At 62.6% G+C, this 53,091-nt stretch carries 70 protein-coding genes (2 of these 70 cut by a window edge); 56 read left to right on the top strand and 14 right to left on the bottom strand.

Annotation, left to right across the window (positions count from 1 at the left end; all coding sequences use genetic code 11):
- Positions 1-232, top strand: the 3' portion of a protein-coding gene (locus tag D2V07_RS03110; protein ID WP_147366891.1) for a hypothetical protein. Its footprint begins 5 nt before the window's first position; the window shows 232 of its 237 coding nt (coding positions 6-237); its start codon lies off the left edge, out of view; its stop codon occupies positions 230-232.
- 476 nt (positions 233-708) lie between these two features.
- Here the strand turns inward: D2V07_RS03110 and D2V07_RS03105 are convergent, their stop codons facing one another.
- Positions 709-1,278: a hypothetical protein gene (locus D2V07_RS03105; RefSeq protein WP_147366890.1), complete on the bottom strand. Its 570-nt coding sequence runs from the start codon at positions 1,276-1,278 to the stop codon at positions 709-711.
- On the bottom strand, positions 1,278-1,808 hold the full coding sequence (locus D2V07_RS03100; protein WP_147366889.1) for a hypothetical protein: 531 nt from the start codon (positions 1,806-1,808) through the stop codon (positions 1,278-1,280). Before D2V07_RS03100 ends, D2V07_RS03105 begins: the two co-directional genes overlap by 1 nt.
- 91 nt (positions 1,809-1,899) lie before the next feature.
- Here D2V07_RS03100 and D2V07_RS03095 point away from each other — a divergent pair, with 91 nt between their 5' ends.
- The 8 genes from D2V07_RS03095 to D2V07_RS03060 all read left to right on the top strand — a co-directional run bounded on the left by D2V07_RS03095 (position 1,900) and on the right by D2V07_RS03060 (position 7,471).
- Positions 1,900-2,625 carry a TlyA family RNA methyltransferase gene (locus tag D2V07_RS03095; protein WP_119584559.1) on the top strand — a complete coding sequence of 242 codons (726 nt, stop codon included), beginning with the start codon at positions 1,900-1,902 and terminating at the stop codon, positions 2,623-2,625.
- Positions 2,626-2,670: 45 nt separating this feature from the next.
- Complete coding sequence (locus D2V07_RS03090; RefSeq protein ID WP_119584557.1) at positions 2,671-3,225, top strand: TspO/MBR family protein; 555 nt, start codon at positions 2,671-2,673, stop codon at positions 3,223-3,225.
- Positions 3,226-3,261: 36 nt separating this feature from the next.
- On the top strand, positions 3,262-3,516 hold the full coding sequence (locus D2V07_RS03085) for an accessory factor UbiK family protein (protein WP_119584555.1): 255 nt from the start codon (positions 3,262-3,264) through the stop codon (positions 3,514-3,516).
- 64 nt (positions 3,517-3,580) lie between these two features.
- On the top strand, positions 3,581-4,180 hold the full coding sequence (recO, locus tag D2V07_RS03080) for a DNA repair protein RecO (RefSeq protein WP_119584553.1): 600 nt from the start codon (positions 3,581-3,583) through the stop codon (positions 4,178-4,180).
- Between the two features lies 1 nt (position 4,181).
- On the top strand, positions 4,182-5,240 hold the full coding sequence (gene leuB, locus D2V07_RS03075; RefSeq protein WP_119584551.1) for a 3-isopropylmalate dehydrogenase: 1,059 nt from the start codon (positions 4,182-4,184) through the stop codon (positions 5,238-5,240).
- Positions 5,241-5,296: 56 nt separating this feature from the next.
- Positions 5,297-6,457: a glycosyltransferase family 2 protein gene (locus D2V07_RS03070; protein ID WP_199698713.1), complete on the top strand. Its 1,161-nt coding sequence runs from the start codon at positions 5,297-5,299 to the stop codon at positions 6,455-6,457.
- Between the two features lie 191 nt (positions 6,458-6,648).
- Positions 6,649-6,930, top strand: coding sequence for a hypothetical protein (locus D2V07_RS03065; protein ID WP_233548217.1), 282 nt, complete (start codon positions 6,649-6,651; stop codon positions 6,928-6,930).
- Positions 6,931-6,985: 55 nt separating this feature from the next.
- Positions 6,986-7,471 carry a DUF805 domain-containing protein gene (locus D2V07_RS03060; protein ID WP_119584547.1) on the top strand — a complete coding sequence of 162 codons (486 nt, stop codon included), beginning with the start codon at positions 6,986-6,988 and terminating at the stop codon, positions 7,469-7,471.
- Here D2V07_RS03060 and D2V07_RS03055 read toward each other — a convergent pair.
- Complete coding sequence (locus D2V07_RS03055; protein WP_119584545.1) at positions 7,468-8,754, bottom strand: glycosyltransferase family 39 protein; 1,287 nt, start codon at positions 8,752-8,754, stop codon at positions 7,468-7,470. The genes D2V07_RS03060 and D2V07_RS03055 overlap by 4 nt on opposite strands.
- A 78-nt stretch (positions 8,755-8,832) precedes the next feature.
- On the opposite strand from D2V07_RS03055, the gene D2V07_RS03050 reads away from it, so the two are divergent.
- From D2V07_RS03050 to D2V07_RS03000, 11 genes are all read left to right on the top strand, one after another.
- Positions 8,833-9,117: a hypothetical protein gene (locus D2V07_RS03050; RefSeq protein ID WP_119584543.1), complete on the top strand. Its 285-nt coding sequence runs from the start codon at positions 8,833-8,835 to the stop codon at positions 9,115-9,117.
- Between the two features lie 44 nt (positions 9,118-9,161).
- Positions 9,162-10,382, top strand: a complete 1,221-nt coding sequence (locus D2V07_RS03045; RefSeq protein WP_119584541.1) for a trans-sulfuration enzyme family protein — start codon at positions 9,162-9,164, stop codon at positions 10,380-10,382.
- Positions 10,383-10,482: 100 nt separating this feature from the next.
- Positions 10,483-12,453 (top strand): alpha/beta hydrolase family protein, encoded by a 1,971-nt coding sequence (locus D2V07_RS03040; RefSeq protein ID WP_119584539.1) that lies wholly within the window; start codon positions 10,483-10,485, stop codon positions 12,451-12,453.
- 64 nt (positions 12,454-12,517) lie between these two features.
- A complete protein-coding gene (apaG, locus tag D2V07_RS03035; RefSeq protein ID WP_119584893.1) occupies positions 12,518-12,919 on the top strand; it encodes a Co2+/Mg2+ efflux protein ApaG in 402 nt (133 codons plus the stop codon).
- A gap of 105 nt (positions 12,920-13,024) precedes the next feature.
- Complete coding sequence (locus D2V07_RS03030; protein ID WP_119584537.1) at positions 13,025-13,816, top strand: LysR substrate-binding domain-containing protein; 792 nt, start codon at positions 13,025-13,027, stop codon at positions 13,814-13,816.
- A gap of 71 nt (positions 13,817-13,887) precedes the next feature.
- The gene (locus tag D2V07_RS03025) at positions 13,888-14,700 is read left to right on the top strand and encodes a M90 family metallopeptidase (RefSeq protein ID WP_119584535.1); all 813 of its coding nucleotides are present in this window, start codon (positions 13,888-13,890) and stop codon (positions 14,698-14,700) included.
- Positions 14,701-14,724: 24 nt separating this feature from the next.
- Positions 14,725-15,255 (top strand): GNAT family N-acetyltransferase, encoded by a 531-nt coding sequence (locus D2V07_RS03020; protein WP_119584533.1) that lies wholly within the window; start codon positions 14,725-14,727, stop codon positions 15,253-15,255.
- Positions 15,256-15,338: 83 nt separating this feature from the next.
- On the top strand, positions 15,339-16,601 hold the full coding sequence (locus D2V07_RS03015; RefSeq protein WP_147366888.1) for a hypothetical protein: 1,263 nt from the start codon (positions 15,339-15,341) through the stop codon (positions 16,599-16,601).
- 274 nt (positions 16,602-16,875) lie between these two features.
- On the top strand, positions 16,876-17,775 hold the full coding sequence (locus D2V07_RS03010; RefSeq protein ID WP_119584529.1) for a PAS domain-containing protein: 900 nt from the start codon (positions 16,876-16,878) through the stop codon (positions 17,773-17,775).
- Positions 17,776-17,977: 202 nt separating this feature from the next.
- Positions 17,978-18,436, top strand: coding sequence for a TadE/TadG family type IV pilus assembly protein (locus tag D2V07_RS03005; protein ID WP_119584527.1), 459 nt, complete (start codon positions 17,978-17,980; stop codon positions 18,434-18,436).
- Between the two features lie 13 nt (positions 18,437-18,449).
- Positions 18,450-20,090, top strand: a complete 1,641-nt coding sequence (locus tag D2V07_RS03000; RefSeq protein ID WP_119584525.1) for a pilus assembly protein TadG-related protein — start codon at positions 18,450-18,452, stop codon at positions 20,088-20,090.
- Positions 20,091-20,368: 278 nt separating this feature from the next.
- Here the strand turns inward: D2V07_RS03000 and D2V07_RS18365 are convergent, their stop codons facing one another.
- From D2V07_RS18365 to D2V07_RS02985, 5 genes are all read right to left on the bottom strand, one after another.
- The gene (locus D2V07_RS18365) at positions 20,369-20,575 is read right to left on the bottom strand and encodes a hypothetical protein (protein ID WP_147366887.1); all 207 of its coding nucleotides are present in this window, start codon (positions 20,573-20,575) and stop codon (positions 20,369-20,371) included.
- Positions 20,575-21,219 (bottom strand): JAB domain-containing protein, encoded by a 645-nt coding sequence (locus D2V07_RS02995; protein ID WP_158586755.1) that lies wholly within the window; start codon positions 21,217-21,219, stop codon positions 20,575-20,577. The genes D2V07_RS18365 and D2V07_RS02995 overlap by 1 nt, the downstream gene beginning before the upstream one ends.
- A complete protein-coding gene (locus D2V07_RS18505) occupies positions 21,159-21,626 on the bottom strand; it encodes a hypothetical protein (protein WP_158586754.1) in 468 nt (155 codons plus the stop codon). The genes D2V07_RS02995 and D2V07_RS18505 overlap by 61 nt, the downstream gene beginning before the upstream one ends.
- A 37-nt stretch (positions 21,627-21,663) precedes the next feature.
- On the bottom strand, positions 21,664-21,999 hold the full coding sequence (locus D2V07_RS02990) for a hypothetical protein (RefSeq protein ID WP_147366886.1): 336 nt from the start codon (positions 21,997-21,999) through the stop codon (positions 21,664-21,666).
- A 67-nt stretch (positions 22,000-22,066) separates the two neighbouring features.
- A complete protein-coding gene (locus tag D2V07_RS02985) occupies positions 22,067-22,603 on the bottom strand; it encodes a helix-turn-helix transcriptional regulator (RefSeq protein ID WP_119584519.1) in 537 nt (178 codons plus the stop codon).
- Between the two features lie 508 nt (positions 22,604-23,111).
- On the opposite strand from D2V07_RS02985, the gene rpsL reads away from it, so the two are divergent.
- The 36 genes from rpsL to D2V07_RS02805 all read left to right on the top strand — a co-directional run bounded on the left by rpsL (position 23,112) and on the right by D2V07_RS02805 (position 48,943).
- Positions 23,112-23,483, top strand: coding sequence for a 30S ribosomal protein S12 (rpsL, locus tag D2V07_RS02980; RefSeq protein ID WP_119584517.1), 372 nt, complete (start codon positions 23,112-23,114; stop codon positions 23,481-23,483).
- Between the two features lie 135 nt (positions 23,484-23,618).
- Positions 23,619-24,089: a 30S ribosomal protein S7 gene (rpsG, locus tag D2V07_RS02975; protein ID WP_119584515.1), complete on the top strand. Its 471-nt coding sequence runs from the start codon at positions 23,619-23,621 to the stop codon at positions 24,087-24,089.
- A 108-nt stretch (positions 24,090-24,197) separates the two neighbouring features.
- The gene (fusA, locus tag D2V07_RS02970; RefSeq protein ID WP_119584513.1) at positions 24,198-26,294 is read left to right on the top strand and encodes an elongation factor G; all 2,097 of its coding nucleotides are present in this window, start codon (positions 24,198-24,200) and stop codon (positions 26,292-26,294) included.
- 97 nt (positions 26,295-26,391) lie between these two features.
- Complete coding sequence (tuf, locus tag D2V07_RS02965; protein ID WP_119584511.1) at positions 26,392-27,582, top strand: elongation factor Tu; 1,191 nt, start codon at positions 26,392-26,394, stop codon at positions 27,580-27,582.
- Between the two features lie 336 nt (positions 27,583-27,918).
- Complete coding sequence (gene rpsJ / locus D2V07_RS02960) at positions 27,919-28,230, top strand: 30S ribosomal protein S10 (protein ID WP_010234663.1); 312 nt, start codon at positions 27,919-27,921, stop codon at positions 28,228-28,230.
- 259 nt (positions 28,231-28,489) lie between these two features.
- Positions 28,490-29,347, top strand: a complete 858-nt coding sequence (gene rplC, locus D2V07_RS02955) for a 50S ribosomal protein L3 (RefSeq protein WP_119584509.1) — start codon at positions 28,490-28,492, stop codon at positions 29,345-29,347.
- Positions 29,348-29,349: 2 nt separating this feature from the next.
- Positions 29,350-29,973 (top strand): 50S ribosomal protein L4, encoded by a 624-nt coding sequence (gene rplD / locus D2V07_RS02950; protein WP_119584507.1) that lies wholly within the window; start codon positions 29,350-29,352, stop codon positions 29,971-29,973.
- A complete protein-coding gene (locus tag D2V07_RS02945; RefSeq protein WP_119584505.1) occupies positions 29,966-30,280 on the top strand; it encodes a 50S ribosomal protein L23 in 315 nt (104 codons plus the stop codon). The genes rplD and D2V07_RS02945 overlap by 8 nt, the downstream gene beginning before the upstream one ends.
- A gap of 4 nt (positions 30,281-30,284) precedes the next feature.
- Positions 30,285-31,121: a 50S ribosomal protein L2 gene (gene rplB / locus D2V07_RS02940; protein WP_119584503.1), complete on the top strand. Its 837-nt coding sequence runs from the start codon at positions 30,285-30,287 to the stop codon at positions 31,119-31,121.
- 6 nt (positions 31,122-31,127) lie between these two features.
- Positions 31,128-31,403: a 30S ribosomal protein S19 gene (gene rpsS, locus D2V07_RS02935; RefSeq protein WP_119584501.1), complete on the top strand. Its 276-nt coding sequence runs from the start codon at positions 31,128-31,130 to the stop codon at positions 31,401-31,403.
- The gene (rplV, locus tag D2V07_RS02930; RefSeq protein ID WP_119584499.1) at positions 31,403-31,780 is read left to right on the top strand and encodes a 50S ribosomal protein L22; all 378 of its coding nucleotides are present in this window, start codon (positions 31,403-31,405) and stop codon (positions 31,778-31,780) included. The genes rpsS and rplV overlap by 1 nt, the downstream gene beginning before the upstream one ends.
- A gap of 1 nt (position 31,781) precedes the next feature.
- Positions 31,782-32,477: a 30S ribosomal protein S3 gene (rpsC, locus tag D2V07_RS02925; protein ID WP_119584497.1), complete on the top strand. Its 696-nt coding sequence runs from the start codon at positions 31,782-31,784 to the stop codon at positions 32,475-32,477.
- 11 nt (positions 32,478-32,488) lie between these two features.
- Positions 32,489-32,923 (top strand): 50S ribosomal protein L16, encoded by a 435-nt coding sequence (gene rplP / locus D2V07_RS02920; protein ID WP_119584495.1) that lies wholly within the window; start codon positions 32,489-32,491, stop codon positions 32,921-32,923.
- Complete coding sequence (gene rpmC / locus D2V07_RS02915) at positions 32,923-33,150, top strand: 50S ribosomal protein L29 (protein ID WP_119584493.1); 228 nt, start codon at positions 32,923-32,925, stop codon at positions 33,148-33,150. Before rplP ends, rpmC begins: the two co-directional genes overlap by 1 nt.
- A gap of 10 nt (positions 33,151-33,160) precedes the next feature.
- The gene (rpsQ, locus tag D2V07_RS02910) at positions 33,161-33,463 is read left to right on the top strand and encodes a 30S ribosomal protein S17 (protein WP_119584491.1); all 303 of its coding nucleotides are present in this window, start codon (positions 33,161-33,163) and stop codon (positions 33,461-33,463) included.
- A 69-nt stretch (positions 33,464-33,532) separates the two neighbouring features.
- Positions 33,533-33,901, top strand: coding sequence for a 50S ribosomal protein L14 (rplN, locus tag D2V07_RS02905; RefSeq protein ID WP_119584489.1), 369 nt, complete (start codon positions 33,533-33,535; stop codon positions 33,899-33,901).
- Complete coding sequence (rplX, locus tag D2V07_RS02900) at positions 33,901-34,221, top strand: 50S ribosomal protein L24 (protein WP_119584487.1); 321 nt, start codon at positions 33,901-33,903, stop codon at positions 34,219-34,221. The genes rplN and rplX overlap by 1 nt, the downstream gene beginning before the upstream one ends.
- The gene (gene rplE / locus D2V07_RS02895) at positions 34,214-34,792 is read left to right on the top strand and encodes a 50S ribosomal protein L5 (RefSeq protein ID WP_119584485.1); all 579 of its coding nucleotides are present in this window, start codon (positions 34,214-34,216) and stop codon (positions 34,790-34,792) included. The genes rplX and rplE overlap by 8 nt, the downstream gene beginning before the upstream one ends.
- Before the next feature lie 43 nt (positions 34,793-34,835).
- The gene (rpsN, locus tag D2V07_RS02890) at positions 34,836-35,141 is read left to right on the top strand and encodes a 30S ribosomal protein S14 (protein WP_119584483.1); all 306 of its coding nucleotides are present in this window, start codon (positions 34,836-34,838) and stop codon (positions 35,139-35,141) included.
- An 11-nt stretch (positions 35,142-35,152) separates the two neighbouring features.
- Complete coding sequence (rpsH, locus tag D2V07_RS02885) at positions 35,153-35,548, top strand: 30S ribosomal protein S8 (RefSeq protein ID WP_119584481.1); 396 nt, start codon at positions 35,153-35,155, stop codon at positions 35,546-35,548.
- Positions 35,548-36,081, top strand: coding sequence for a 50S ribosomal protein L6 (rplF, locus tag D2V07_RS02880; RefSeq protein ID WP_119584479.1), 534 nt, complete (start codon positions 35,548-35,550; stop codon positions 36,079-36,081). Before rpsH ends, rplF begins: the two co-directional genes overlap by 1 nt.
- A gap of 1 nt (position 36,082) precedes the next feature.
- Positions 36,083-36,427 (top strand): 50S ribosomal protein L18, encoded by a 345-nt coding sequence (gene rplR / locus D2V07_RS02875; protein ID WP_119584477.1) that lies wholly within the window; start codon positions 36,083-36,085, stop codon positions 36,425-36,427.
- Positions 36,427-37,275, top strand: coding sequence for a 30S ribosomal protein S5 (gene rpsE, locus D2V07_RS18785; protein ID WP_119584474.1), 849 nt, complete (start codon positions 36,427-36,429; stop codon positions 37,273-37,275). Before rplR ends, rpsE begins: the two co-directional genes overlap by 1 nt.
- A 5-nt stretch (positions 37,276-37,280) precedes the next feature.
- On the top strand, positions 37,281-37,460 hold the full coding sequence (rpmD, locus tag D2V07_RS02865; protein ID WP_119584472.1) for a 50S ribosomal protein L30: 180 nt from the start codon (positions 37,281-37,283) through the stop codon (positions 37,458-37,460).
- Between the two features lie 113 nt (positions 37,461-37,573).
- A complete protein-coding gene (gene rplO / locus D2V07_RS02860; protein ID WP_119584470.1) occupies positions 37,574-38,101 on the top strand; it encodes a 50S ribosomal protein L15 in 528 nt (175 codons plus the stop codon).
- Between the two features lie 105 nt (positions 38,102-38,206).
- Positions 38,207-39,571 (top strand): preprotein translocase subunit SecY, encoded by a 1,365-nt coding sequence (gene secY / locus D2V07_RS02855; protein WP_119584469.1) that lies wholly within the window; start codon positions 38,207-38,209, stop codon positions 39,569-39,571.
- Positions 39,572-39,613: 42 nt separating this feature from the next.
- Positions 39,614-40,264: an adenylate kinase gene (locus tag D2V07_RS02850; protein WP_119584468.1), complete on the top strand. Its 651-nt coding sequence runs from the start codon at positions 39,614-39,616 to the stop codon at positions 40,262-40,264.
- A gap of 37 nt (positions 40,265-40,301) precedes the next feature.
- The gene (locus D2V07_RS02845; RefSeq protein ID WP_119584467.1) at positions 40,302-40,835 is read left to right on the top strand and encodes an SRPBCC domain-containing protein; all 534 of its coding nucleotides are present in this window, start codon (positions 40,302-40,304) and stop codon (positions 40,833-40,835) included.
- Positions 40,836-41,139: 304 nt separating this feature from the next.
- Positions 41,140-41,508, top strand: a complete 369-nt coding sequence (gene rpsM / locus D2V07_RS02840) for a 30S ribosomal protein S13 (RefSeq protein ID WP_119584466.1) — start codon at positions 41,140-41,142, stop codon at positions 41,506-41,508.
- Between the two features lie 52 nt (positions 41,509-41,560).
- Positions 41,561-41,950: a 30S ribosomal protein S11 gene (rpsK, locus tag D2V07_RS02835; RefSeq protein WP_047003266.1), complete on the top strand. Its 390-nt coding sequence runs from the start codon at positions 41,561-41,563 to the stop codon at positions 41,948-41,950.
- Positions 41,951-42,059: 109 nt separating this feature from the next.
- Positions 42,060-43,115: a DNA-directed RNA polymerase subunit alpha gene (locus tag D2V07_RS02830; RefSeq protein WP_119584465.1), complete on the top strand. Its 1,056-nt coding sequence runs from the start codon at positions 42,060-42,062 to the stop codon at positions 43,113-43,115.
- A 92-nt stretch (positions 43,116-43,207) separates the two neighbouring features.
- Positions 43,208-43,627 (top strand): 50S ribosomal protein L17, encoded by a 420-nt coding sequence (gene rplQ / locus D2V07_RS02825; RefSeq protein ID WP_119584464.1) that lies wholly within the window; start codon positions 43,208-43,210, stop codon positions 43,625-43,627.
- Positions 43,628-43,711: 84 nt separating this feature from the next.
- Positions 43,712-45,076, top strand: coding sequence for a serine hydrolase domain-containing protein (locus D2V07_RS02820; protein WP_119584463.1), 1,365 nt, complete (start codon positions 43,712-43,714; stop codon positions 45,074-45,076).
- Positions 45,077-45,151: 75 nt separating this feature from the next.
- Positions 45,152-47,281 (top strand): prolyl oligopeptidase family serine peptidase, encoded by a 2,130-nt coding sequence (locus D2V07_RS02815; protein ID WP_119584891.1) that lies wholly within the window; start codon positions 45,152-45,154, stop codon positions 47,279-47,281.
- Between the two features lie 131 nt (positions 47,282-47,412).
- Positions 47,413-47,973: a hypothetical protein gene (locus tag D2V07_RS02810; protein ID WP_119584462.1), complete on the top strand. Its 561-nt coding sequence runs from the start codon at positions 47,413-47,415 to the stop codon at positions 47,971-47,973.
- A 97-nt stretch (positions 47,974-48,070) separates the two neighbouring features.
- Positions 48,071-48,943 carry a hypothetical protein gene (locus D2V07_RS02805; protein ID WP_119584461.1) on the top strand — a complete coding sequence of 291 codons (873 nt, stop codon included), beginning with the start codon at positions 48,071-48,073 and terminating at the stop codon, positions 48,941-48,943.
- Here the strand turns inward: D2V07_RS02805 and D2V07_RS02800 are convergent.
- The 6 genes in view from D2V07_RS02800 to odhB are tightly spaced (at most 50 nt apart) and all read right to left on the bottom strand, a layout consistent with a single transcriptional unit that may run on beyond the window.
- Positions 48,940-49,566, bottom strand: coding sequence for a trimeric intracellular cation channel family protein (locus D2V07_RS02800; protein WP_119584460.1), 627 nt, complete (start codon positions 49,564-49,566; stop codon positions 48,940-48,942). The two genes, D2V07_RS02805 and D2V07_RS02800, sit on opposite strands and share 4 nt — an antisense overlap.
- A complete protein-coding gene (locus tag D2V07_RS02795) occupies positions 49,563-50,246 on the bottom strand; it encodes a PepSY domain-containing protein (RefSeq protein ID WP_233548215.1) in 684 nt (227 codons plus the stop codon). Before D2V07_RS02795 ends, D2V07_RS02800 begins: the two co-directional genes overlap by 4 nt.
- Positions 50,247-50,296: 50 nt before the next feature.
- The gene (locus tag D2V07_RS02790) at positions 50,297-50,728 is read right to left on the bottom strand and encodes a VOC family protein (RefSeq protein ID WP_119584458.1); all 432 of its coding nucleotides are present in this window, start codon (positions 50,726-50,728) and stop codon (positions 50,297-50,299) included.
- Positions 50,725-51,543 carry a hypothetical protein gene (locus tag D2V07_RS02785; protein WP_119584457.1) on the bottom strand — a complete coding sequence of 273 codons (819 nt, stop codon included), beginning with the start codon at positions 51,541-51,543 and terminating at the stop codon, positions 50,725-50,727. Before D2V07_RS02785 ends, D2V07_RS02790 begins: the two co-directional genes overlap by 4 nt.
- A gap of 1 nt (position 51,544) precedes the next feature.
- The gene (gene lpdA / locus D2V07_RS02780) at positions 51,545-52,957 is read right to left on the bottom strand and encodes a dihydrolipoyl dehydrogenase (RefSeq protein ID WP_119584456.1); all 1,413 of its coding nucleotides are present in this window, start codon (positions 52,955-52,957) and stop codon (positions 51,545-51,547) included.
- 10 nt (positions 52,958-52,967) lie between these two features.
- On the bottom strand, positions 52,968-53,091 hold the 3' end of the coding sequence (odhB, locus tag D2V07_RS02775; protein ID WP_119584455.1) for a 2-oxoglutarate dehydrogenase complex dihydrolipoyllysine-residue succinyltransferase. 1,151 nt of this gene lie beyond the right edge of the window; the window shows 124 of its 1,275 coding nt (coding positions 1,152-1,275); its start codon lies beyond the right edge, outside the window — the gene reads right to left on this strand; the stop codon is at positions 52,968-52,970.

The raw sequence follows: 53,091 nt of genomic DNA, 5'->3' as shown, positions 1-53,091 counted from the left end.
CAATGAAATAAGCAATGAGGTACTAGGGATGAAACTTGTCGCTGACCTTTTGGCGTGGGCTTCTGCATTTCTGCTCGGCGTGCTCGGCGGCATGACCTGGGTCTCGAACATGGCGGAAAGCTTGCGACTAGATGCTCTTCTGTTTACGCCATCACAATTGGTCTTAGCGGCTTCAATGCTCTGCCTCATCCTCGCGCTAATTATTCGCTCCAAGACCAGAAGAGCGACTTAGAGGGTCGGCTTCCCACCCCAATCGCGGACGTTCGCCGTCTCCTGCATGTCTGACGAAAGCCGACATTCCGGGTTGCTCGCAAGGTCAGCTCGCAACGGTTGCTTTGCCGGGTCGTCGCCGACCTCCCTCCGGGAGCCTCGGCATAATGAAGGGTACGCCCCAAAAATGAGAAGGCCAGCTACGCTCGATGCGTAACTGGCCTTCGCATGGTCAGCGGTCAGTTAGACCGCCCACGAAACCTTACTCGGCGAGTAGAAGTTACCGAATATGCTCCGCATGGGTCATCACCGACCTCCCTGCTGAACCATGAGACATCGGATCACCTCCTTTCGCGCTTTTGAGCCAGAACCCTGCCGTTTCACCGGGGGCAAGACCGCGTGGACCGCTGGTCTTGCATGCATTTGTGAATCACGCAGAGGCCGAACGCAAGACTTGTATTATTCTTTTTCACAGCGATAATCGTGCGTTCGCCAGGGCTACCTGCGGCAATCCTCGATCACCCTGGTGATTTCCGGCCAGGCGGGCGCATAGATCGGGCTCTTGCCGGTCACATCCACCGCGAAACGTCCCTTCGAAAAAGCCATTGCATCCAGCAGCGGATCGCTGGCGGCAAGCTGCGCGACGATCAGCTCGATATCGCCCTCGCGGAACGGACTGGCAGTCAGTCGGCGGTCCTGTGTTTCGGTGCGGATCAGCATTTCCACCTGGCCCGGCGCGGTTCCGGCGCGGGCGATGCTGACGCGGCGCGATGCACGCTCGCAGCGGATGATGAGTTGCACGGTATCGGGCGTGCGCCCGGTGCCGAAAGAGGCCAGCGGATCGCCCGCGTTCCCGGCATAGCGCCAGTCACCCGGCGTCTGCGGTGCGTCCATCCAGTTGTCGAAACTGGGCGTCACCACCTGCACGGGTGCAGCCTGCGGCTGGGCCTGCGTAGGCGTGGGGGTGGGAGAAGGCACCGGCGTGGGCTCTGGCGAGGGCGGCACGCAGGCCGACAGGGCCAATGCGCCAAGCAGGGCGGAAGAGGCGGCGAGGAGGTTCGATTTCATTAGCTGCATGCATCCAATACGCGCGAGATGCCCGGATGTGTCGGGAATTGCATCCGTTCACCGTCCGGCGAGGTCAGCACGACCACTTCGCCAGGCGTTGCAAAGGCATGGAAGATGGCGAGGTCGCCTTCGATCTCGGCTTCCAGGTAAGGCAGCATGGCGCTGTCGCGCGGGGCCATATCGATGCGTGCAGCTTCCCCGCCGGCATCGATGCGCCATGGCTGCGGCTGCGCGGCGTCGGATGCGATGGCGAGAGTCACGGTGCCCGAAAGACTGTCGCATTCGATGGCCAGCGTCGCATCGGTTTCGGGCTCGCCGAAATAGGCCGCGCCGCCTTGCGGGTTCTCATTCACGTCCCAGCTGCCCGTCACCAGCGCCGTGCCGTCGGGCGCGGCGGTGGGCGTCGGGGCGCTGGTCAACACCGGCTCGGGCTGGGTGGCTGCGGGGTCTTCATTTATATCCTCGCTATCGTTGCAGGCCGCCAGGGAGGCAGCGACAAGGGCGAGGGGAAAGGCATGACGAAACTTCATCGGGCAGGTTCCTTCTGGACCGGAGGCCATCGCCCGCTCTATCGCGGTCCCCATGAATTCGCGCAAGCCGTCCCGTAACCGAATTGACACAATGCTCGTCGAACGCGGCGAAGCGGAATCGCGCACCCGTGCGCAAGCGCTGATCATGGCGGGCCTGGTGTTCGCCGGGCCGCCCGGAAAGCTCAGCCGCGTCGACAAGTCCGGCCAGCAAATACCTGAAGATTGGGCGATAGAGGTGCGCGGACGCGATCATCCCTGGGTCGGGCGCGGCGGCGTAAAGCTGGCCCACGCTATCGAGCATTTCCGCCTCGATCCTACCGGCGCGGTGGCGATGGACATTGGCAGCTCCACCGGTGGTTTTACAGAGGTGCTGCTGCACCACGGTGCGGCGCACGTCTTTGCCGTGGATGTTGGCACCAACCAGCTGGCCTGGAAGCTGCGGCAGGACGATCGCATCACCGTGCTGGAGCAGACCAATGCCCGCGCGCTGACGCCCGACATCATCGACCGGCCGTGCAACTGGGTGGTGTGTGACGCCAGCTTCATCGGGCTTGCCAAGGTGCTGGAGGTGCCGCTCGCGCTCGCCGCCCCGCGCTGCCAGCTGGTGGCGCTCATCAAACCGCAGTTCGAGGTGGCGAAAGGCGAGGTTGGCAAGGGCGGCATCGTGCGCGATGCGGGCCTTCACCAGCGGGTGTGCGGCGAGGTGCGTGAATGGCTGGAAAGCGGCGGCTGGACCATCCAGGGCATAACCGAAAGTCCCATAACGGGAACGGAGGGCAACGTGGAATACCTGGTCTCCGCCTTGCGTGATAGCTGACCTCCCGCCAGATTGGCTTTTCGAATCACGGAGTCGCTCCACCGGATGAACCGCCTTGCTTCCCCCGCGCAGTTGCGTGCCAGCCTGATCCGCTGGTCCCTGTTCATCGTCCCCACGGTGATGCTGCTTGGCTTCCTTTCCGGACAATTGAGCGGCAGCGCGGCGGACAATCTCTGGTTCCAGTCGCTGGAAAAGCCCGACCTGTTCCCGCCTCCCGCCACGTTCGGCATCGTCTGGACGATCCTCTATTTCATGATGGGCTTGGCTTTTGCGATGGTCTGCGCGGCGTGGGGATCGCGCCTGAGGGTGTGGGCGATCATCGCCTTCATCGTGCATTTCGCCATCAACCTGACGTGGTCGCCGACTTTCTTCGCGATGCAGGATATCGCCCTGGCGCTGTGGGTGATCGTGGCGCTGGATGTGACGCTGATCGTCACCATCGTGCTGTTCTTCAAGGTGCGCAGATGGGCTGGCATCCTGCTGCTGCCCTACCTTGCCTGGGCGCTGTTCGCCACACTGCTGAACTGGCAGTTCCTGCAAGCCAACCCCGATGCGGGTGCGGTGGAGGAGTCGGGCGCAGTGCAGCGGATAGAGTTGTAGGTTGAGTTTCTTGCGCGCAGGCCCCAAATAAAACCCATGCAGAGCCAGAACCCCCTGATCGCCGACTTCGTCAAACTCGCCAACAGCGCGGCTGGCACTTTTGCCGGCATGAGCCGGGAAGCCCGCGACGGCGCGCGCGAGAAGCTGAAGGAAGCCATGGGCGGCCTCGACTTCGTCAGCCGTGAGGAGTTCGATGCGGTGAAGGACATGGCGGCCATGGCGCGCGAGAAGGTGGACATTCTCGAAGCGAAGATCGCCGCGCTCGAAGCCAAGCTGGCCGACAAGGCATAGTCCGCAGGCGCCGACGCGTCGCTGCACCCTTGCAGCATTCCACCGATTTGCGCACAGCAGCCGGATGCACGTTCGCGCTCCCGCCATCCTGATCGCCGCGCGCCAGCACGGCGAGACGGCGGTGGTGGCGCGGTTCCTGACCGAAGAGTTCGGCGTGGTCGCGGGCTATGTCGCGGGCGGACGCGGACGAAACCTGCGGCCGGTCATGATCCCCGGCAACGCGGTTGATTTGCAACTCAGCGCCCGCTCAGCCAGCCAGTTGCCATTTGCGAAGGTGGAACTGACCGAAAGCCGTGGGCCGTGGCTGGCGGAGCCACTGCCTGCCGCCGCCATCGGGTGGATCACCGCGCTCACCGCCTCGGCCCTGCCGGAGCGCGAACCCTATTCGCCGCTTTTCAATGCCCTGGAAGGCACGCTTTCCGCGATCTGTCACGCACCTAGCGCGCGCGGCTGGGCCAGCGCGCTGGTGGGTTACGAGGTGCTGCTGCTGCGCGAACTGGGCTATGGCGGAGCGGGAGAGCGGCCCCCCGGCGAAATGGGCGAGGTGCTGGAGGTGATGGACGCGCTAGGCCCCGCAATCGATCACTACCTGCTTGCCGACCGGCGCGCAGACGTTATGGCGGCCCGCAATCGCCTGAGAGAATTGCTGGGACGGATTGCCTGAAATGAAGATAGCCCTCCTTGCCGGTGACGGCATCGGCCCCGAAATCATGGCGCAGGCGCGCCGCGTGCTGGATGCGCTGGAGCTTCCCGGTCTCGAACTCATCGAAGCCGAAGTCGGCGGCACCGCTTATCGCAATCACGGCCACCCGCTGCCCGGAGAAACGCTGGCCTCGGCGCGCGACGCTGACGCCGTACTGTTCGGCGCGGTAGGCGATCCCGAGTGCGATAACCTGGAGCGGCACCTGCGGCCCGAGCAGGCGATCCTTGGCCTTCGGTCCAACCTCGGCCTGTTCGCCAACCTGCGCCCTGCCACGATGTTTCCGGGGCTTGAGAACATGTCCGGCCTGAAGCCCGAGATCGCGCGGCAGATCGACGTGCTGATCGTGCGCGAGTTGAATGGCGACGTGTACTTCGGCGAAAAGGCCATGCGCGTGCTGGAAGACGGCCGGCGGCAGGGCTACGATGTCATGTCCTATGCCGAGGACGAGGTGCGCCGCATTGCCCATGTTGCCTTCCGCGCCGCGCAGGGCCGGGGTGGCAAGCTGTGCAGCGTGGACAAGGCCAACGTGCTGGAAACCAGCCAGCTCTGGCGCGACGTGGTGACAGAGACCCACGCCGACTATCCCGACGTCGAGCTGAGCCACATGTACGTCGACAACGCCGCCATGCAGATGGTGCGTAATCCCGGGCAGTTCGACGTGATCGTAACCGGTAACCTGTTCGGCGATATCCTGTCCGACCAGGCAAGCATGTGCGTCGGTTCCATCGGACTGCTCGCCAGCGCATCGCTGGGCGAGCGGCAGACCGAATACGGCACCTTCGGCATGTACGAGCCGATCCACGGTTCGGCGCCGGATATTGCCGGGCAGGGCAAGGCCAACCCGATGGCGATGATCCTGTCGCTGGCCATGCTGCTGCGCCACTCGCTGGGCCGCGAGGAGGACGCATTGCGCATCGAGAAAGCCATCGCCGCCACGCTGGAGGCAGGCGTGCTGGGCGGCGATCTGGGCGGCTCTGCGGGCACTGCCGAGATCGGCGACGCCGTGCTGGAGAGGCTGTAATTCGCTTTCCCGGTAACCTTATGGTTAACAATTCCCGCTAGCCGGGGAGCATGAAGATGAGCCACGAACAATTCCAGCAGCAGATCGCGACGGCCGCAACGCTCGCAAAAGCGCAGGCATCGCGTCCGCTGGAGCTGGCCGTCGTGCTGCCCACCCTGAACGAACGCGGCAACATCGCGCCAATGGTGGAACGGCTGGAAAAGGCGTTGGGGCCGTCTGGCTGGGAAGCCGTGTTCGTCGACGACAATTCGCACGACGGCACGGCAGAGGAAGCGCGTCGCATCGGTCAGACCGACCCACGCATCCGGGTGATCCAGCGCATCGGTCGCCGCGGCCTCGCCAGCGCCGCGATAGAGGGCATGTGTGCCACCGCCGCGCCCTTCGTGGCCGTGATGGACGCCGATCACCAGCATGATCCCGCGCTGCTCAGCGACATGCTGCAGGCGGTGAAGTCGGGTGACTACGACCTTGCCTACGCAAGCCGCTTTGCCGTGGGCGGCAACGCCGATGGCCTGTCCAGCAAGGGCCGGGAGACCGGTAGCCGCGTGGCCAATGCGCTGGCCCGCAAGCTGACCGGCACCGAACTGACCGATGCCATGAGCGGCTTCTTCCTGCTGCGCACGGAGCAACTGCGACAGCAGGCACCCAAGCTTTCCGGCATCGGCTTCAAGATCATGCTGGATATTCTCGCAACCGCCCAGCCACGCCTGAAAGTGAAGGAATTCCCCTTGAAATTTGCCGAACGCCTGAGCGGCGAGAGCAAGCTGGACAACGGCGTGGTCGTGGATTTCGTCGCCGGGCTGATCGATCGCTACCTTGGTCGCTGGATCCCAGTCCGCTTTGCCCTGTTCGGCATGGTCGGCGGGCTGGGCGTCTTCGTGCACATGGCGGTTCTCGCCGTGCTTTACTGGCCGGAAGAGATCGGTTTCGGATGGGCGCAGGCGATTGCCACGATGGTGGCAATGACGTTCAATTTCTGGCTCAACAACCTGCTGACCTACCGCGACAAAAAGCTGGGCGGGGCCAACGACATGTTCTGGGGCTGGCTGAAGTTCTGCGGTGCCTGCGCCGTGGGTGCCTTCGCCAACGTTGCCGTAGCGACCGTGCTGAACGATCAGGGGCTGGTCTGGTGGGCCGCCGCGCTGGTGGGTGTGGCGATAGCCTCGGTCTGGAATTACGCGCTGTCCAGCAAGTTCGTCTGGGGACGCTTCCGCTAGTCCTGTCCGGGCGATCATTGCAGAAAATTGCCGTTACTTGTGCGAAAAGAACAGCGCCAGTGAAACTAAAGGCCAGTCCTTTGTAGCCCAAGAATAGTTGCGGATAGCATTAACCAAAATCGTGGCTGATCCTTGCTTAACAGGGGGTTGCGCTGTATATTTTTTGGCGCAACAACAGGGAAACACGGAGCATGGCGAAGTCTATCGAGGCCTACGTCGACAACCGGGGGCATCTGCACATGACCCCGAAAAGCGCGGTCATCGGCGATATCGCCGCTGCGCTTGGTCGGGTTGGTGACGAAGGCGGCCTGACCGAAGGCGTTGCTCGCCTCATCCTGGAAAAACGCGCGGAGATCGAGCAGGCCTTCGCCGATCTCGACACGATGGACGAACGCGAACCGGTGCGGATCGACCACTCCGAAGGCGGCACCATCGAGGTGTTCGACCTCGAAGACCGCCGCAAGCAGGGCTAGCGATGCCCCTTCGGCTAACTTGTCGAATTGCGAGGGTGCTGTTAGCGCTTAGTGCATGAGCGCGAAGGCACACCATACAATTCTGACTGAATTGTCAGCCTTTTCGCGAGGACTTGTCGATCCCCGAGGGCGCACGTCGCGAACCGGTCTAGTCATTTACGTGCTCGCCGCAACGGGGCTGGCAAATGCTACACTCTGGCTTATCAAAGATGTGTGGGAGTTCAGTCTGGCAACGCCAGACACTTATTCGCTGATCCTGATGGGTATGCTGATAATTGTGCCCATGATCCGACGCTGTCATGATTTCGGCAACGCGGGGTGGATCGCTCTTGTCGCTCCAGCCACCCTGTGCCTGAAGGCTTATGGAACGTATCTTTGGGAGACCGGGCAGTCGCTTTCACCCGGGCTAGACTATCCACTCAATGCGGTAGCACTCGGCTTGGTTGTGGCATTCTGGGTCATCTTCTTTTGGCCGCCAAAGCAAGAGCAAAATCGCTTCGGTCCGATACCGCATAGTCGCCTTCGCCGGGCCGCCGCCTAGCGCCACCCCTGCGTCCACGCCCATTTCAGGAAGTCCTGCGGATCGTCCAGCGGCGCGGCGGTGAGGATCGGGAACCAGTACAGAAAGAACCCCAGTGCGCCCAGCACCAGCGCCCAGGGCACCAGCCGCTCTCCGCGTTGACCCAGTCTCTCCACTGCCAGTGCCAGCGCGGCGCTGATCGCCATTCCGGCCAGGAAATAGTGGAAGTAGAACTGCACCGCCTTGGGCGCGACGATCCACAGGCCGAGGCTGACAATGTAGACCACAACCAGTGCAATACAGTCCCACCGGGGCGCGTCGTAGCGGCTCTGCCAGCCGGTCCATGCGCACCAGCCCATGGCAATGAGGCCGAACCACATCGTCACCGGGTTGCCGATCAGCATGATGCCGCGCTGGGCACCGTCGACAGGCTCGTAAAGGTACCAGATCGCCCGGCGGTTGATCACCCAGTCCCACCAGTTGCTCTGGTAGGGATGGGGTTCGGGCACCTGCGTTTGCAGACTGAGCATGTGCCGGTGCAGGTCGATCAGGCCCGTGCGGTCGGCCCCCGGAACGTTCCAGTAGAGGAACGGCCAGAACGTTGAGGCATAGACCAGCAGCGGTACCAGGCCGAGCCACAGCCCCGCCTCCCACAGCGTCATCCCGCCGATCGGCCATCCGCGCGCGGACATTACCAGCCGCCGCCGCCCCGCCGCCCAGCGCGCAGCAAGGAAGGCGAGGCCCGGCAGCACGGCAAGCGGAACGGCGTTCCACTTCGATGCCATGGCGCAGCCCAGCGCGACGCCCGCCACGGCCAGCCGCCAGCGCGCGGTCTCGTTCTCCCGCAGGGCTGCGGCGAACATCCATGCAGCCAACAGCAGGAACGCGACCATGAACACGTCCAGCATGGCGATGCGCGCATGGACGAACAGCAGGAAATTGGTGGCGACGAACAGTCCGGTCAGCAGGCTGGCGGTTCGGGTGCGACTGGCGAACCATATCGTCCGCATGGATGCGAACAGCGCTAGCGTACCGAATACAACGCTGAAAATGCGCCAGCCCAAGGGCTCGTCGCCGAACAGGGCGATGCCTGCGGCGATGATCTGCTTGGCCAGCGGCGGGTGTTCGACATTGGTCGCCTGCACCAGGTCGAGCACCGCGCGCGCGGCGGGCAGGTAATGCACCTCGTCGAAGTAGGGCGTGCTGGGGATGGTGAGGCGCACCAGGCAAGCCAGCAGGAAAGCCAGCGCGATCAGGCTGTTCCAGACAATCGGATCGCGGGGATGGACGGGCGGCGCGCTCATTGCGGGCAGGGAATAGCAGGCGCGCAGCACATGACAATTGCCATTGGAACAACACACCGGGTCGCGGCTTGGTCTCGCATGGCCCGCAAACGCGATCAGGAAAACGTGCAGGCACTCTACCTGTCGTGGTTCGACGCCGATCTGCCGGACGGGTTCGACTGGCACGGCGATGCGCAACCGCTGGCAGCGGGTCTCTGGCTGGTGCGCTCAGACCTTTCGCGTTCGAAACTTTATCACCGCATCAAGTGGCAGTTGCCCGATGATACCCCGCTGCTGCTCGCACCGCTGGACGATACGCGCGATGGTTGGCCAAAGTTCAAGGGGCTGGAGGCCGGCGCACTGAAATGGTTGCGTGGCCGCTGACTCGGCTTGCTCCACGCCCGGTCGCTGCCTAAACGCAGCCTGAGATGAAAAAGACAACCGGCACCGATCCTCGCATCACCGCAAAGTGGCGTCCCGCAACGCAGGCCGTGCGTGCGGGTACGCACCGCAGTGAGCATGGCGAGACGAGCGAAGCGCTCTATCTCACCAGCGGCTTTACCTTCGACAGCGCGCAGGAAGTGGCCGCGCGCTTTGCGGGCGACGCGCAGGGTATGCAGTATTCCCGCTTCAAGAACCCCACGGTGGAGATGCTGCAAGACCGCATCGCCGCGATGGAGGGGGCAGAGGCGTGCCTGGTGCAGGCAAGCGGCATGGCGGCGATGACGAGTTCGCTTCTGTGCATGCTTTCTGCGGGCGATCACGTGGTGGCGGGACGCGCTGCGTTCGGCTCGTGCCGCTGGATTCTCGACAACGTGCTCAACCGTTTCGGCATCACCCACACCGCCATCGACGGCACGGACAACGCCGCGTGGGAAGCCGCCGTGCAGCCCAACACCAAGGCGTTCTTTTTCGAGACCCCGGCCAACCCCACGATGGACCTGGTGGACCTGGAATTCGTCTGCGGCCTGGCGCGGTCGAAGGGAATTACCACCGTCGTGGATAACGCCTTTGCCACGCCCATCCTCCAGCGGCCACTGGAGTTCGGCGCAGACGTTGTCGCCTACTCCGCCACCAAGATGATGGACGGGCAGGGCCGCGTGATGGCGGGCGCGGTCTGCTCCAGCCAGGAGTGGATCGAGGAGAAGCTTTCGCCCTTCCAGCGCAACACCGGGCCGATCTGCGCGCCGTTCAATGCCTGGGTGGTGATGAAGGGGCTGGAAACGCTGCCCCTGCGCGCACCCGTGCAGAGCGCCAATGCCCTGCAGGTGGCGCAGTTCATCGAGGATCGCGGTCTACGGGTGCTGCACCCATGGCTGCCCAGCCATCCGCAGCATGAACTGGCGCACCGGCAAATGTCGGCGGCAGGTCCGATCTTTTCGTTCTTCGCGCCCGGTTCGGGAGAGCAGGCGAAGGAGAATGCCATGGCGATCCTCAATGCGCTGGAACTGGTCGATATCTCCAACAACATCGGCGATGCGAAAAGCCTGATGTGCCACCCGGCCACCACCACGCACCACAACATGGGTGCAGAAGGGCGCGCCGCGGCGGGTATCGAGGACGGGATGCTGCGTATCAACGTGGGGCTGGAAGATCCGCTCGACCTGATCGAGGATATCGGACAGGCTTTCGACAGGGTTGCATTTTAGGGCCCGGGTAGAGCAGTCCGGGGGGCAATTCCCTCTATTGCCTAACGCCTTGCTTTCGTTATCTTCCTCCCTGCAACGGCGTGCGGGGGCTTACGAAGATATGCGGAAGACGATGATTGCGGCGGCGCTGACGCTGCTGGCCGGGCTGGTACCACTACCGGCGATGGCGCAGGATAAAGACGGTTCTTCCGCTGCGGAAATTCCGGCGGAAATTCCCACCGAAGCCTTTGCCTCACAGTCGCAGCTGTACGGGGCACGTCTTTCGCCCGATGGCAAACATCTGGCTTTCACTGCCTTGGTGGACGAGAAGCTTTATCTCACCGTGTTCGATGCCCAGACACTGGAAATGGCCGATGCCATCATCGTGGGGGAGCAGGACGATTTCAACTGGTTCCGCTGGGCGGGCAACAACCGCCTGTTGATCTCGGTAATGATGCAGGACCGGCGCGAGACCTATTATTTCAGCCGCCTGATGGCGCTGGAAATGGGCACCGACAACCTGCAGCCCCTGGTCCTGCGGCGCATGGCTTTCAATGGCGACAATATCATCCACGTCGATCCCGATGGCGATTTCGTACTGATTTCGATGGCTTACGGGCTGGGCCGCTATCCTGGCGTGTACCGCTTCGACCTGAGCGACCTTGCCGCCGGACCGCCGGAAGGTGAGTTGGTGCAGCGTCCCATCGATGGCGTGGTGGACTGGTTCGCCGACGAGACCGGCGACGTGCGCCTTGGCTATGGCCGGGCAACCGGCGGGCGCCGCCATCTCGAATATCGTAGCAATGGCCAGGACGACTTCCGCGTCATCGCCCGCACCCGCGTGGATGACGAGGACGCGTTCGAATACTGGAACTGGACCGGACTGCGGTCCGGAAGCGACAAGGCCTTCGTGTTCGCAATTCCCGAAGGGCGGGACCGGCAGGCACTGATGGAGTTCGACTTCAACACCGGGGAACCCGGCGCCGTGGTGTTCGAATCCGATAGCGCAGATATCGATTCGGTCAATCTCGACCGCGACGGCACTCCTCTCTCGGTAGGCTACGCAGGCGACGATTTCCGCCGCGAGTGGATCGATCCGCAGATCCGGCAGTGGCAGGAGCAGCTCTCCACCGCCTTGCCGGGAAGCTGGGTATCCATCCGCGGTATTGCCGACGATCGCAGCCGCATGCTGGTGCTGCAATCCGGTCCTGCCGATCCGGGCGCGCTGCATGTGTTCACACCGGGCGAGCGCGAACTGGTCCTGTTTGCCGAATACCGACCGCAGATCCGGGCAGAGGATCTGAGCGAGCCCGCTAGCTTCCGTTACGAGGCACGGGACGGCACATCCATCCAGGCTTATCTCACCCTTCCGCGAGGTCGCGGGGACAAGGCGCTGCCGCTGATCGTACATCCCCACGGCGGCCCCTACGGCGTGCGCGACTGGGACGAATACGATGACATGGTGCAGCTGCTGGCCAATCGTGGCTACGCCGTCGTCCAGCCCAACTTTCGCGGCTCCGGCGGGTTTGGTGAAAGTTTCGAACTGCTGGGCAACGGCCAGATCGGCCGCGCCATGCAGGACGACCTCGACGACGTGGTGGCGCACCTCGTGGCGCAGGGGACGGTCGATCCCGAACGGGTCTGCATCCTCGGGTCCAGCTATGGCGGGTTCGCCGCGCTGTGGGGAGCGATCCGCAACCCCGAAATCTACCGCTGCGCCGTAAGCTTTGCAGGGGTCACCCATTTCGAGCGGCAGTTGCACTACAACCGCGACTTCCTGTTTGGCCGCAATCGCGGGCGCTGGTGGGACAGGGTCGATGGCGACCAGACCAACTTCGACCTCGACGATGTGTCGCCCGCCGTGCAGGTGGGGCGCCTGACGCGCCCCGTCCTGCTGGTGCACGGGGAGGAGGATAGCGTGGTGCCCTACGACCAGTACGAACTGATGGTCAGCCGCGCCCGGGGCGCCGGTGTCGAACTGGAAACGCTCAGCTTCGAGGAAGCCGGCCACGGCTTCGACAAGCCGGAGGACGAACAAGCCTATTACGATGCCGTGGTGGACTTCCTCGCGCGCCACAACCCGGCGGATTAAGACCGAAGCACCCCTTGTGGCACGGCTGAAAGCCGCTACCTTGTCGTACATGACCAGTGCCGCAATTTCATCGCTGTTCCAGCACACCGCCATCACCGCCGGGGTTACCGTGCGGGTGTCGGTGAACTTCATGCCGGAACAGTCGCGCGTGGGGGCGGGGCGCTGGTTCTGGGTCTATCACATCCGCCTCGAAAACGGGCGGGACGAAACCGTGCAGCTGAAAAGCCGCCACTGGCGCATCACCGATTCCAACGGCATGGGGAACATCGTCGATGGCGAGGGTGTGGTGGGGGAAACCCCGGTGCTGGCCCCGGGCGAAACCCACGATTACGTCTCCGGCTGCGAGCTGACCACCAACATCGGCGCGATGGAAGGGCATTACACCTTCCTCCATGCGGATGGCACGCAGTTCGAGGTGGCGATTCCCTATTTCCCGCTTGCCGCCCCTGCTGAAAGCGCGAACTGAATTCTACCGATATCGGCACGGCCCAGGGCTGAGCGAGGGCATGGGCCTGCATCCCTGCTTGCCGCGCGGCCTTGCCTTTCCTAGAGCCGGTGGCTGGAAACAGCCATGAAACGCACTCATCTCCCCCTCAACGCCCTGCGCGTATTCGATGCCGCCGCGCGGCACCTCTCGTTCACCCGCGCGGCAGACGAACTGGCGGTGACGCCCGCCGCCGTGGGCCAGCAGATTCGTGCGCTGGAGGATGTGCTGGGCGTCGTGCTGTTTCGTCGCACGTCAAAGGGGCTGGAACTGACCGATGAGGCCGAGGCAGGCCTCGATTCGCTGCGTGACGGTTTCCTGAAGTTCGAGGAAAGCGTCCAGGCCATGCAGGCGGGGCAAAGCTCCTCCAACTATGCCATCGCCTGCCCGCGCGAATTCTTTGCCCAGTGGCTTGCCCCGAGAATTGCGGCCTTCCGGAAGGCCAATCCCGACATCACCATCCAGTTGACGGCGGATGAGAACGCCGACTTCACCGAGGCCAACCTGGACCTTGCCATCCGGCTGGTGGAAGGTCCGGGCGAATTGGAGGGCGCGCAGCTGGTGGACGGGTGCAAGGTCGTGGTCGCCGCACCCGGCGCGCCAGATGCGTGGATAAGCTGGCCGACATACGAGGCGCCCGAGAGCGCGGAGGTCGTGCTGCAAGTGGGCAATGCCGGACAGGTCCTGTCCTCCGCCATCGCCGGGATCGGTCGCGCGTGGCTGCCGTTGCCGCTGGTGGAGGAAGCCCTTGCCGACGGTCGGCTGGAAGCGTTGCAGCAGCAGGAAGACTGCCGCCGCGCCTACTGGCTCGTCGCCCCGCGCCCGCAGTGGCGACAGAGGAAGGTGAGGGCGCTGGTGGAGTTCCTGACGGGCGCGTGATCGATTTCTTCAAGGAGGGCTGTGACCCGCCCTCGCGTAAGTATGGATGCGAACCACAAGCGGATTGATCGATGAGCTACTGGCCAATCCTTGCCGCCGCGCTGATTGCGCTGGGTTTCATATACCGCAGCTGGTCGCGCAGGCGCAGGCGGGCGCGGCTTCTGGCTACGCCGCTGACATCGCAGCAGCGCGCGGTCGTGGACAGGCTCGTGCCGATGCTCCGCCGGTTGCCCGAAGATTTGCGCCCGTCGCTGGAAGGGAAGATCAACCTGTTCCTCGATCAGGTGACGTTTCACGGGTCGGGCGGGCTTGAGCTGAAAGACGAGATGCGGCTTTCCATCGCTGCGCAGGCGTGCCTGCTGGTGGTGAACAGTCCGGTCTGGTTCGAAACCTTGCGCACCATTCTCGTCTATCCCGCCGGCTTCCTGACAGGGCGTGGAAGGCATGATGGACCAGTGGTTCACGAAGGCAATATCGGCACTGCGGGCGAAAGCTGGCAGCGGGGGCCGGTCGTCCTGGCATGGGACCATGCTCGTCGTGGCGGTCTCGACCCGGACGACGGGCACAATGTCGTCATCCACGAATTTGCCCACCAGCTCGATGGCCTGACCGGGCACACCAATGGCATTCCCATCCTGCGCAAGGGGCAACGATACGAGAACTGGGAGCGCGCCATGCTGGATGCCTACAATGGCCACGTGGAAAGGCTGGAAAGCGGCCGCAGCACCCTGATCGATCCCTACGGCGCCACCAACCACCAGGAATTCTTCGCCGAAGCGACCGTGACCTTCTTCGAAAAGCCGCAAGCGATGCGCAGCGAAGAGCCAGACCTGTATAAACAGCTGGCGAAACTGTATGCCCTCGATCCTGCTCAATGGGCATAGCGCCGTGCCGGTGCCGTGAGCGATATGACCAAAACCCCTACTATAACCACTCCGCGCTTCACCTGCCGCCCCCTGCATGATGGCGATGAAAAGGCGCTGTGGCCCGCTTTCTCCAGCGACGATGCGATGCGCTACTGGGGCCGCGGGCCGTTCGACGATCGCGAGGAGTTTCGTGACTACCTGTTCGACGCGGGCGGCAAGTGGGGCGGTCGCACGTGGGTGGCCGTGCCGAGGGATGGCGGCACGCCCGTTTTCCGCATGGTGGCCAGCAGCGATGTCGAGCAGGTTGCCGAGATTGGCTATATCATGGTGCCGGGGAACGAGGGCCGGGGGATCGCCCGCGAGTGCGTGTCCGCGCTCGTTACCCACCTGTTTCGCGAAGAAGGCTACCACCGCATCTTCGCCGACGTCGATCCGCGCAACCACCGCTCCAACGCGCTGCTCGAGCGGCTGGGTTTTACCCGCGAGGGACACCTGCGGCATACCATGAAAACGCACATCGGCTGGACCGACACGTGGCTGTGGGCAATCCTAAGCGACGAGTGGAGGGGTTAGGCACCATTAGGCTTTGACGCTGGGGTGCGAATGTGCTGCCTGATGGCACCTGTGCCGGTTACGGTTTCGAAGGGGGATTCTCGATGACAACAACGTTTCGCTGCTCGCTCCTGCTGGCCGGTGTCGCTGCCCTGATGGCGCCGCCCGCTCTCGCCCAGGTTCGCGATCTGGATGGGGAGCGCAGCGACGTGCGCGTGTTCCAGGGCCGCATCGACGGGGAGGCTTCGGTATTCACCGTCACTCTGCCAGCCGACACCGGCCTGCAGGTCGATGTCATCGCCACCGGCAACCTCGATCCGGTGCTGCGGGTAAAGGATGCGCGCGGCGAACTGCTGGGGGAGAACGACGATTTTGGCGACGGCCTGAATTCGCGCGTGATGATCGGCGCGGAAGGCCGCAGCCGCCGGCTCACCATCGAGGTGGACAGTTTCGACGGCGAATGGGCCGGGGAAGGGGAAGGTTACGGCGGCAGTTTCGACCTGCGCCTCTCCACCAACGAATACGTCGAGGTGGGCACCCGCGCGGTGACCTATGGCGCACGCGAAACCGGGATGCTGGTGGGGGGGGAGCATCTTTTTACCATGCAGGCCCGCGCGGGGCAGACGGTGGAAGCCGCGCTAATCGCCACTGAAGACGGGCTCGACCCCTATCTCGAACTGCGCGATCCCTCGGGCGAAACGATCGCCTTCGACGATGACGGCGGCGGCGCACTCAATGCGCTGCTGCGCCATACGTTCGAGGACAGCGGCACCTACACCTTTGCTGCCAGCGGGTTGGGCGAATCCACGGGTTCCTACCGCTTCCGCGTGCGCGAGCGGCGCGAAATGCCCGCCCAGTTGCCCCTGCAGGTGATCGGCATCGATGACGAGGCGAGCGGCGAACTGGCCGAGGGCTGGGACGAGGAAGCCGCGCCCACGACCAGCCCCACGCAGATCGACTACCAGTTGAGCGAGGAGGCCAAGGCCGCCATCCGCGCAGGCAACGGCGAAGTCACAATCCGCATGACCGCGAGCGACGCGGCCGACCCTGATTTCGGCGGCGCCATCGATCCCTACATCGAACTCGGCTTCGACACCCCGCTGGGCTTTGCCATGGTGGAAAGCGACGACGATGGCGCGGGCGATCTCAACGCGCTGCTGCCCATCGACCTGGGCACGCTGGCGGGCGATCCCGCCCTGCTCGACGCGCTGCGCATTCGCGCGCAGGGCTTTGGCGGGTCGGGCGGCGCCTACACGCTGACGGTCACGCCGGGCCTGGAAGCGCGGGTGGAACAGGACTGGGAGGCGATGGAAGCTGCAGTGGATGCCGCTGCGGATGCCATGGAAGAGGCCGCCTACGAGGACTGAAAACAGAACACACGCAGGCAGGAAGAGGGGCGGGGTGCGAACTCCGCCTTTTTTCTTGCGCTCGTGATGTATTCAGGCACGGACGGAAAGCCGTGCGCACGTGACGGATCAAGGCCGCTCAGCCATTAAGTAAAAGTTTCTACACAAAAACAGCCAATTGCGTGTTAAAGGCCGGTCGTAGAAATAGCGTGCGGAAAATTTCCGCTACGTCAATTTCACGAAGCGCATATACTATTATCAATATTCAGTCTGATCCAGAGCGACGGGGGCCGCAGTGGAAGACGATTTAAAAGACCAGGGTTCTGTCGGCAAGACCACCGTCACCTCGGCGGAAATTGTCCGTTCTTTCGGCAAGTGGCGTGATGCATCGCTAACCGCGCCGGTGTTCATCACCGCTCACGGCCGCACTACTCACGTGCTTACCGGCCTCAGGCTCTACCAGCAGTTGACCCACAAGCCGGGAGACTCCAACGCCCTTGCGACGGAGGAGCGCCTCACCGGCTTGGCTGAATGGCTAAAGGAGAGCGTCATCCTTTGCACGCCCGAGGAAGAAATCATCTACGCCAACGCGCGTGCGCGCCAGTATTGCCGCCTGCCGCCGCTTCGCAAGGGTCTGAAGCTGACAGACGCGATGCCGGATATCGAAGGCAGCGTGATGCAGGTCCAGTATCGCCGCACTCTGTCGACCCGGGAAGGGCTGACCGCCGATTTGCCCTCGGTGTTCGAGCAGGGCTGCTGGACCCAGCTCACGACCATCCCCTTGGGGGACCGACTGGTGTTGATGATGCGCGACATCACTGAGGAGGTGGAGCGTTACCGCATGGCCGACATGAAGCAGGGCATGCTGGACGCCATCAGCTTTCACCATGCGGTCGCTTATGTGCGCATCAGCCCGCGCGGGCTGATCGAACGCTCCGACGCCTCTTTCGCGGAATGGATCGGTCTCAAGCCAGAGAAGCTTCTTGGTAGAAGGTTGCAGGATCTGGCTGTACGCGAGGACCGCATCGCCTTGCGCAATCTGTTCGACCTGTTGTTCGAGGAGAACACCCCGCAGCAGGCAATGGTAGAGCTGACTCCGAACAATGCCGAGCGCCTGCGTGTGCACCTGTCGATGGTTCCGCTGCACGGCGCCTATGGCATGCAGGGCGCTTCGATCATCATGACCCGCGCCTGACCAGGGCGATTCGCGGACCGCGCGCGAAATTACGCAATTTGCGCTGACAGCCTCCTTATCTGCGGGTTGGTCGAAATTAACCTTGCACGCATTTATGCGCCCCTTGGCGACCTGCCGCTCCGCAAAGTTTGCGTAAAACCCGCAAAAGCCGTGCGGCACCGGGTTTCAGATTGGTTGATGACTGCATGGAACACTGTGCAGCATGGAAAACCGTCACATAATCAATCGGTTCTCGGCCACCAGTGCGCGTCGCCTTGGCGGCAGGCTGGCCAGGGACGAGCAGGGCGCGGTGCTGGTAGAAGCCGCATTCGCGCTGCCCATCATTATCGTGCTGCTGTTCGGGGTCATCAGTTACGGCACCTGGTTCATGGCCGCGCAAAGTGTGCAGCAAGCGGCCAACGAAGGCGCGCGCGCGGCGCTGGCCGGGATCGACGAAGCAGACCGGCAGGACATCGTGCAGGACATGGTGAACGATGGCGTGCTGTCAGCCGGCACCGTCAATGCCGACAAGGTGACCGTGTCCACCAGCCTGGAAGGTGACGTCTACACGGTCGCGGTTTCCTATGACTACTCGGAAAGCGTGCTGCTCAGCGCTTCCATCATCCCGCTGCCCGCCAGCCCGATCACGCGGCAGGCACGCGTGCGGCTGAACTCGCTTTAGGAAGGGGCTGACCATGCGATCGATCCGCGACATTTTTCTCGACGAAGACGGCGCCAGCGCGGTGCTTTTCGGGCTGGCCCTGCCACCGCTGATGGCGATGGGCGCCTTCGCCCTCGACCTGGGTTCGCTCTACCTGGCAGAGCGGCGTCTGCAGAACATCGCCGATGCCGCCGCCGCCGCCGCCGTATCGGCAGGCGCGGATGTGGCGAAAGAAGGGATCGTGGCAGAAGTCATCGCCGAAAACGGCGTGCGCGATGTATCGATCCTGGCGGTGCTGGATGGCGAATACCGGCGTGACAAGACCATTTCCTGGCAGGAGCGTTTCGACCAGACCTCGCTCTATCCCAACGCCACCCGCGTGCAGCTGACGCAGGACGTCAGGCTGTTCTTCGGCAGCTTCGTCACTGCCGGGGCCAGTTCGCAGGTCACCGCCAGCGCCACCGCCGCGCGAACGGACATGGCCGGGTTCATGCTCGGCACGCGTGTGGCGGATCTGCCGGGCGGGCTTGCCGACAACCTGCTGTCTGCCCTCGCGGGGACTGCGCTCAACCTTACGCCCGCCGATGTCGGCGTGCTTTCCAATACGCAGATAGACGTGCTCGATTTCGCCGAGGCGTTGGGGCCGTTGCAGGAGATGGAGGGCGAAACCTTCGGCGCGATCTTCGAGGCGGGCACCCCCCTCCACCAGGCCGTGCAGGCGATGGCCGATGCCAGCGACGACCCGCAACTGGCTGCCGTGCTGGAGCGGGTGGCGGCGTTGGCGAGCAGCGACTTCGTGCAACTGTCCGACCTGATCGACCTCGGCCCGCTCGGCAATACCGATGTGAACGATGGCCGCTCCGGCGTGTCCGTCGATGCCTATTCCCTGCTGCGCAGCCTGCTGCAGGCGGCCCACGGCGACAGTTACGAGGCAACGCTGAAGACCGACGTTACCGGGCTGGCGAGCGTGAATGTCCGGCTGGCAGGCGGCTATTCGGAGGAACGCTCTCCCTGGCTGACGGTGGATACCATGGGCGATGTCACCCTGCGCACGGCCGAGACGCGGCTGTCGGTGGTGGCCGGGCTGCTGCCCGTAGCCGGTCTCGGCGGCGGCATGCGGGTGCCGCTCTACACCGAACTCGCATCCGCCGAAGCGCAGATGACCGACATCGTGTGCGACGCGGGCGACGGCAGCGACGGCGTGTACATAGAGGCAAAGCCCTCCATCGGTACCGCCGCCATTGCCGATGTGAACACAGACCTGTTCGACGACTTTTCCGCCCCGCTGTGGCTGGAACCTGCCCGCGTGGTGAACACCTCGCTGCTGAAGGTGAATGCCTATGCCGATATCTCGATCGGCGGCGACGTGGCGCAGGAAATCCACTTCACGCCGGAGGACGTGGACGACCGCCAAACCAAGACGGTGGGCACCATAGACGCACTGGAAGGCACCGCGCGATCCCTGGCGGAAGATGTGGACCTGGATGTGCGCGCGCTGGGGCTGGGCCTGAACCTTGGTGGGGTTGCCAGCTTGGTGGGCAATGCGCTGGGCACCGCCGCACCTTCGCTCGATATCCTGGTGAACCAGCTGACCGGATTGCTGGGGGTGAAACTGGGCGCGGCAGACGTGACAGTGGACCGCCTGCGCTGTGGCCGCCCCACGCTGGTGGGCTAGTCCGCCTGGTCATGCGCCCTGGTGCAGCTTGGGTGGGGACCTGTAGGGAAGTCCTAGATCACATCGCTGCCAGAGTTCGCGAAAAGTAGTCTTGCCTTAGCGAAGAAAAGACAGTTCTTCCGCCGAGAGCATGAACCCTCGTTCCTTTCCGGTCGAAAAGGGATATTTCCTGCCAGGAAACAGCCATCAATCGGGCCGGTTGATAGCTTCTCCAGTTCGACAGAAGACGCGCTTGCATCGATTGCGTGATCAAGGATTCAGCAGCACTCCGACGGCTGTCAGGGGCTACCCGAACCGCTTTTTCGGCCCTTTATCAGGGCGTCTCCTTCTTTCCTGAGTTCCACGCATGCAGTCTTTATCTCGTCGCTGAGATCGCTTTCCATAACCTCCGCAAGATTGCCGAACTTCGAAAGGTTCGAAAGGCGCTGGGGAGACGTCACAGTCCCGTCGTCGGGACCTGGAGCAGGGGGGGTGTCTCCGGACATTATAATTCCTTTTTAAACAGATATTTGCCGTAACTCATGCTGTAGATTGCTTGGTTCGCGACAATGAGATGATCGACCAAGGGGCAGTCGAGGCTTTCGGCTGTAATCCTGACCTTGGCAGTTGTGGTTCGATCGCTTTCGCTTGGCAGTGCGCAGCCGGACGGATGATTGTGAACAAGCACGAATCCCGAAGAACCGAGTTCCAGGGCGCGCTGGAGGATCTGGCGAAGCGGAAGGACAAATTTCGTGGAGGTGCCGATGCCAAAATGCTCCACCTTGAGATACCGTCCATCACGATCGAGGTAGACGGCCAGGCATTCTTCGGATTTTTGATGCTGCAACCGCCCAAGGAGGTAGTCGTGAAAAAGGGGATCCCGAACGGAAAATACGCTTGCCCGCAGGGTCTCCGAAACCCCGATATAGGCAATTTCGGAAATGGCCCTGATCGCCATCGCAACTTGCGGTGCGTCAGGAAGCGCAGCCAGCAGTGCCTCGCGCGACGCGCTCAGGATTTTGGAAATGGATCCGAACTTTTCCAGTAGAAAAGCTGCATGACGCGCCGCATTCGCGCCCGATAACGGCTTCAGGTAGTTCGCCAGGATCTGTACGTGCCGTATTTCATGATGCGTTTGTGATGCGCCCAAAGGCCTGCGCCAAACGCCAGAAGCTGCAAATACGATGGTATCCTCGTGAGCACGAGATAGGCGATCGGTTCGATTGCCGAACTTAACTCTCTGTTGAGATGCATCGACATTGAGATAATTTGCGCTGCCAGCATCCATATCGGATAAACCCGGTTGGCCCGAACGGCGAGGCGTCCCAGAAGGATCAGGACGCAGAGATCGATGAGGAAATGACCTGGGTCGATCTCTTGATACACGCCGGCATCGGGGAAAAGCAGATGGTAGACCACGTCCATTGCGACCATGCCTGATAATATGGCCCCTGCTTCCTTCTCGGGGCCGTCCCCTCGCGCAAACGCATATGCGGTGAGCGAGAAGATTATCAGGTACTGGACGTAGGCCCTGTATTCCGTGAGCAGCGCTTCCATGAGATATCCCCTCGCTTCAGCGCCGCTACGGGATTGCTCAGGCGGCGATGGTGACCTCGTCTGCGACGCCAAGTTCGCGCGAAACGGGGCAGCGACCAGGTTCGTCTGGAAGGCCGGTAATCTTGGTGAAGTCATCGCGCAATGACTTGTGCATTTTCGTCAGGTTGGTCATCGCGTCGACGAGATGCTTCTGCGCCTCCTGAAGGCGAATGATCGCCATCTGTCCCTGGTACTGGGGAAGCTCGGTATCGAGCCTGACGTTGAGCATACTGTGCTGCAGGCGGCTCATGGCTCGCAAGGTTTCATTGGTCAGGCGTTCCGCATCTTCAAGATCAGTTGCGACCCGCTTGCCTGCTGTTTCTACGGTCAGCATGTTAAGCACTCCGGTGCCCGGTCGCTCCAGCCGGGGAAAATTATGACAGAGGCTCGGCAGACCAAGGTCAGATCAGGGCGGCAAGCTCCCCTGCAACGGAAAGCAGTACGAGCATCACCGCGCTGATCGACACCGCGAGACCGCACGCTGCAAGCCAGCGATTGAGTCCGGCGTTCCTGCCGTCGAGCACCTCTGGCACCACCTTGGGTTGCAGGTCGTTTGCCCATGGGGACGTTACGATGAACTCCATGGAATCGGATAATTCCATCTCGCCCTGCGGGTGTTGCCGGGGCTCCCTATCGGCGCATTCATCAACGTCCTGCAGATGAAAAATCTTACCTGTAAGTTCATTACAGCCAGGCTGGTCGGTGTCGGTCTCCTGCTCCGACAGATACTGGCGGTATTCACGCACAAGCTCCTTGCGAAGCAAACCCCCGGTCTTGTTGCGCATGGTCTCGATACGTTGGACTACAGCCGACTCCGAAACCTGAAGGATGGACGCAATTTCCTTGCTCGTGAAACCTTCCGCCAGCAATGTAATGGTTTCTTTTTGCTTGCCTGTCAGGTTGCTGAAGACATCCGAGAGATTGAAGGTGGAAGGCATGATGTTACCGATGCTGAATTCGATCTTGAAGAGTATGAGGTCATAGCATGCTTGGTGTTTTCCCGTAACCCTCCGGCAAGCCTGGCATCATTCCGCGCGAGGCATCGTGGCATGACCCTTGACCCTCCACCCAAATCCAACTAAGTGCGCCCCCATCCGAGACAGCTCTCGTAGCGAGTCCCGGTCAGATAGAGCTGAACATTGCCGGTCATGTCCCGGGGCTCCCCGTTTGGTGGAGCCTTTTTCTATTGGAGCAGCGATGCTCGGGGCAGCCGTCAAAGTAACCCGGTACCAAGGTTTCCGGGTGGAGCGTTTCAGGCTCGCGCGAGTGGTCGCCAAGCTCTCCCTTGCGGAAGAGGCCAGGCCGTCTGCTTGCACGAACCCGATACATTCCATCCGGTCTGCCGGTGGTGCCATCCACGGGCGAAGGGTCGAACCTTCCGCCGTCTGCCCTGAGCGGTCGGATCGGGAGGCAAGAGCCAAGCCCAGCAAACGGTGAAGAGAATTTATGCCGACTATTAACCAGCTTGTGCGGAAGCCCCGCCAGCCGATCAAGACGAAGAGCAAGTCTGCCGCGATGCAGTCCAGCCCGCAGAAGCGTGGCGTTTGCACCCGCGTCTACACGACGACTCCGAAGAAGCCGAACTCGGCACTGCGCAAGGTTGCGAAGATCCGTCTGACCAACCAGCGCGAGATCATCGCCTACATTCCGGGCGAAGGTCACAACCTGCAGGAACACTCCGTGGTGCTGATCCGCGGCGGCCGTGTGCGCGACCTTCCCGGCGTGCGTTACCACGTGCTGCGCGGCGTGCTCGACACGCAGGGCGTGAAGGATCGCAAGCAGTCCCGTTCGAAGTACGGCGCCAAGCGTCCGAAGTAAGTTTGGCGCGGCGGCGGGCCGCTCCCCCTCCCGGCTACCCTACGCGGGTATGCTCTGGGTGGCCGGGAGGGGGAGTGGGCCGGCGCCGCAAGGCAGTCACGGAGGTGATTGCCGCATTCCGAAGGAATTTGAAAAATGTCACGTCGTCGTCGTCCCGAGAAGCGGGAAATCCTGCCCGATCCCAAGTTTGGTGATCAGGTGCTGTCGAAGTTCATGAACAACCTTATGCTGGACGGCAAGAAGGCCGTGGCCGAAGGTATCGTCTACACCGCACTCGACACTGTCGAGAGCCGTGCCAAGAGCGATCCGGTGGCCGTGTTCCATGAAGCGCTGAACAATGTGAAGCCGCAGGTCGAAGTGCGCAGCCGCCGTGTCGGCGGTGCCACGTACCAGGTGCCGGTCGAGGTTCGCCCCGAGCGTGCCCAGGCGCTTGCCATCCGCTGGCTGATCACCGCTGCGCGCGGCCGTGCCGAAACCACCATGAGCGCCCGCCTCTCGGCAGAGCTGATGGATGCTGCCAACAACCGCGGCAACGCGGTGAAGAAGCGCGAAGACACGCACCGCATGGCGGACGCGAACCGCGCCTTCTCGCACTACCGCTGGTAGGGCGAGCCGCTTGCGGGCCCGGGCGATCCGTCCGGGCCTTCAAGCTGTCACATTAAAGACTATATGGGGCGCGAGCCTGCCTCCGCCCCCAACCCAAGGAATTGTAACATGGCCCGCGACTATCCGCTGGAGCGCTATCGCAATATCGGCATCATGGCGCACATCGATGCCGGCAAGACCACCACGACCGAGCGTATCCTCTATTACACCGGCAAGTCCTACAAGATCGGCGAAGTGCACGATGGTGCCGCGACGATGGACTGGATGGAGCAGGAGCAGGAGCGCGGGATCACCATCACGTCCGCTGCGACGACCACCTTCTGGTCGGCCGAAGATGGCGAAGGCCCCAAGCACCGCATCAACATCATCGACACGCCGGGACACGTTGACTTCACCATCGAAGTCGAACGCTCCCTGCGCGTGCTCGACGGCGCGGTCGCCGTGTTCGACGGCGTTGCCGGCGTTGAGCCGCAGTCCGAAACCGTGTGGCGCCAGGCGGACAAGTACAAGGTTCCGCGCATGTGCTTCATCAACAAGCTGGATCGCACCGGCGCCGACTTCTACTATTGCGTGCAGTCGATCATCGACCGCCTCGGCGCGACGCCGCTGGTGCTTTACCTGCCGATCGGCGCGGAAAGCGACCTGCAGGGCGTGGTTGACCTCGTCAACATGCGCGGCATCGTGTGGGAAAACGACGGCCTTGGCGCGACGTTCAACTACGTCGACATCCCCGCCGACCTCGCCGACAAGGCTGCCGAATATCGCGAGAAGCTGGTCGAGACTGCCGTTGAGCAGGACGACGACGCGATGGAAGCCTACCTCGAATCCGGCGAAGATCCCGACGCGGCAACGCTGAAGCAGCTGATCCGCAAGGGCACCATGGCGCAGGCTTTCGTGCCCGTGCTGTGCGGCTCGGCGTTCAAGAACAAGGGCGTGCAGCCCCTGCTCGACGCCGTGGTCGATTACATGCCTTCGCCCGTCGACGTTCCGGCGATCAAGGGCGTGCTGCCCGACAGCGACAAGGAAGAGACCCGTCCGTCTTCGGATGACGAGCCTTTCTCCGCGCTGGCGTTCAAGATCATGAACGACCCCTTCGTGGGCACGCTCACCTTTACCCGTATCTATTCCGGCAAGCTCTCCAAGGGCACTGTGCTGAACTCGGTGAAGGACAAGAAGGAAAAGATCGGCCGCATGCTGCTGATGCACTCCAACAACCGTGAGGACATCGAGGAAGCATTCGCCGGTGACATCGTCGCTATCGCGGGTCTCAAGGAAACCACCACGGGCGACACGCTGTGCGCTCCGCAGAACCCGATCATTCTCGAGCGGATGGAATTCCCCGAGCCCGTGATCGAGCTGTCGGTGGAGCCCAAGACCAAGGCCGACCAGGAAAAGATGGGCGTCGCCCTGAACCGCCTGGCCGCCGAGGATCCCTCGTTCCGCGTGTCGACCGACCATGAATCGGGCCAGACGATCATCAAGGGCATGGGCGAGCTTCACCTCGACATCCTCGTCGATCGCATGAAGCGCGAATTCAAGGTGGAAGCCAACGTCGGTGCGCCGCAGGTGGCTTACCGCGAATCGATCCGCCGCGAAGTCGAAGTGACCTACACCCACAAGAAACAGTCGGGTGGTTCGGGCCAGTTCGGTGAAGCGAAGGTTCGCGTGATCCCCGGTGAACGTGGCCAGGGCATCGTGTTCGAAGACAATGTGAAGGGCGGCAATATTCCTCGCGAATATATTCCGTCGGTCGAGAAGGGCATGCGCGAGCAGGCCGAGAGCGGCTACCTTGTCGGCTTCCCGATCATCGACTTCACCATCGAACTGATCGACGGCAAGTACCATGACGTCGACTCCAGCACGGTGGCTTTCGAAATCACCGGTCGCGGCGCAATGCGCGAAGCGGCCGAGAAGGCCGGCATCATCCTGCTTGAGCCGGTGATGAAGGTGGAAGTGGTTACCCCGGAAGACTTCATGGGCGACGTTATCGGCGACCTGAACTCCCGTCGTGGCCAGATCCAGGGCACCGACAGCCGCGGCAACGCACAGGTTGTCGAGGCTCACGTGCCGCTGGCAAACATGTTCGGCTACGTGAACGAGCTGCGCTCCTTCACCCAGGGCCGCGCCCAGTACACGATGCAGTTCAGCCACTATGACGAAGTACCGTCGAATGTGGCGCAGGAGATCAAGGAGAAGCTTGCTTAACCAAGGGCAAGCGTCTAGGGGCGGCGCCTTATTCAACGGGTGCCGCTTCCTCTCCCGGTGAAATTCAACTTTTGACTAACAGAGGTTTTTAGAGAAAATGGCGAAGGAAAAATTCCAGCGGAACAAGCCGCACTGCAACATCGGCACCATCGGTCACGTCGACCACGGCAAGACCACGCTGACGGCTGCGATCACCAAGGTGATGGCTGAAACCTACGGCGGTTCGGCTGTCGATTTCGCAAACATCGACAAGGCTCCGGAAGAGCGCGAGCGCGGTATCACCATCTCGACCGCTCACGTTGAGTACGAAACCGAAGCGCGCCACTACGCGCACGTCGACTGCCCCGGCCACGCTGACTATGTGAAGAACATGATCACCGGTGCGGCGCAGATGGACGGCGCCATCCTGGTGGTGAACGCTGCCGACGGCCCCATGCCGCAGACCCGCGAGCACATCCTGCTTTCGCGTCAGGTCGGTGTGCCGGCTCTGGTGGTTTACCTGAACAAGGTCGACCAGGTCGACGACGAAGAACTGCTCGAACTGGTCGAACTGGAAGTTCGCGAACTGCTGAGCGACTACGACTTCGACGGCGACAACATTCCGATCGTCAAGGGTTCGGCTCTGGCCGCTCTCGAAGGTCGTGACGACGAAATCGGCAAGAACTCCATCATCGAACTGATGAAGGCTGTCGACGAGCACATCCCGCAGCCTGACCGTCCGGTCGATCAGGCGTTCCTGATGCCGATCGAAGACGTGTTCTCGATCTCGGGTCGTGGTACGGTTGTGACCGGCCGTGTCGAAACCGGCGTTGTGAACGTTGGCGACGAAGTCGAAATCGTCGGCATCAAGGACACTCAGAAGACCACCGTGACCGGCGTGGAAATGTTCCGCAAGCTGCTCGACCGTGGTGAAGCTGGTGACAACATCGGCGCCCTGATCCGTGGTGTGGCTCGTGAAGCCGTCGAGCGTGGCCAGGTTCTGGCCAAGCCCGGCAGCGTGAACCCGCACACCGAGTTCTCGGCTGAAGTCTATGTCCTGTCGAAGGACGAAGGTGGCCGTCACACGCCATTCTTCGCCAACTACCGTCCGCAGTTCTACTTCCGCACGACCGACGTGACGGGCGAAGTGATCCTGCCGGAAGGCACCGAAATGGTGATGCCGGGCGACAACGTGACGATCAGCGTGAAGCTCATCGCTCCGATCGCCATGGACGAAGGCCTGCGCTTCGCTATCCGCGAAGGTGGCCGTACGGTTGGCTCGGGCGTCGTCTCGAAGATCACCAAGTAATTCCACCGGCGCCGCCTGGCGTCGCGGAAAAGAAAGGCCCGGCACTCGTCAGCGAGTGCCGGGCCCTTTTTATGAAGGCCGCCTTCATTTCGGAACGCTTTGACGCGCGAAGGGGAGGGGTCGGCAAAATTGCCGCATTTCGGGGGTTGTCAGGATACTCACTCCTCCGTATATGCGCGCTCACAGGAAGAGATTCGTCTCTTCCGCAATGAATTCACTCAAGGCCGCCCGTTCCGGGAAACCGGGCATAAGCGGGGCGGGCCTTTTTGTTTTGGCGGGCCGGAGACGGCGAAGTTCAAGGTCCGCTTGGCTCTTTCGCATCGGTAGACGGAAATTATGGACGCACAGAATATTCGCATTCGCCTCAAGGCCTTCGATCACCGCGTGCTCGACCAGGCAACTGGCGAGATTGCGGACACCGCACGCCGCACCGGCGCGCTCATTCGTGGTCCCATTCCGTTGCCGACGCGTATCGAGAAGTTCACCGTGAACCGCGGCCCGCACATCGACAAGAAGTCGCGCGAGCAGTTCGAGGTGCGCACCTACAAGCGGCTGCTCGACATCGTGCAGCCGAACGCCCAGACGGTCGACGCGCTGATGAAGCTGGACCTCGCTGCGGGCGTGAACGTCGAAATCAAGCTGGCCTAAGCCGCTGTTCGACCGGTCCATCTGGCAGGACCCTAAACCGCCGGAGATTTTTCGGGGCTCCTACTGGCCCCGCCCGATCCGCCAAGGATCAGGCAAGACATAGGGATACCGCCGGATACATCCGGGCTGCGTCCCCCGTCTCGCTCAATCGACCCCGGTCGTGAGAGCATTTCAGCCCGGACGGGGCGATGCATCAAAACTTGGGCTGGCAAGCACCTGGGGATGGTCCCCTTGTGCCTCTGTGTAAGGAGTTTGGGTCATGCGCACAGGCGTGATCGCGAAGAAAGTCGGGATGACCCGCTTGTTCCAGGAGGACGGACGTCACGTACCCGTGACCGTTCTGTCGCTGGAAGGGTGCCAGGTTACCGGACAGCGTACGGCCGATCGCGACGGCTATTTCTCGGTGCAGCTCGGCGCCGGCGATGCGAAGCAGAAGAACGTCAACAAGCCGCAGCGTGAAGCCTTTGCGAAGGCGAACGTTGGCCTGAAGATGAAGGTTGCCGAATTCCGCGTGGAAAACGAGGAAGGTCTCCTTCCCGTTGGCGCCACCATCACTGCTGATCACTTCGTCGCTGGCCAGAAGGTCGACATCACGGGTCACACCGTGGGTAAGGGCTTTGCTGGTGCGATGAAGCGTTGGGGCTTCGGTGGTCTGCGCGCGACGCACGGCGTTTCCATCTCGCACCGTTCGCACGGTTCGACGGGTAACCGCCAGGATCCGGGCAAGGTCTTCAAGAACAAGAAGATGGCCGGCCACATGGGCGACCGTCAGCGCACCCAGCAGAACCTGGAAGTCGTGCGCACCGACGCAGAGCGCGGCCTGATCTTCGTGCGCGGCTCCGTGCCGGGTGCCAAGAATGGCTGGCTGCTGGTGAAGGACGCCGTGAAGCTGCCGCTTCCCGAAGGCGTGCCGTTCCCCGGTGCCATGCGCCGCAATGCCGACGAGTTCTCTTCCGACGATGCGACCCCCGGCCTGATCGAGGCGGATGCAGCAGTCGAAACCAATCCCGAAGTTTCGCCGGAGCAGCAGGAAAAGCTGATCCAGCAGCAGGACGCGGGTGTCGGTACCGAAAGCGGAACGCCCGAGGCCGATCCTAACGACAAGAAGGAGTCCTGATCGTGAAGGTCAAGGTCCAGAAAATTGACGGCAAGGCCGCCGGCGACGTCGAATTGAACGACGCCGTGTTCGGTGTCGAGCCGCGTGCCGATATCCTGCACCGCGTCGTGACGTGGCAGCTGGAAAACCGCCGCGCCACGGCTCGCCCGACGCGTGAGCGTTCGGACGTTGCCCGTACCGGCAAGAAGTGGGGCAAGCAGAAGGGTTCCGGCGGCGCTCGCCACGGTGACCGCGGCGCCCCAATCTTCATCGGTGGCGGCAAGGCCCACGGTGCCCGCAAGCGTGACTTCGAGCAGTCGCTCAACAAGAAGGTGCGCGCGCTCGGCCTGAAGATGGCTCTGTCCAGCAAGGCGAAGAATGGCCTGATCATTCTCGACAGCCTGGAACTGAAGGATGCCAAAACGAAGGCCCTCAAGGGTCACTTCGACAAGAATGGCTGGAACGGCAAGGTGCTGGTGATCGGCGGCGAGAGTGTCGACGATGGCTTCGCCAAGGCTGCCCGCAACCTGCCGGGTGTGGACGTGCTGCCGGCTGTCGGTGCCAACGTTTACGACATCCTCAACCACGACACGCTGGTCCTCACCAAGGACGCTGTCGAGAAGCTGGAGGCGCGTTTCAATGGCTAAGAAAGATGCAATCGATGCGCGTCACTACGACGTGATTCTCGCTCCGCACATCACGGAGAAGGCAACGCTGCTGTCCGAAGACAATGCCGTTGTGTTCAAGGTGGCGAACGATGCGACGAAGCCGCAGATCAAGGAGGCCGTCGAGGCTCTCTTCGATCGCAAGGTAAAGAGCGTGAACACGATCGTTTCGAAGGGCAAGAGCAAGCGCTGGAAGGGTAAGCCCTACAAGCGTTCCGACGAAAAGAAGGCAATCGTGACCCTCGCCGAGGGTCAGGATCCGATCGACATCACCGAAGGCGTGGGCTGATCCGATGGCACTGAAAACATATAATCCGACAAGCCCGGCGCGCCGTGGCCTCGTCCTGGTCGACAAGACCGGCCTCCACAAGGGTGGCCCGGTCAAGTCGCTGACCGAAGGCAAGCGCAAGACCGGTGGCCGTAACAACAAGGGCCATGTTACCTCGCGCGGTAAGGGCGGTGGTAACAAGCAGAAGTACCGCTTCATCGACTTCAAGCGTCGCAAGTGGGACATGGAAGCGACCGTGGAGCGGATCGAATACGATCCCAACCGCACCGCTTTCATCGCGCTGATCAAGTACGAGGACGGCGAGCTGTCCTACATCATCGCGCCCAATCGCGTCGCTCCTGGTGACAAGGTTGTCGCCGGCGAGAAGGTCGACACGAAGCCGGGCAACGCGATGCTGCTGGGCCAGATGCCGGTCGGCACCATCATCCACAACGTGGAGATGAAGCCGGGCAAGGGCGGCCAGATCGCCCGTTCGGCAGGTACCTATGTGCAGCTGGTCGGTCGTGACCGCGGCATGGTTATCGTGCGCCTCAACAGCGGCGAGCAGCGTTACCTGCGCGCCGACTGCATGGGCACCGTGGGCTCGGTCTCGAACCCCGACAACCAGAACCAGAACCTGGGCAAGGCCGGTCGTCGTCGTCACATGGGCGTGAAGCCCCTGACGCGCGGTGTCGCCAAGAACCCGGTCGACCACCCGCATGGTGGTGGTGAAGGCCGCACCAGCGGTGGCCGTCATCCGGTTACTCCGTGGGGCAAGCCGACCAAGGGCGCCCGTACCCGTAAGAACAAGCAGACGGACAAGATGATTATCCGTTCGCGTCACGCGAAGAAGAAGAGGTAAGCACCAATGGCACGTTCCGTCTGGAAAGGTCCGTTTGTCGAGCTGAGCCTTCTCAAGAAGGCGCAGGAAGCGCAGGAAGCGAACAGCACCAAGCCGATCAAGACCTGGTCGCGTCGTTCGACGATCCTGCCCGATTTTGTCGGCCTGACGTTCAACGTCTACAATGGGCACAAGTTCGTGCCCGTCTCGGTCAACGAGGAAATGGTCGGTCACAAGCTTGGTGAATTTGCGCCCACGCGCACGTTCCCCGGCCACGCTGCCGACAAGAAGGGTAAGCGCTAATGGCAAAGGCTAAGTCTCCCCGCCGCGTGGCGGACAACGAGGCGCTGGCTGTCGGCACCACGATCCGTGGTTCCGCGCAGAAGCTGAACCTCGTCGCCGCCCTCATCCGTGGCAAGAAGGCCGAGGAAGCGATGAACATCCTCTCCTTCTCCAAGCGCGCGATGGCCCGCGATGCACAGAAGGTGCTCGCCTCGGCAATCGCCAACGCCGAAAACAACCACGACCTCGACGTCGATGCCCTCGTCGTCGCCGAGGCGTCGGTCGGCAAGTCGATCACCATGAAGCGGTTCGCAACGCGCGGCCGTGGCAAGTCCACGCGGATCCTGAAGCCGTTCAGCCGGCTGCGGATCGTCGTACGCGAAGCAGAAGAGGCGTAAGATGGGTCATAAGAGCAATCCGATCGGTCTGCGCCTGCAGATCAACCGCACCTGGGACAGCCGCTGGTACGCCGAAGGTGGCGACTATGCCAAGCTGCTCAAGGAAGACATCGAGATCCGCAAGTACATCATCGCGAACCTGCCGCAGGCAGCGATCTCGAAGGTGGTCATCGAACGTCCGGCCAAGCTGTGCCGCGTTTCGATCTATGCTGCGCGTCCCGGTGTCATCATCGGCAAGAAGGGCGCCGACATCGAGAAGCTTCGTTCGAAGCTGTCCACGATGACCGACAGCGAAGTGAAGCTGAACATCGTCGAGATCCGCAAGCCGGAAATCGATGCCAAGCTCGTCGCCCAGGGTATCGCTGACCAGCTGGTTCGCCGCGTTGCCTTCCGTCGTGCCATGAAGCGCGCGATGCAGTCGGCCATGCGTCTTGGTGCAGAAGGCATCAAGATCATGTGCGGCGGTCGTCTGGGCGGTGCGGAAATCGCCCGCGTCGAACAGTACCGCGAAGGCCGCGTGCCGCTGCACACGCTGCGCGCCAACATCGACTATGCCGAAGCCGAGGCGCTGACCGCCTATGGCATCATCGGCATCAAGGTGTGGGTCTTCAAGGGCGAGATCCTGGGTCACGATCCGACCTCGCAGGACCGCCTGATGATGGAATCGCAGACGTCCGGCGTCCGCCCGGCTCGTTGAGGTAAAGAATCATGCTGCAACCTAAAAAGACCAAGTACCGCAAGGCCTTCAAGGGCAAGATCCATGGCGATGCCAAGGGCGGCACCACGCTGAACTTCGGCGCCTACGGTCTCAAGGCTCTCGAGCCCGAGCGTCTGACCGCTCGGCAGATCGAAGCCGCTCGTCGTGCCATCACGCGTGCGATGAAGCGTCAGGGTCGTCTGTGGATCCGCGTATTCCCGGACGTTCCGGTTTCGAAGAAGCCTGCTGAAGTCCGTCAGGGTAAGGGCAAGGGTTCCGTCGAATACTGGGCCGCTCGCGTTAAGCCGGGCCGCATCCTGTTCGAACTCGATGGCGTTCCCGGCCCCGTGGCCGCGCTCGCTTTCGAACGTGCTGCCATGAAGCTGCCGATCAAGACCAAGGTCATCGCCCGTTTCGGCGACACCTCGCACCTGGGAGGCGAATAATGGCTGACAAGAGCAACACCGAAGACCTGCGCACCAAGACTGACGACCAGCTCTCCGAAGCGCTGACCATGCTCAAGAAAGAGCAGTTCAACCTGCGTTTCCAGGCTGCCACCAACCAGCTGGAAGGTCCGGCCCGGGTAAAGGAAGTCCGTCGCCAGATCGCGCGCATCAAGACGCTTCAGAACGAGCGCGCCAAAAGCGCCCAGTCCGAAGCAGCGAAAGCGTAAGGAGTAGACAATGCCCAAGCGTATCCTGACCGGGACTGTCACCTCCGACAAGACCGACAAGACCGTGACCGTGCTGGTCGAACGCCGCGTGAAGCACCCGCTTTACGGGAAGATCATCAAGCGTTCGAAGAAGTATCACGCTCACGACGAGAAGAACGAATATGTCGTTGGCGACAAGGTTCGTATCGAGGAGACCAAGCCGGTCTCCAAGACGAAGACCTGGGCGGTGAAGGATCGCCTGGTCGCGAGCCGAGGCCAGGCCGTTGAAGCGGATCTGGAAGTCGCCGAAGCCACCCCCGGTGGCGCTGAGTAATTAGACGTAGGAACTGCCGGGCGCCGATGATCGGACCGTCCCGGCAAGCCAAGAGAAGGAACCGGATCGATGATCCAGATGCAATCCAATCTCGACGTCGCGGACAACAGCGGCGCCAAGCGCGTCCAGTGCATTAAGGTGCTGGGCGGGTCGAAGCGTCGTACCGCGTCTGTCGGCGATGTGATCGTGGTTTCCGTCAAGGAAGCCCAGCCGCGCGCCCGCGTGAAGAAGGGCGACGTGCACCGTGCCGTGATCGTGCGCACCCGGAAGGACGTTCGTCGTCCCGATGGCAGCGTGATCCGTTTCGACAGCAACGCCGCGGTCCTCGTGAACAAGAACGAGGAGCCGATCGGCACCCGTATCTTCGGCCCGGTCGTGCGTGAACTGCGCGGCAAGGGCTTCATGAAGATCATTTCGCTCGCTCCGGAGGTGCTCTGATGGCATCCGCTAAGATCAAGAAGGGCGACACGGTTGTCGTGCTCTCGGGCAAGGACAAGGGCCAGACCGGCACTGTCCAGCAGGTCATGCCGAAAGAAGGCAAGGTCCTGGTCGAGGGCGTCAACGTGATGACCCGTCACCGCAAGCCTTCGCAGGCTAATCCGCAGGGCGGCATCGACCGTGTGCCCGCCCCGATGGCGATCGCCAAGGTCGCTGTTGCAGATCCCAAGGATGGCAAGCCCACCCGCGTCCGTTTCGAAGAAAAGGACGGCAAGAAGGTGCGCGTCGCCGTCAAGTCCGGGGAGACCATCGATGGCTGATTATACTCCGCGCCTGAAGAAGAAGTATCAGGACGAGATCGTCAAGGCGATGACCGACAAGTTCGGTTACAAGAACCACATGGAGGTTCCGCGCCTTGAGAAGATCACCCTGAACATGGGTGTCGGCGAAGCGAGCCAGGACAAGAAGAAGGTCCAGACCGCTGCCGAGGAAATGCAGGCGATTGCCGGTCAGAAGCCGGTGATCACCAAGGCCAAGAAGTCCATCGCACAGTTCAAGCTGCGCGACGGCATGCCGATTGGCTGCAAGGTGAACCTGCGTCGTGACCGCATGTATGAATTCCTCGATCGCCTGGTGACGATCGCAATGCCCCGCATTCGCGACTTCCGTGGCCTGAATCCGAAGAGCTTCGATGGCAATGGCAACTACGCCATGGGCATCAAGGAGCAGATCATCTTCCCGGAGATCAGCTACGACCAGATCGAGAAGGTGCGTGGCATGGACATCATCGTCACCACTTCCGCCAAGACCGACGAAGAAGCGCGCGAACTGCTGCGCCTGTTCGGTTTCCCGTTCCCGGCCGAAGAGGCTGAAGAGAAGGAAGCGGCGTGAGCCGTTTCCCTGACCTGAGAAAGCAAGAGAGAGCTTAAGTCCAATGGCGAAACTGAGTTCCATCAACAAGAACGAGAAGCGCAAGCAACTCGTCAAGAAGTACGCGGAAAAGTACGCAAAGCTGAAGGCAATCGCCGACGATGAGTCGCTCGACGATACCGAGCGTCTCATGGCGCGCCTGAAGATGGCTGAGCTGCCGCGCAACGCGAACCCTACCCGCGTGCGTAACCGCTGCACCACCACCGGCCGCCCGCGCGGCTACTACCGCAAGTTCGGGCTTAACCGCATCGAACTCCGGAACCTGGCCAACAAGGGCCTGATTCCGGGCGTGACCAAGTCGAGCTGGTGAGGAAACGATAGATGGCTATGACCGATCCCCTGGGTGATATGCTCACCCGTATCCGCAACGGCCAGCAGGCGAAGAAGGATTCCGTCCTTTCGCCGGCGTCGAAGCTGCGTGCGAACGTGCTCGAAGTGCTCCAGCGCGAAGGCTACATCCGTGGCTATTCCGAGGACACCAGCGGCAAGCACAAGGCGCTGCGGATCGAACTGAAGTATTTCGAGGGCGAACCTGCGATCAAGCACGTTGCCCGTGTCTCCAAGCCGGGTCGTCGCATCTACTCGGGCTCGAAAGAGCTTCCGGCAGTGCGCAACGGCCTTGGCATCACCATCGTCTCGACGCCCAAGGGCGTGCTTTCGGACAACGAAGCGCGCAACGAAAACGTCGGCGGCGAAGTGCTCGCGGAGGTGTTCTGATGAGCCGCATTGGCAAAAGGCCGGTGGCGCTTCCCAGTGGAGTGACCGCCAAGACCGAGGGCAAGACCCTCAGCGTGAAGGGCCCCAAGGGTGAGCTCTCCATGACCATGCTCGACCTGATCGAATACAAGATCGAGGGCGACGAGATCCAGGTGAACCCGGTGAACAAGACGCAGAAGGCGCGTCAGTTCTGGGGCATGCACCGCACGCTGGTGCAGAACCTGGTCGATGGTGTCACCGAAGGCTTCACCAAGGTGCTGGAAATCACCGGTGTCGGTTATCGTGCGTCGGCCCAGGGCAAGAAGCTCAAGCTGCAACTCGGTTTCAGCCACGATGTCGATCTGGACGTTCCGGAAGGCGTGGAAGTGAAGACGCCCGACCAGACCACGGTCGAGGTTTCGGGCATCGACAAGCAGAAGGTCGGGCAGTTCGCTGCCGAGATCCGCGAATGGCGCAAGCCCGAACCCTACAAGGGCAAGGGTGTGAAGTATCGCGGCGAGTATATCTTCCGCAAGGAAGGGAAGAAGAAGTAAGATGGCAAAGCTTTCCCTCTTTGAACGTCGCCGCCGCCGCGTGCGCACCGCGCTTCGCAAGCGTTCGGGCGACAAGCCCCGTCTGTCGGTGCACCGCACCGGCCAGCACATCTACGCGCAGATCATCGACGACAAGGACGGCCGTACCGTCGCCGCCGCCAGCACGCTGGGTGGCAAGGGTTCGGGCGCCAACGTCGATGCTGCCAAGAAGGTCGGCAGCGAAATCGCCGAAGCCGCGAAGAAGGCTGGCGTGACGACCGTCGTGTTCGACCGCGGTGGTTTCCTGTTCCATGGCCGCGTCAAGGCGCTGGCCGATGCCGCTCGCGAAGGTGGGCTGGAGTTCTGATGATGGCTGACGAAAACAAGAACGAAGACACCGGCGCTGAAACCAGCACCGCGGAAACGCCCGAAGCGGCAGCGGCCAAGGCCGAGTCGCAGGTGAACGAGAACATCGACGGCTCGACTCCGACCCCGTCGCTGGCAACCACCGAAGCGGCCGATAACCAGTCTGCGGCGGGTGGCGACGAAGGTCGTCCGCGTCAGCGTGGCGGCCGTGGTGGCAACCGTGACGACAATCGTGGCGGTGGCCGTGATGGTGGCCGTGGCCGTGGTCGCGGTCGTGACGACCGCCGTGGCAACCGTGGTGACGACGATGGCGAGGAGCTGATCGAAAAGCTCGTCCACATCAACCGCGTCGCCAAGGTGGTGAAGGGCGGCAAGCGCTTCGGTTTCGCCGCGCTGGTCGTGGTGGGTGACGGCAAGGGCCGCGTTGGCTTCGGCCACGGCAAGGCCCGCGAAGTGCCGGAAGCCATCAACAAGGCTACCGCTGCTGCCAAGAAGAAGATGATCCGCGTCCCGCTGAAGGAAGGTCGTACCCTCCATCACGACGGCAAGGGCCACTTCGGCGCTGGCAAGGTGAACGTGCGTTCGGCGCCTGCCGGTACCGGCATCATCGCCGGTGGCCCGATGCGCGCCGTGTTCGAAAGCCTTGGTGTTGCCGACGTGGTGACCAAGTCGATCGGCACGTCCAACCCCTACAACATGATCCGCGCCACCTTCGACGCGCTGGTGAACCAGTCTTCGCCGAAGTCGGTTGCACAGCGTCGTGGCAAGAAGGTTGCCGACCTGCTGGGTCGTGGTGGTCAGGTGAGCGAAGCCGAGGCCCAGGCCGAAGCTGAAGCGATCACGGAGTAAGATAGATGGCTACCATCAAGATCAAGCAGATCGGTTCGCCGATCCGTCGTCCCGAAAGCCAGCGCAAGATCCTGATCGGCCTCGGGCTGAACAAGATGCACAAGGTTGTCGAACTGAAGGACACCCCAGAAGTGCGCGGCGCCATCGCCAAGGTGCCGCACATGGTGGAGATCGTGGAAGGCTGAAGCCTTTCTCGACCGACAAACAATTTGACGGTGGTGGCCCGCTCAAGTAGCGGGCCGCTTCCATTTCGAGAATACCACTTTTAGCGCGAACAAAGCGAAAGCGAGTGCAGATTATGAAACTGAACGAAATCCGTGACAACGAAGGCGCCCGTAAAGAGCGCATGCGCGTGGGCCGTGGCATCGGCTCGGGCAAGGGCAAGACCGCCGGCCGTGGCCAGAAGGGCCAGAAGAGCCGTTCGGGCGTTGCCGTAAAGGGCTTCGAAGGTGGCCAGATGCCGCTTCACATGCGCTTGCCGAAGCGCGGCTTCAACAACCCGTTCGGCAAGGACTATGCCGAAGTGAACATCGGCCAGATCCAGAAGCTGGTCGACAACGGCAAGCTCGACGCCAAGTCCACGATCGATCACGCCGCCCTGAAGGCTGCTGGCGTGGCCCGTGGTGGCAAGGACGGCGTGCGTCTGCTGGCTAAGGGTGAACTGACGGCTAAGCTGACTTTCAACGTTGCTGGCGCCTCGAAGGGTGCCGTTGCTGCGGTGGAAAAGGCTGGCGGCAAGGTCGACGTGATCGACCCCGGCAAGCCCGAGCACGAAAAGAAGGCTGCTCGCCGCGACGCCAACAAGGCCGCCAAGGAAGCCAAGTAACCAGAAAATGGGACGCGCGGGTTCGACATCGGGCCCGCGCATCCCTATCTAGCCTTCCTGAGCCGGGAGGGTCCGGCGCCAAATACCAGGATTTAGACATTTCTCATGGCATCTCGCGCCGATAATCTCGCAAGCTCGCTGAGTTTCTCCAACTTCAGCAAGGCCACCGAACTCAAGCAGCGCATCTGGTTCACGATCGGTGCGCTCATCGTCTTCCGTTTCCTCAGCTTCGTTCCGCTGCCTGGCGTGAATCCGCTGATCCTGGAAACGCTGTACGACCAGACGCGTGGCGGCATCCTCGACATGTTCAACATGTTCTCCGGCGGTTCGCTGGAGCGTATGAGCCTGATCGCACTGGGCGTCATGCCCTACATTACCGCTTCCATCGTCATCCAGCTGGCAGCGTCGCTGCACCCGTCGCTGATGGCGCTGAAGAAGGAAGGCGAGGCCGGGCGCAAGAAGCTGAACCAGTATACGCGCTATGGGACGGTTTTCCTCTGCGCCATCCAGGGCTGGTTCCTGGCCAGCGGACTGGAAGCCTATGCTGCGTCGAGCGGGCTGCAGGCCGTGGTCGATCCCGGTTACATGTTCCGCATCGTTTCGGTCATCAACCTTGTCGGCGGCACCATGTTCCTGCTGTGGCTGGGTGAACAGATCACCGCACGCGGCATCGGTAATGGCGTGTCGCTCATCATCATGGCGGGCATCGTTGCCCAGTTCCCGACGTTCACGGCCAACCTGTTCGAAGGCGGTCGCACCGGCTCGATCAGCGGCGTCCTGATCGGCGGCCTGATCGTCATGGTCGTGATCCTGATCCTGGTGATCTGCTTTTTCGAGCGTGCCCAGCGGCGCTTGCTCATCCAGTATCCCAAGCGCGCCACGCAGCGCGGGGGGATGCAGGCGGATCGTTCGCACCTGCCTCTCAAGCTCAACACCGCCGGCGTGATCCCGCCGATCTTCGCCAGTTCGTTGCTGCTGCTGCCGCTGACCATCACGCAGTTCGCAGGCAATTCTGTGGATACCTCCAGCACCTGGGGCAGCGTGATCGTGACGCTCAACCAGTACCTTGCGCACGGGCAGCCGCTCTACATGCTGCTCTATGCCATCGGCATCCTGTTCTTCTGCTTCTTCTACACCGCGGTTGTATTCAATCCGGAAGACACGGCCGAGAACCTGAAGAAGAACGGTGGCTTCATTCCCGGTATCCGTCCGGGTAAGCGCACCGCCGATTATCTCGATTACGTGCTGACCCGCATCACCGTGGTCGGTGCAATCTACCTGACCGCCGTCTGCATCATCCCGGAATGGGGTATCGCGCAGACCGGCCTGCCGCTGTTCCTTGGCGGCACCAGCCTGCTGATCGTCGTCAACGTCACCGTCGATACCATCAGCCAGATCCAGTCGCACCTGCTGGCACACCAGTATGGCGACCTCATCAAGAAGGCGAAGTTGAAGGGCCGGATGCGCTAGGCTAGCGTCGAACGCTCTTTGACTCGGGGGAATCGCGTTTACATGAACATCATCCTTCTCGGCCCTCCGGGCGCAGGCAAGGGCACCCAGGCCAACCTGCTGGTAGCCCATCACGGCATGAAGCAGCTTTCCACGGGCGACATGCTGCGCGCTGCCGTGAAGGCGCAGACCCCGATCGGCATCAAGGCCAAGTCCGTGATGGATCGCGGTGAACTGGTTTCGGACGACATCGTCTCGGCTCTGATCGATGCAGAGCTGGAAGCCATGGGCGAAGATGTAGGCGCCATTTTCGACGGCTATCCGCGAACCGAGGCACAGGCTGTTGCGCTGGATGATATCCTTGCGAAGCACAATCGCAGTCTCGACCATGTGGTGGAACTGATCGTCGACGAAGAAGCCCTGGTGGACCGGGTGACCGGACGCTTTACCTGCGCCAGCTGCGGGGAGGGCTATCACGACCGCCACAAGTTGCCCGAGACGCAGGGCGTGTGTGACAAGTGCGGCTCCACCGATTTCAAGCGCCGGCCCGACGACACCGAAGAGACGGTGCGCACCCGCATGCAGGAATACCGCGCCAAGACCGCGCCGATCCTCCCCTTCTACGAGGAGCGGGGCATCGTGCAGCGGGTGGACGGCATGGCTTCCATCGATGAGGTGACCACCGCGATCGAGAAGGTCTTGGCCTCCTCCTGACCGGGGCGCTATACCTCTGTCAATCGAGGGAGGGCACATGCGAATTTTACTGACAGCAACCTTGGCTGTCCTGGCCGCGTCTTCCGCCAGGGCCGAAGTGGTCGACTCGTCGAGCGGCGGGTTCGCCACGCACGATAGCGCCGTCGTCGCTGCAGACCGCCGGGCGGTGTGGGATGCCCTGATCCATCCGGAAGGCTGGTGGACGCACACATGGTCCGACAGTTCGGCTAATCTCAGTCTCGATGCCCGCGCAGGCGGATGCTTCTGCGAAACACTTCCGAATACGGCGGGGTGGGGTGAGGGCTCGGTTGAGCATATGCGGATCATCACCGTCATGCCAGGCAGCGTGCTGCGGATGGCAGGCGCGCTCGGACCGCTGCAGTCGGAGGGGCTCGCCGGTACGCTTACGGTCACGCTCGAGGACGTGGACACCGGGACGCGCATCAGCTGGGACTATGTCGCGGGCGGGCAGGCGCGGTTCCCGGCGGACCGGATCGCTCCCGTGGTCGACCGTGTGCAGAGCGAATTTCTTGCCGCGCTGGTCGCCCATGTGGGTGGACCTGTGGAATAGCCGGGTCGGGCTGCGTCCAAGGGGTTTTGACTAGGGCTGCGGTACAGGCTATATGGATGACATCGAAACCGGGGGGTTTCAGCTGCGCAGCGGAATATTCCGTATGCGCCCTTTCGCCTGTTGACGAACAGGCAGAATCACCCTATCTGCGCCCTCTATTCGTCCATTGGTATCGATAGTGACTAACAGGCGGCAGCCATTGGCAAGCCTCCCGTTTTTGCTTTCGGACCGGGCGGATGGATTATTGTAGCGATGAGATAGGGGCGTCCCAGTGATGAAACCCCTGTGGAGCATGGAGAATTAAGTGGCTCGTATTGCCGGGGTAAACATCCCCACCAACAAGCGCGTTATCGTAGCGCTCACCTACATTCACGGTATCGGTCCCACCACTGCGAAGAAGATCGCCGACAAGCTCGGCATCGACCAGTCGCGCCGCGTGCAGGACCTGACGGACGCCGAAGTCCTGCAGATCCGTGAAACCATCGACGCCGAATATACCGTCGAAGGCGACCTTCGTCGCAACACCGCGATGAACATCAAGCGCCTGATGGATCTGGCCTGCTATCGTGGCCTGCGTCACCGCAAGGGCTTGCCCGTTCGCGGTCAGCGCACTCACACCAACGCCCGCACCCGCAAGGGCAAGGCCAAGCCGATCGCCGGCAAGAAGAAGTAAGCCGGGAACTATCCCGCGCTTTTCCCTTCTTAGGTATAAAGGAATCTGACAGATGGCACGCGAACCAGGCCGTATTCGGCGCCGTGACAAGAAGAACATTTCCAGCGGTGTTGCCCACGTCAACGCCAGCTTCAACAACACCATGATCACCATCACCGATGCGCAGGGCAATGCGATCAGCTGGTCCAGCGCCGGCATGATGGGCTTCAAGGGCAGCCGCAAGTCGACGCCTTATGCAGCGCAGGTTGCTGCAGACGATGCGGGCAAGAAGGCCGCCGAACACGGCGTGCGCACGCTCGAGGTCGAGATCAAGGGTCCGGGTTCGGGCCGCGAAAGCGCGCTGCGGGCGCTGCAGGCGGTGGGTTTCACCATCACCAGCATCCGCGACGTGACGCCGATCCCGCACAACGGTGTGCGGCCGTCCAAGCGTCGTCGCGTCTGATCGAAGCCTGCCGCGAGGGCATTCGTCCTCGCAAACAGTCACTCGCATCGGCCGCGGCGCTCCAGCGCTCCGCGGCCTTTGCGCCACGAAATACCTTTAGGGGAAGTCCATGTCCGTCAATACGAAGAACTGGCAGGAACTGAAGAAGCCCAACACTCTCGAAATCAAGGAAGGCACCGACAAGAAGCGCAAGGCTACTTTCGTCGCCGAACCGCTCGAGCGTGGCTATGGCCTGACGCTCGGCAACGCCCTGCGCCGCGTCCTGCTTGCCAGCCTTCAGGGTGCCGCCATCACCTCGATCAAGATCGAGAACGTGCTGCACGAATTCTCGTCGCTCGCCGGTGTGCGTGAAGACGTTACCGACATCGTCCTGAACGTGAAGCAGATCGCGCTGAAGATGGAAGGCGAGGGCCCCAAGCGCCTGCAGCTTTCCGCCACCGGCCCCGGCGAAGTGAAAGCCGGCGACATTGCCGTTTCCGGCGATATCGAGATCCTCAACAAGGATCTGGTGCTGTGCCATCTGGACGAGGGCGCCACGCTCAACATGGAGCTGACCGCCGACACCGGTAAAGGCTACTCGCCCGCCGTGCAGAACCGTCCAGCAGATGCGCCCATCGGCCTGATCCCGGTCGACAGCCTGTACTCGCCGATCAAGCAGGTGAGCTACAAGGTCGAGAACGCCCGCGTTGGCCAGGAACTGGACTTCGACAAGCTGTCGCTGACCATCGAGACCGACGGCACCGTCACCCCTGAAGATGCGATCGCCTATGCCGCGCGCATCCTGCAGGACCAGTTGACCCTGTTCGTCCACTTCGAAGATGGCATCCCGCAGCCGTCCAGCGCCATGATCGGCGTTGCTGCAGAGCCGCAGGAAAGCGACACCAACCAGCTCAACCGCTACCTTCTCAAGAAGGTGGACGAGCTGGAACTGTCGGTGCGTTCGGCCAACTGCCTGAAGAACGACAACATCATCTACATCGGCGACCTGGTCCAGAAGACCGAGGCCGAGATGCTCCGCACGCCGAACTTCGGTCGCAAGTCGCTCAACGAGATCAAGGAAGTCCTGAGCTCGATGGGTCTGCGCCTCGGCATGGACATCCCGGGCTGGCCGCCTGAGAACATCGAGGAAATGGCCAAGAAGCTGGAGCAGGAACTGCTCGGCTAATTGCCACCACAGGGGCTTGGGCCGGACCCCGTTTTCCGGCCTGCACTGGGCTTTCCGTCAAACGGGCCCTTTTCGAACTGGAGTAAGTAACAATGCGTCACGGTATTTCCGGCCGTAAGCTTAGCCGCAAGAGCCAGCACCGTACCGCCATGTTCCGCAACATGGCTGCCGCGCTGATCAAGCACGAGCAGATCCTCACCACCACGGCCAAGGCCAAGGAAATGCGCCCCTACGTCGAGAAACTGATCACGCTGGCAAAGCGTGGCGGCCTTTCGAACCGTCGCCTGGCGCACAGCCGCCTGATGGACGAAGCGCAGGAAAAGAAGCTGTTCGAAGTGCTGGCCGAGCGTTACGCCGACCGCAACGGCGGCTACACCCGCATCATCAAGGCCGGCTACCGCGCGTCTGACGCCGCTGCCATCGCCTACATCGAACTCGTGGACCGCGACGAAGATGCCAAGGGCCAGGACAGCGGCCCGGTGATGACCGAGGACGAATACGAAGACGCGTAAGCGCTCGTAACGAAACAAGCGAAGGGCCGTCGGAGCGATCCGGCGGCCCTTTTCTTTTGGCTGGTTCGTGGCACAAGGGTGGGCATGATCCGCACCATCTCAATCGCCGCCGCCGCGCTGGCTATCGCTGCCCCCGCTGTCGCACAGGGCATCTCGCAAGAAGACCTGAATGCACGGTACGACCGCGCGCTGGCAGCCGGCTACAAGGCCATGTTCCTGTGCAGCGCAACCGCCAATGCCGAGCGTAACGGAGCGTCGCGCAGTCTCGAAAGCGTGCGGCAATGGGAACTGAGCGGTATCCAGCAGCCGCTTGACGATTTGATCGGCGCGCTCGAGGGGCGGTTCTATCGCGATGAAGGCGGGGTACTCTACGCCGTGACCGTTGAATGGTCCGACACGATGCCGCCGCGCATAGCCCTGCATCAAGATGGCGAAGGGTGCTCGATCCAGCCAACGGGCTTCGAGCCATCATTCCTCGCGATGGATGAGGGGAGCGAAACGGCAACCCGGGAAATTCCCGCGGCGCAGCGCACCGTTCCAGCGGTCCATTCCCAATTTCCCGCCGCGTTCGACGGAGCCTACGGCGAGGATGCCCGCACGACCGCGGTAATCGTGGCGCATGATGGCGTAATCCGGGAAGCCTATGCCGACGGGTTCAACGGTCTTGTGCCGCAGCGTACATGGTCGGTCGCCAAGAGCATCGCCGCAACACTGGTAGGCGCGGCGGTGCAGAGAGGGGACGCGGCGGTCACGCAGAGTGCCGGACTGGGAGAGGGCGACACCGATCCCCGCCGCGCGATCACCATCGATCATGCCCTGCGCATGGCCTCGGGTCGCTATACCGACACACCCGGCAACCGCACCGATCCACTCTATTTCGGCGGCGCGACGGTGGACGAGGTGGCGGTCGACTGGCCCCTGGTGAATCCGCCAGGCTCTACTTTTCGCTATGCCAATAACGATACCCTTGCTGCAGTTCAGGCCATCGAGCACACCCTGACGGCCCATCCACCATCGGAATTGCTCGCACGGCTTGGCATGAACCACACCGTTGCCGAGACCGACTGGCAGGGCAACTACATCCTTTCCAGCCAGGTATGGTCCACCGCGCCCGACTTGCTGCGCCTGGGGCAGCTTTACCTTAACGACGGCGTGCTGCCGGACGGCACGCGCATACTGCCGGAAGGATGGGTCGAATATGTCTCCACACCCAGCGGCCCTCAGCCCGAGGGGCGCAACATGGGCTACGGAGCGGGCTGGTGGCTGTTCAACAATCACGAGGGCATTCCGGCGGACACGATCGCCGCGCAGGGCAACCGTGGCCAGTTCGTTGTTGTCGTGCCCAGCCGGAATGTCGTGATCGTGCGGCGCGGGGAAGACCCGGCGGGCGGAAGCGGCTTCGATATCCAGGCATTCACCGCCGATGTTCTCGCTGCCTTGCCGGAGTAGCCGACCAAGGGCGGGGCTTGCATCCGCGTGGGCGATGGTTACATCAATGACCATATCCCAACACGCGGAGATTTCATGCGTTTTCAGATTCTCGCGGCATCCTTGCTTGCCGCAACAGCCATTCCCGCTAGTGCGCAGGACATGACTGCACCAGACTATCCCGAAACTCGCCAGGGCGACGTTGTCGATACGGTGTTCGGCGAAGAAGTTGCCGATCCCTATCGTTGGCTGGAAGAGGATGTTCGCAACAGCGAGGAAGTGGCTGCCTGGGTCGAACGCCAGAACGCCGTGACCGACGCCTATCTCGAGGCGCTTCCCGCGCGCGACTGGTTCACGAACCGCATTGGCGAGCTTTACGATTTCGAGCGTTTCTCCGTGCCCGTCGAGCGCGGCGGACGCTATTTCTACACCGGCAATTCGGGCTTGCAGAACCAGTCGCCGCTATACGTGCGCGACAGTCTGGATGCAGAGCCGCGCCTGCTGATCGATCCAAACGAATGGGCCGACGATGGTGCCACCGCGCTGGCGGGCTGGGTGCCTTCGCCCGACGGCAGCAAGTTGCTCTATTCCGTACAGGACGGCGGCAGCGACTGGCGCATCCTGCGTGTGATGGACGTGGCCACGGGCGAACAGATCGGCGGCGAGATCCGCTGGGCCAAGTTCACCGGCCTTTCCTGGGTCGGAGATGACGGCTTCCTCTACTCGCGTTTCCCGGAGCCGGAGGAGGGCGAGGATTTCCAAGCTCTCAACATGAACCAGGCGGTCTATTACCATGCCCTGGGCACGGAGCAGGCCGCCGACAAGCTGGTGTTCGCCACGCCCGACCATCCCGAGCGCAACCACGTGGCGCAGACCACCAGTGACGATCGCTGGGCGCTCATCACGTCCTCCACCGGTACCGATTCCCGTTACGAAGTGAACCTGGTAGACCTGGATGCAGGATGGGACGCGCGCGTGCTCGTGCCCGGTTTCGAGGATAGCTGGAGCCTGATCGATTCAGTTGGCTCGCGCCTGTTCTTCACTACTAACAACCAGGCACCGCTTTACCGCGTGGTGTCCATCGACATGGACAACCCGCAGGCAGGCTGGACCGAAGTGATCGCAGAGCGTGAGCAGCCCATCGCTGGGGCCGCACTCGTCGGTGGACACCTCGTGCTGGAATACCTCGAGGACGCGTCTTCCGCCGCATATGTTTATTCGCTGGATGGCGAGATGGTGCGCGAGATGGAATTCGCCGGTCTCGGCAGCGCCGGCGGTTTTACCGGCGATCCAGACAGCCCGGAAATGTTTTACAGCTTTTCCAGCTTCAACCGTCCCGCCACGATTTATCGCTACGATGTCGCCACTGGTGACAGCGTGGTGTTCGCAGAGCCGGAATTGACCTTCGATCCCGAAGATTTCGTGGTCGAGCAGCGCTTCTACGAAAGCAAGGATGGCACCCGTGTGCCGATGTTCATCATGCGGCGCGCTGATATTGTTGCCAGCGGAGAGGCCGTGCCCACGCTTCTCTACGGTTATGGCGGCTTTGACGTGTCGCTTACCCCCGGCTTCTCCACAAGCCGAATGGCATGGGTGGAAGCGGGCGGTGCCTTCGCGCTCGCCAACATTCGCGGTGGCGGCGAATACGGCAAGGCCTGGCACGATGCCGGACGCCGTGCGAACAAGCAGAACGTGTTCGACGATTTCATCGCAGCAGGCGAGTTCCTGATTGCCGAAGGCGTGACGCCGGAGGACGGCCTTGCGATCCAGGGCGGATCCAACGGCGGCCTGCTGGTGGGCGCGGTGGCGAACCAGCGACCCGACCTTTTCGCGGCCGGCAACGCTGCCGTGGGCGTCATGGACATGCTTCGCTTCGACCAGTGGACCGCTGGCCGTTACTGGGTGGACGATTACGGCTATCCCGACCGGGAGGAAGACTGGCGCATCCTGCGGGCCTATTCCCCGCTGCACAACATCCAGCCCGATACGGACTATCCCGCGCTGCTGGTGACGACTGCCGACACCGACGACCGCGTGGTGCCGGGCCATTCTTTCAAATACACCGCTGCCCTGCAGGCAGAGGACCTGGGAGAACGCCCGCAGATCATCCGGATCGAGACACGCGCGGGTCACGGTTCGGGCAAGCCGACGGACAAGGCCATAGCCGAAGCCTCTGATATCGCGGCATTCCTTGCCTATTGGACGGGGTTGGAACCGGGCGAATAAGGACGTTCAGGTAAAGCGCTAGTTTCCTGAACATTTCCTAACGAGGGGGTTCAGCGTCACCTCAGCGCACTTCGGGTAGAACCTTTGTTGACGGTGGCAATCCGGTCATCGGCAAACGAAGGAGACCCCTTATGAAGTCCATTACCAAAGCTCTCGCCAAGGGCACGCTCGGAACTGTCGCGGCTGGCGCGATGGTGATGGGTATGGCCACACCTGCCGCCGCCCAGCATCACCGCGATCGCGACCGCGGCGGAATTTCCGCCGGTGAAGTGATCGCCGGTGCCGTGGTCCTTGGCGGCCTTGCTGCCATCCTGTCCTCCGGCAACAATGACCGTTACGACCGCTATGATCGCCGCGATTACCGCGGCAGCTATCGCGGCGGTTACGATAATGGCCGCTATGCCGTTGAGCAGTGCGTCCGCGAAGTCGAACGCTATGCGCAGCGCCGCACCGGCAGCCGCGCAGAGGTGTACGAAATCCGCGATGTCGACCGTGAACGTCGCGGCTTTGAAGTAGACGGTCGGATCGCCGTCCGCGACAATCGCCGCTATCGCAACGATCGCCGCGGCTGGGGCCGGGGTGACTACCGCCGTGGCTATCGCAACGATGGATGGGACGAAGGCCGCTTCAGCTGCGACATTCGCAATGGCCGCGTTGTCGATATCGACATTGATGGCATCCGCGGGCTCTGATTGAGCAACCCATGAAACAGGCAAGGGCGGTTCAGGCTGAAGCAAGTCTGGACCGCCTAGCCATATCCGCAATCCGAATTCCCAGGGGGAACCGCTCATGACATTCCGTCCTTCCCGTTTTGCAGGCGCAACGGCCCTTGCGGCTGCGCTCTCGATGGCCGCAACGCCTGCCGCCGCTGCCGAATTGCCCGTAGCGACAGCTTCGGTGACCAATACCGTGAAAGCCGGGGTTCTCCCGGTCGGCGCGGAGGACGCGACCCAGTGGCGCCGGTATCGCCCCTACCGCCACCGTCATCGTGATCGCGGCGTCGATGCGGGCGATGTGATCGCAGGCGTCGCTGTGGTCGGCGTCCTTGCGGCTATCCTCAGCTCCTCCAACCGCAACCGCGACCGGGATCGCTACGAGGAGCGGCGCCAGCGTGTGCGTTATGATGACCGGCGGGATCGCCAGTACGACAGCCGCGGGATCGAAAGCGCCGTCGACATGTGTGTCGAGCAGGTGGAATACCGCGACAACCGCGTGGAGAACGTCGACCGGGCAGATCGCAATGCAGCGGGCTGGACCGTGTCGGGATCGCTCGACGATGGCCAGCGCTGGACCTGCCTGATCGACAATTCGGGCGACGTGCGCAGTATCGATTACGGCGGCGGCGTCGCCTATTCCGCACAGTCTTCTGCCAGCTCTGTAACCGGTTCTGCGTCCGGCCAGTTGAGCGATGCAGCCTATTCCCGCGCCCGCGCCACCACGCGCACGGCGGCGGACGAGGCCTATTCCTACGACGAGGCACCGATGGTCACAGTGCCGGGTGCGGACGATCCGCGCCCGGCCTATCCCGGCGGTCCGCTGCCGGGCGAGGAAGGCTATGACGCCGACTGGCAGGACGATGATGCCGACGAAGCTGGCGAGTGGGAAGGCGACGGCCGCTACACCACCGCGCAGGCTCCCGATTTCGAGCAGGGTGCCCGCTAGCTGCTGGCTTCCTTCGAGTAGGCGGGCAGTTCGATCCGCCACACCATCGCCGCGCCGCGCAGCGTGAAACCTGCGAGCGCGGCGATTGCCATTGCCCACGCTTGCTGCATGCCGAGCAGTAGCATGACCCCGCACAACGAAGAGGCAAGGGCCGCGGCGGTCACATAGAGTTCCGGGCGCATCAGGATGGACGGCACGCCCGCGATCACGTCGCGCACGATCCCGCCCACACAGCCTGTCACCACGCCAAGAATGATTGCCGCCAGCGGTGCAACGTCGAATGCCAGCGCCTTGGCAACGCCCAGCGTGCTGAACAGGGCCAGGCCCATGGCATCGGCCCATTCGAGCCAGCTATCGCGCCCCTGCCACCACTTGCGCGGGATGAACCATGCTATCAGCGCGGTGATGAGGATGACCGGCGCAACATAGAAATCGCGCAACCAGAATGCTGGCACTCCCAGCAGGGCATCGCGCACGGAGCCTCCGCCCACACCGGTCAGCAGCGCGAAAAAGGCGCAGGTCACGAAGGTCTGGTTAAGCCGCGCGGCCAGCAGCGCCCCGGAAAGGGCGAAGACGGCGGTGCCGCCAAGGTCCAGGAACGGGGGCAGGACCGGCGCGATCATGCCCTTGCCCCTTTCGGCACCTGCACCCGTGCCTTGCGCCGACGGAACATCAGCACGCAGCCGAGCAGCGACCCTGCCACGCCCAGGGCGGCAAAAATAATGAGGACCGGATGACTGGTGTCCTCGCGCTCCTGCAAGTCCATGATGTGCAGGCCCCACATGAAATCGAAGACCCGCCACCACCCGCTGCGCACAGCCAGCACTTCGCCGGTCTGCGCGTGTATGTAGATGTGGGTGTCATCGGCAAAGCGTGCCTGCCAGGCATCCACGCCAGCGCGCAGATCCAGGGGATTGGCGTCGGCCGGGAAGAAGGTGACGGCTTCCAGCGCTGCATCGCCAGCATAGGCCGTCGCGGCTATCGACCTTGCATTGCCTTCTTCCACCGCGGCGTAGGGACTGCCGTCCGTTGCGGAATAGCGGACACGGTTGCCGTCTTCCTGCACCACGATCCAGCCCGGCCCGTCCGGCAGGCTTTGCAGGCTGAGGCTGCGAACCGGGCTTTCCAGCTGCGGCATCACCCACGCCTGCGTCTGCACAGGAGGCAGTTCGGCGCGCAGATGGTTGCCGCGCACGTACTCGATAGGGTGCCATACCATGATGAGCCCGGTCACCGTCCACATGAGCACCGGCACGCCCACCAGCCAGCCGAGCCAGACATGCCACCTGGCAAAGAGCCGCATGATTTTCCGTCGAGTCATTTTCGCCCGATAGGCGCTCGGGCCTCGCGCCGCTAGTGCGTGGCAAACAGTTTCGAACGATCGGCAAAGGCCTTCATCTCGATGGCATTGCCTGCCGGATCGCGGAAGAACATCGTCGCCTGCTCGCCCGGCTCTCCCTTGAAGCGTACGCGCGGGGCGATATCGAACTGCACGCCTTTTTCGATCAGCCGCTCGGCCAGCGCCTTCCATTCATCCATGTCCAGCACAATGCCGAAATGCGGTACGGGCACGTCGTCGCCGTCCACCGCGTTGGTGCCGTGTCCGGCTTTGGCCACGATACCGGGTGCCTGGTGCGCCACGATCTGGTGGCCGTAGAAGTCGAAATCGCACCAGTCTTGGCTGGACCGCCCTTCCTTGCAGCCCATCACCTCGCCCCAGAACTCGCGGGCGGCCTCCAGGTTGTCGACGGGGAAGGCGAGGTGGAAGGGGGAAAGCTGGGTCATCTCTTGGGTATCCTGTGCAGTCCTAGGGCAAGGCCGAAGCCGAGTATGGGCGACGCGCCATAGCCGATCAACGGGGTGGGGTAGTTGGACATCAGCGAAAGGACGGCGAAACCGAACAGCAGCCCCGCCAGCGCGAATCGCTTTGCCCGGTCGAACGGTATGGCGAACAGCAACAGCGCGAACGCCGCCGCCAGCGCCAGGCCAAGCGCGAGGGCGGCCGCAATATTGATGCTAGCAGCCTCCACCAGCACCCGCTCCACGAAGGGCTGCGGCGGCAGTTCGCCGCGCAGGGCCATGTTGATCGAGGCGAAGAAGCCCGCAATCGCGACAAGGCCCACCTTCCAGTCGCGCGTGACATGGTGCAGCCCCACGGCAGCGAATGTCAGTGCGAATCCGGTCGCCGCGTCCGGCTGTAACCAGACGCATACGATTGCAGCCAGCAGGATCGGAGCCGCCAATGTGCTGTGGCGGGCGGCCAGCACGCACAGGGCGGGAGCCACCAGCATGCCGGTGTGCAGGCTGAGCGGGCCGAGCGGGAACCAGCGCAGCACGCGGTCCCCGGTAACGGAGATCGCGGGTGGACTGATCGCCAGCGCAGCCAGCAGCGTGAACAGTAGGATGCCCGTCATCAGGTGACGGCTGAGCGAGGTGTGCGGCCCGCGACCGGCCAAGATCCACAGGCAAGCCAGTACCAGCGCACCAAGGTTGGTCAGTGCATAGTGCGCGGGAGCGCCAGCGAGCGCCATGTACAGCGCACCCGCCAGCACGGGGATCGCGAGCGCCAGCAGCGCCGGTACGCGATCCCGCAATGCCACCTCAGATATGGATCGGCTTGCCCTGGACGCCCATCGCGGCCTCTTTCATGGCCTCGGCATGGGTCGGGTGGGCGTGACAGGTGTAGGCAATGTCCTCGCTCGTCGCACCGAATTCCATCGCCAGAGCCGCCTCGGCAATCATCGTGCCGGCAACAGAGGCAATGGCCCAGACGCCAAGCACACGATCGCTTTCGGCCTCGGCAATGACCTTCACGAAGCCGTCCGGCTCGTGATTGGTCTTGGCACGGCTGTTGGCCATCATCGGGAACTTGGAGGTTTTGACAGCCTTCTCGTCGCCGCCCATCTTTTCGATGGCCTGCTCTTCGGTCAGGCCGACACCGGCGATTTCGGGCCAGGTGTAGACGACGCTGGGGATCACATCGTGGTTCACGATGCCGGTGTCTCCGGCGATCCATTCGGCGACGGCAATGCCCTCATCCTCGGCCTTATGGGCCAGCATCGGGCCGGGCACCACATCGCCAATCGCGCGCACGCCGTCGACGGCCGTGCGGAATTCGCCGTCCACCTCGATCTGGCCGCGCTTGTTGGTTTCGAGGCCGATGTTCTCGAGGCCCAGTCCATCGGTGTTGGGCTTGCGACCGATGGAAACGAGCACGCAGTCTGCTTCCATCGTTTCCTCGTCACCGCCATTGGCAGGTTCGAGGGTGAGCGTCGCTTTCTTGCCCTTCACCGAAACGCCGGTGACCTTGGTGGAAAGCTTGAACTCGATGCCCTGCTTCTTGAAAATCTTGCGCGATTCCTTGCGAACGTCGCTATCCATGCCGGGCAGGATTTCATCCAGGAATTCGACGCAGGTGACCTTGGCACCAAGGCGACGCCAGACGCTGCCCAGTTCCAGCCCGATCACGCCGCCGCCGATCACCACCATGTGCTCCGGCACCTTGGGCAGTTCAAGCGCGCCGGTCGAATCGACGACCACGTGCTTGGCATTGTCGACTTCCACGCCGGGCAGGGGGGTGACGCTGGAGCCGGTGGCGATCACCACTTCCTTTGCCGTAACCTTTTCGCCGCCCACCTCTACGGTGTGCGCGTCCACGAACTTGGCGTGGCCCTTTTTCCAGTCGACCTTGTTCTTCTTGAACAGGAACTCGATGCCCTTGGTCAGCCCGTCAACCGCGTCGAGACGCTGGCCGTGCAGCTTTTCCATGTTGAGTTTGGGGCTAACCTCGATACCCATGCTTTCCATCGTTCCATTGGCCGCCGCATCGAAGAATTCCGATGCGTGCAGCATGGCCTTGGAGGGAATGCAGCCGACGTTGAGGCAGGTCCCGCCCAGCGTCTCGCGGCTCTCCGCACAAGCGGTCTTCAACCCCAGCTGCGCCGCGCGGATCGCCGCGACATAGCCGCCGGGGCCGGCACCGATAACAAGGACGTCGTAGTCGTATTCAGCCATTCGTAATTCCTCAGAGGTCGATCAGCATCCGCATGGGATCTTCGATCGCTTCCTTCATGATCTTGAGCGCGGTCACGGCCTCGCGGCCGTCGATGATGCGGTGGTCGTATGACAGGGCGAGGTACATCATCGGG

Origin of the sequence: Aurantiacibacter zhengii, assembly GCF_003584125.1 — a bacterium.
Lineage (GTDB): Bacteria > Pseudomonadota > Alphaproteobacteria > Sphingomonadales > Sphingomonadaceae > Alteraurantiacibacter > Alteraurantiacibacter zhengii.
The sequence above is the reverse complement of the archived record's forward strand: the minus strand, read 5'-3'. Positions and strand labels throughout refer to the sequence as shown.

Excerpts from the sequence above, each read along its gene's own strand:
- D2V07_RS02945 (WP_119584505.1), top strand. The coding sequence starts at position 29,966 with ATGGCTAAGAAAGATGCAATCGATGCGCGTCACTACGACGTGATTCTC.
- D2V07_RS03030 (WP_119584537.1), top strand. The coding sequence starts at position 13,025 with ATGAAACGCACTCATCTCCCCCTCAACGCCCTGCGCGTATTCGATGCC.
- D2V07_RS02795 (WP_233548215.1), bottom strand. The coding sequence starts at position 50,246 with ATGCGGCTCTTTGCCAGGTGGCATGTCTGGCTCGGCTGGCTGGTGGGC.
- rpmC (WP_119584493.1), top strand. The coding sequence starts at position 32,923 with ATGGCTGACAAGAGCAACACCGAAGACCTGCGCACCAAGACTGACGAC.
- rpmD (WP_119584472.1), top strand. The coding sequence starts at position 37,281 with ATGGCTACCATCAAGATCAAGCAGATCGGTTCGCCGATCCGTCGTCCC.
- D2V07_RS03025 (WP_119584535.1), top strand. The coding sequence starts at position 13,888 with ATGAGCTACTGGCCAATCCTTGCCGCCGCGCTGATTGCGCTGGGTTTC.
- D2V07_RS02850 (WP_119584468.1), top strand. The coding sequence starts at position 39,614 with ATGAACATCATCCTTCTCGGCCCTCCGGGCGCAGGCAAGGGCACCCAG.
- tuf (WP_119584511.1), top strand. The coding sequence starts at position 26,392 with ATGGCGAAGGAAAAATTCCAGCGGAACAAGCCGCACTGCAACATCGGC.
- rplF (WP_119584479.1), top strand. The coding sequence starts at position 35,548 with ATGAGCCGCATTGGCAAAAGGCCGGTGGCGCTTCCCAGTGGAGTGACC.
- D2V07_RS18365 (WP_147366887.1), bottom strand. The coding sequence starts at position 20,575 with ATGTCCGGAGACACCCCCCCTGCTCCAGGTCCCGACGACGGGACTGTG.
- D2V07_RS03095 (WP_119584559.1), top strand. The coding sequence starts at position 1,900 with ATGCTCGTCGAACGCGGCGAAGCGGAATCGCGCACCCGTGCGCAAGCG.
- rpsJ (WP_010234663.1), top strand. The coding sequence starts at position 27,919 with ATGGACGCACAGAATATTCGCATTCGCCTCAAGGCCTTCGATCACCGC.
- D2V07_RS02845 (WP_119584467.1), top strand. The coding sequence starts at position 40,302 with ATGCGAATTTTACTGACAGCAACCTTGGCTGTCCTGGCCGCGTCTTCC.
- rplE (WP_119584485.1), top strand. The coding sequence starts at position 34,214 with ATGGCTGATTATACTCCGCGCCTGAAGAAGAAGTATCAGGACGAGATC.
- D2V07_RS03045 (WP_119584541.1), top strand. The coding sequence starts at position 9,162 with ATGAAAAAGACAACCGGCACCGATCCTCGCATCACCGCAAAGTGGCGT.
- rpsK (WP_047003266.1), top strand. The coding sequence starts at position 41,561 with ATGGCACGCGAACCAGGCCGTATTCGGCGCCGTGACAAGAAGAACATT.
- secY (WP_119584469.1), top strand. The coding sequence starts at position 38,207 with ATGGCATCTCGCGCCGATAATCTCGCAAGCTCGCTGAGTTTCTCCAAC.
- D2V07_RS02830 (WP_119584465.1), top strand. The coding sequence starts at position 42,060 with ATGTCCGTCAATACGAAGAACTGGCAGGAACTGAAGAAGCCCAACACT.
- D2V07_RS02810 (WP_119584462.1), top strand. The coding sequence starts at position 47,413 with ATGAAGTCCATTACCAAAGCTCTCGCCAAGGGCACGCTCGGAACTGTC.
- D2V07_RS03005 (WP_119584527.1), top strand. The coding sequence starts at position 17,978 with ATGGAAAACCGTCACATAATCAATCGGTTCTCGGCCACCAGTGCGCGT.
- rplQ (WP_119584464.1), top strand. The coding sequence starts at position 43,208 with ATGCGTCACGGTATTTCCGGCCGTAAGCTTAGCCGCAAGAGCCAGCAC.
- rpsS (WP_119584501.1), top strand. The coding sequence starts at position 31,128 with ATGGCACGTTCCGTCTGGAAAGGTCCGTTTGTCGAGCTGAGCCTTCTC.
- rplB (WP_119584503.1), top strand. The coding sequence starts at position 30,285 with ATGGCACTGAAAACATATAATCCGACAAGCCCGGCGCGCCGTGGCCTC.
- rplP (WP_119584495.1), top strand. The coding sequence starts at position 32,489 with ATGCTGCAACCTAAAAAGACCAAGTACCGCAAGGCCTTCAAGGGCAAG.
- D2V07_RS03090 (WP_119584557.1), top strand. The coding sequence starts at position 2,671 with ATGAACCGCCTTGCTTCCCCCGCGCAGTTGCGTGCCAGCCTGATCCGC.
- rplO (WP_119584470.1), top strand. The coding sequence starts at position 37,574 with ATGAAACTGAACGAAATCCGTGACAACGAAGGCGCCCGTAAAGAGCGC.
- rpsH (WP_119584481.1), top strand. The coding sequence starts at position 35,153 with ATGGCTATGACCGATCCCCTGGGTGATATGCTCACCCGTATCCGCAAC.
- lpdA (WP_119584456.1), bottom strand. The coding sequence starts at position 52,957 with ATGGCTGAATACGACTACGACGTCCTTGTTATCGGTGCCGGCCCCGGC.
- D2V07_RS03020 (WP_119584533.1), top strand. The coding sequence starts at position 14,725 with ATGACCAAAACCCCTACTATAACCACTCCGCGCTTCACCTGCCGCCCC.
- fusA (WP_119584513.1), top strand. The coding sequence starts at position 24,198 with ATGGCCCGCGACTATCCGCTGGAGCGCTATCGCAATATCGGCATCATG.
- D2V07_RS02820 (WP_119584463.1), top strand. The coding sequence starts at position 43,712 with ATGATCCGCACCATCTCAATCGCCGCCGCCGCGCTGGCTATCGCTGCC.
- D2V07_RS02800 (WP_119584460.1), bottom strand. The coding sequence starts at position 49,566 with ATGATCGCGCCGGTCCTGCCCCCGTTCCTGGACCTTGGCGGCACCGCC.
- D2V07_RS03055 (WP_119584545.1), bottom strand. The coding sequence starts at position 8,754 with ATGAGCGCGCCGCCCGTCCATCCCCGCGATCCGATTGTCTGGAACAGC.
- rpsG (WP_119584515.1), top strand. The coding sequence starts at position 23,619 with ATGTCACGTCGTCGTCGTCCCGAGAAGCGGGAAATCCTGCCCGATCCC.
- D2V07_RS03070 (WP_199698713.1), top strand. The coding sequence starts at position 5,297 with ATGAGCCACGAACAATTCCAGCAGCAGATCGCGACGGCCGCAACGCTC.
- rpsL (WP_119584517.1), top strand. The coding sequence starts at position 23,112 with ATGCCGACTATTAACCAGCTTGTGCGGAAGCCCCGCCAGCCGATCAAG.
- D2V07_RS03065 (WP_233548217.1), top strand. The coding sequence starts at position 6,649 with ATGGCGAAGTCTATCGAGGCCTACGTCGACAACCGGGGGCATCTGCAC.
- rplV (WP_119584499.1), top strand. The coding sequence starts at position 31,403 with ATGGCAAAGGCTAAGTCTCCCCGCCGCGTGGCGGACAACGAGGCGCTG.
- D2V07_RS03085 (WP_119584555.1), top strand. The coding sequence starts at position 3,262 with ATGCAGAGCCAGAACCCCCTGATCGCCGACTTCGTCAAACTCGCCAAC.
- rpsN (WP_119584483.1), top strand. The coding sequence starts at position 34,836 with ATGGCGAAACTGAGTTCCATCAACAAGAACGAGAAGCGCAAGCAACTC.
- D2V07_RS03015 (WP_147366888.1), top strand. The coding sequence starts at position 15,339 with ATGACAACAACGTTTCGCTGCTCGCTCCTGCTGGCCGGTGTCGCTGCC.
- D2V07_RS02990 (WP_147366886.1), bottom strand. The coding sequence starts at position 21,999 with ATGCTGACCGTAGAAACAGCAGGCAAGCGGGTCGCAACTGATCTTGAA.
- rplN (WP_119584489.1), top strand. The coding sequence starts at position 33,533 with ATGATCCAGATGCAATCCAATCTCGACGTCGCGGACAACAGCGGCGCC.
- rpsQ (WP_119584491.1), top strand. The coding sequence starts at position 33,161 with ATGCCCAAGCGTATCCTGACCGGGACTGTCACCTCCGACAAGACCGAC.
- D2V07_RS03105 (WP_147366890.1), bottom strand. The coding sequence starts at position 1,278 with ATGAAATCGAACCTCCTCGCCGCCTCTTCCGCCCTGCTTGGCGCATTG.
- recO (WP_119584553.1), top strand. The coding sequence starts at position 3,581 with ATGCACGTTCGCGCTCCCGCCATCCTGATCGCCGCGCGCCAGCACGGC.
- D2V07_RS03040 (WP_119584539.1), top strand. The coding sequence starts at position 10,483 with ATGCGGAAGACGATGATTGCGGCGGCGCTGACGCTGCTGGCCGGGCTG.
- D2V07_RS18505 (WP_158586754.1), bottom strand. The coding sequence starts at position 21,626 with ATGGAAGCGCTGCTCACGGAATACAGGGCCTACGTCCAGTACCTGATA.
- rpsE (WP_119584474.1), top strand. The coding sequence starts at position 36,427 with ATGATGGCTGACGAAAACAAGAACGAAGACACCGGCGCTGAAACCAGC.
- D2V07_RS03000 (WP_119584525.1), top strand. The coding sequence starts at position 18,450 with ATGCGATCGATCCGCGACATTTTTCTCGACGAAGACGGCGCCAGCGCG.
- D2V07_RS02815 (WP_119584891.1), top strand. The coding sequence starts at position 45,152 with ATGCGTTTTCAGATTCTCGCGGCATCCTTGCTTGCCGCAACAGCCATT.
- D2V07_RS03100 (WP_147366889.1), bottom strand. The coding sequence starts at position 1,808 with ATGAAGTTTCGTCATGCCTTTCCCCTCGCCCTTGTCGCTGCCTCCCTG.
- rplC (WP_119584509.1), top strand. The coding sequence starts at position 28,490 with ATGCGCACAGGCGTGATCGCGAAGAAAGTCGGGATGACCCGCTTGTTC.
- rplX (WP_119584487.1), top strand. The coding sequence starts at position 33,901 with ATGGCATCCGCTAAGATCAAGAAGGGCGACACGGTTGTCGTGCTCTCG.
- leuB (WP_119584551.1), top strand. The coding sequence starts at position 4,182 with ATGAAGATAGCCCTCCTTGCCGGTGACGGCATCGGCCCCGAAATCATG.
- D2V07_RS02790 (WP_119584458.1), bottom strand. The coding sequence starts at position 50,728 with ATGACCCAGCTTTCCCCCTTCCACCTCGCCTTCCCCGTCGACAACCTG.
- D2V07_RS03060 (WP_119584547.1), top strand. The coding sequence starts at position 6,986 with ATGAGCGCGAAGGCACACCATACAATTCTGACTGAATTGTCAGCCTTT.
- D2V07_RS02985 (WP_119584519.1), bottom strand. The coding sequence starts at position 22,603 with ATGCCTTCCACCTTCAATCTCTCGGATGTCTTCAGCAACCTGACAGGC.
- rpsC (WP_119584497.1), top strand. The coding sequence starts at position 31,782 with ATGGGTCATAAGAGCAATCCGATCGGTCTGCGCCTGCAGATCAACCGC.
- D2V07_RS02805 (WP_119584461.1), top strand. The coding sequence starts at position 48,071 with ATGACATTCCGTCCTTCCCGTTTTGCAGGCGCAACGGCCCTTGCGGCT.
- rplR (WP_119584477.1), top strand. The coding sequence starts at position 36,083 with ATGGCAAAGCTTTCCCTCTTTGAACGTCGCCGCCGCCGCGTGCGCACC.
- D2V07_RS03050 (WP_119584543.1), top strand. The coding sequence starts at position 8,833 with ATGGCCCGCAAACGCGATCAGGAAAACGTGCAGGCACTCTACCTGTCG.